The organism is Vibrio sp. Of7-15 (assembly GCF_022347565.1).
GTDB lineage: Bacteria > Pseudomonadota > Gammaproteobacteria > Enterobacterales > Vibrionaceae > NORP241.
Genome location: NZ_JAKRGH010000011.1, coordinates 57,672 through 115,342 on the forward strand (window position 1 = coordinate 57,672; position 57,671 = coordinate 115,342).

Genomic DNA, 57,671 nt, shown 5'->3' on the forward strand with positions numbered 1-57,671 from the left:
AATTTACCATTGGCGTTAATCGGCAAAGCCGCAAGTACAGACCAAGAGCTTGGGATCATAAAGCCAGGCAGCGATTGTTGCAGTACCTGCTTTAAGTGAACAATAAGAGCGTTCTCATCTACGGCTTCAGCCACTAAATAAGCCACTAACTGTTTGTCGCCGTATTGATCTTCACGCACAATAACTGCCGCGTCTTCCACCTCGTCACTCTCGCGCAGAGCCGTTTCAATTTCCCCTAACTCAATTCGGAAACCACGCAATTTCACTTGGGTATCAAAACGGCCAAAAAACTCCAGCTCTCCGTTTGCCATCCAACGAACTCGGTCACCAGTGCGATAAACGCGGGCTTGCGAATCATTCATAAACGGATCGGCAATGAATTTCTCTGCAGTCAGTTCTTCTCGGTTTAGATAACCACGAGCAACACCCACACCGCCGAGTAATAGTTCACCTGGGACGCCTTCCGGCACCAATTGCATCTGTTCATCCACAACATACACACGCGTATCCAAGGTGGCTCGGCCAATCGGCACACTCGAACTGACAACCTCTTCCCCAAGCCAATGCAGTGTCGATGAAATCGTGGTTTCCGTCGGCCCGTAGTTATTAATAAGCTGACACGCCTCTTGCGCAGGGCCAGTTTGCCACGCGCGTGCAAAGTCAGCGTTAAGCACATCACCACTGACGATCAACCTCGACAACGACGTCGTTCGCCAGAAATCGACATCCGCCAAGACGGGCTCAAGCAAAGCTTTAGCATACAGCGGAGGAAATTCCGTAATCGTGATTGGGTTGTCTTTTAGCCACTCAACAAATTCTGTCGATGTCCATAATGTTTCTGGACGAATGTATAGGCTGGCACCAGTGATCAAAGCTTCAAACACTTGCTCGACAGAAGCATCAAACCCTATGTTGGAGAATTGCAGCACCTTGTCTTGCGCACTAATGCCATACGCCACACAAATGCTCTTGATGTGGCTGCTTAGTGCGCGGTGCTCAATCATTACCCCTTTTGGTTTACCTGTTGAACCTGAAGTATAAATCACGTACGCAAGGTGTGACGGCGTCACCTTTTGGTTTAATGATGAAATATTTTCTTCGGAGTATGGATGCAACATGGCTTTTGTATTAGCCGTATCGAGTAAAACAACAGGCACGTCTGCACCAACCAACTTACCTTGATGTTCGGTTTCGCTGATCACCAATTTACAATCACTGTCTTCCATCATGTAACTAAGGCGATCCACTGGATAACTCACATCCAGTGGAACATACGCACCACCCGCTTTATGAATCGCCAAAATGGTAATGATCATTTCAGCCGAACGAGACAAACACATCCCAACTAAGCAATCTGGCCCAACCCCTTGCTCAACAAGATAATGCGCTAACTGGTTAGCTTTAGCATTCATTTGGGCGTAACTCATCTGCTGCCCGTCAAACACTAACGCCGTTGCTTCTGGCGTTTCTAAGACCTGTCGCTCAATCTCTTCATAAAGACAATCTGTTACTGGCCAAGTCTGAGCTGCGCTTCCTTTCACTAACAACTGCGCTTGTTCGGTTTCATTTAACAAAGAGAGCTGTTCCACTTTCGTCTCAGGCTGTGAAACAATGTCAGACAGCAATTGGATCAAGTGGCCAGATAAACGATGAATGGTCTCACCTTCAAACAGATCCGTGCTGTATTCCCAACACAACGTCACTTCAGATTGTCCTTGCTCATTAACCCCATCGACAACATTCAACGTTAAATCAAATTTCGAGGTAGACGTATCAGACTCAAGTGCTTCCAGTTCCAATGTTCCTAGAGAGCGTGTTGTTTCTAACTGAGTATCCACAACCAACATAATTTGGAACAAAGGATGATGGCTAAGATCTCGGTTCGGTTGAATAGCTTCCACTAATCTCTCAAACGGCAGCTGCTGATGAGCATACGCGTCTAGCGCATTATCACGGCATTGTGCCAGCAATTCATTGAATGAGAGACGTTTGTCCACATCTGTTCGCAATACTAAGGTATTCACAAAAAAGCCAATCAACGATTCAAGCTCTTTTTGCTCACGGTTTGCCACAGGGGTTCCCAATATGATGTCCGACTCACCACTGTAACGACTCAGCAATAAACTGAACGCGGCTTGCATTCCCATAAACAAACTGCTGTTTTGCGATTGTAAATACGCGTTTAAGTCCCTCGCTAATGCCGCAGGGAGAGCCTGTTGAACCAAAGCACCAGCGTAAGACTGAGTGTTCGGTCTTGGCTTATCAAGTGGTAAACCATGAACATCAGGCATACCTGACAAGCGCGACTGCCAATAACGCAGTTCACTTTCAAGTCGACTCCCTTGTAAATAATCCAGCTGCCATAAGGCATAATCTACGTACTGGATCGGCATTGCCGCTAATGCTGGTGTTTGCCCTTTCTCATAAGCAAGGTAAAACTGGTTCAACTCTCGCAGTAGAATGTCCAACGACACCCCATCGCCAGCAATGTGGTGCAAGGTGAGTAACAAAATATGCTGAGGCTGCTGGCCCTGTTCATCGTCGCTCAGCATCAGTAGCGTCGCTCGGATCATCAGATCGCGATGCAGTGCAAAGGGCGCTGATGCTTCTTGTTGACGAAGCTCCATCACGCGCTGTGCTTGCTCTGCCCCCTGTAGATCACTGAGATCAATCATACTGAGTGGCAAAGACGTTTCCGCACTTAAGATATGCTGTTCAACCTGCCCTTCTTGACTGATAAAACAGGTTCGTAAGCTTTCATGACGAGCCAAAATACCATCAAGAGCGTATTGCAGTGCCTTAACGTTCAAATCACCGCTCAAAGACAATGCCAATGGCATATTGTAAGTGTCACTTTGCTCTTCCAGTTGCTCTAAGAACCACAAACGCTGCTGTGCATAAGAGAGAGGAAGAATATCCGGGCGTGTCGAGACACCAATTTCAACCGATTCGGTGTTCAGATGGCTACCATCAATAAGAGACGCCAACTCAGATAAGACGGGATGCGTGAAAATATTCCTGACACTTAGCGTGACATTAAACTGCTCACGAATATCCGCAATCAGACGAATCGCAAGGAGTGAATGCCCCCCCATTGAGAAGAAGTTCGCTTGTCTGCCCACGTCATCATCTGTGTTTAACACCAACTGCCACAATGCCGAGAGCGCTCTTTCAGTCTCTGTTTCTGGCTCAACATAATCTACCTGACGTTGCAATTCAGGAACCGGAAGCGCTCGCCTATCCACTTTGCCATTAGGTGTTAATGGTAATGCTTCTAGTACCATCCAAGCACTCGGAACCATGTGCTCCGGTAAGCTTTGAGCTAAACCTTGACCAAGCATATTGAGCCATTTATTAGCGTCATCAACCTCTTTCGCTGGCACTAAATACGCAACAAGATGTTTGTCTCCTAGGGATGTTTCATGAGCAACCACCACACTCTGGCTCACCTCATCAAACTGACCTAAAGCCGTTTCAATTTCACCCAATTCGATCCTAAACCCACGAATTTTAACTTGATGGTCGATTCGGCCTAAATATTCAATGTCCCCGGTTGGCAACCAACGAGCGAGATCGCCAGTACGGTACAGCCTAGATTCTGTCTGATTTTCTGCGTGCGGGTTGCGAATAAAGCGCTCTTCCGTTAGATCGGCTCGATTATAATAACCACGGGCCACACCAACACCGGCAATAAACAGTTCGCCAACAACCCCAACAGGTACAGGGTTCAGTTGATTATCCAAGATATGCAGTTTGATATTATCTATCGGCTTGCCAATAGGTACAGAACGACCAGTAAAGTCTGGCTGACATTGCCATACACTAACATCAATGGCGGCTTCTGTTGGGCCATAAAGGTTATGAAGCTCTGCCTTATGATTGGCTAAAAAGCGATTTTGCACGTCAACAGACAGAGCTTCACCACTACACACCACTAAACGCAAGCTGTCCGTTTGGTCTTTATAACGACCATCAGCCATAAAACTCGCCAGCATTGGGGGAACAAAATGCATCACGCTGATGTGTGAGTGGTTAATTACCTCAATGAGATAATCAACATCTTTGTGGCCTTCAGGTCGGGCCATTACCACGGTAGCACCCGTCACCAATGGCCAGTAGTACTCCCACACAGACACATCAAAACCAAACGGTGTTTTCTGTAAAACATTGTCAACTGGCGTTAGGTTGTACGCCTTCTGCATCCAGTGAATACGGTTCACTAAGCCAGAATGTTGATTCATAACCCCTTTAGGCTTACCCGTAGAGCCAGAAGTGTAAATGACGTACGCCAAGTTGTGTGGACTCAGGTCAGCGACGTGCGGGTTGCCCAGCTTGCCATAACCATCGTCTACCTGCTGCCAAAATTCATTGCTATCCACTAGCACACGCTTATCTACGGTCAGCGCGAGTGTCGACTCTAGCTGGCTATCGGTGATCAACACCTGTGATTCGCTATTCTCTAACATGTAAGACAAACGCTCAGCAGGGTAACTCGGATCAAGTGGCACATAAGCACCACCCGCCTTGCTCACAGCTAAAATTGACACCACCATATTAAATGAACGATTAAGGCAAATACCCACTAATGTCTCTGGGCCAACACCTTGCTCAATGAGATGATGAGCCATAAGGTTCGCACGATGGTTCAGCTCATGATACGTCAGGCTTTCTTTCTCAAACGTTATGGCCACTCTGTCAGGCGATTGTTTAACTTGCGCTTCAAACAACTGGTGAATGCAGGCATCTGACGGGTAGTCTGCCGACGTGTCATTCCAAGTTATCATCAATTGTTCTTTTGCCGCCTCTTCCAGTAATGACAAGCTACCAATATCTTGCTGTGGCGCGGCAATAATACTGTCGATCAACTGGTTGAACTGACTTGCCATTCTCGTAATAGTGTCGCCATCAAACAGTTCGATGTTGTACTCCCACGACAAAGTAAGATCGTGCGCTTGTTCGTCGACGGTCAGCATTAAATCAAACTGAGATCGGCTTTCACTTAAGGGTAAAGTCTGCGTTTCAACTCCATCTAAAACCAGTTCAGGCTGCTCCGTATTTAGTGCCAACATCACTTGGAACAGCGGGTGATAACTTAAATCACGTTGCGGCTGAAGTGCCTCAACGATTTGCTCGAACGGCACATCTTGATGCGCATACGATTTAACATTAGTGGCTTTACTTTGATTTAAAAGTTCGCTGAAGCTTGGGTTACCCTCAAGATCCAAACGCAGCACCAAAGTATTCACAAAAAAGCCAATTAACGACTCAAGTGATGGCTGATTGCGGTTAGCAATAGGAGTACCAATCACGATGTCAGTGTCATTACTGTAGCGACCCAGTAACACTGAGAAAGCAGCATGCAGCCCCATGAATAAGGTTGCCCCTTGATCTTGACACAGTTGCTTAAACGCGGCAGTTCGCTTCTCGCCCAACAGTTCCACATGCCATCGACCTTGATAACTCTGCTGCGCTGGTCGAGCAAAATCGAGAGGCAAGTTGTGTACCGCCGGTAACCCAGCCAAATGATCTTTCCAATAACCCAACTGATCTTGAACAAGAACCACCATATCATTCTGGCGCTGCCAAACCGCGTAATCACTGTATTGAAGAGGCAAAGAGTTCAACGCAGGTGTCTGCTGATTTCGCTCTGCATGGTAGTACTGACTTAGCTCATCAAACAAAATACCAATTGACCACCCATCCGACGCAATATGATGCATGGTGATCATCAATACCGCTTCGTCATCACTCAAACGAACCAAAGAGGTACGCAACATGTAGTCACAGCTTAAATCAAATGAAGTTTCTGCTTCTTGCTGCTGAAGGCCATGTAGTCGTTTCTTCTGCTCCGCGTTTTTCAGCGCAGACAAATCCGTAACCGTTAACGACCAACTCTGAGGCTCAGCTTGTAAACGCTGTCGTACCTCACCATTGTCTGACACAAAACACGTTCTCAAGCTCTGGTGCCTTGTGACAATGTGTTTAAATGCCACACTTAATGCATCAAGATCAACTTCACCCGTTAGTTTAATGGCCATTGGCATATTGTAATGGCTGCTCGTGCCTTCCATTTGGTCAATAAACCAAAGTCGCTGCTGGGCAGAAGAGAGAACCGTCTTTTGCTCTTCACTCGCTGTCGGTATAGATGGTAATACCGCCTTCCCTGTGCCCAATAGCTCTTCAATCACTTTCGCCTGCTCGGAAAGCACGCTGTGTGTGAATACCTGGTTGATCGGACATTCAACCTCGAACTGATCACGAATTTTAGCAACTAATTGCATTGCTAACAGTGAATGACCACCAGCACTAAAGAAATTCAGCTGACGATTGTCGACCACTCTTTCAAGCAACGAAGACCAAATGTTAGCCAACGTAATTTCCGTTAGCGTCACTAACGGTGTGCTTTCGATATCATCTTGATACGCATCTGGTTCAGGTAAAGCACGAAAATCCACTTTACCATTCGCATTCAGTGGCAAACTCGGTAGTACCTGAAAAGCCGATGGCATCATATAATTAGCTAGTCGATCCGATAGACGGTTTTGGATCACATTCAGTGCCTGCTCGCTGTCAGACCAGAGCCCTTGCGCTTTCTCCGAATCCAATACTACGTACGCCACCAATTTTTTATCGCCGTTCGACTCACGTAGCATAACAAAATTATCGATAACACCCGGGATCGCATGCAATGCAGCCGAAATCTCACCCAGCTCGATTCGAAAACCTCGCAATTTAATTTGCTTATCGACTCGTCCTAAACACACGATCTGGCCTTTCGCATCCCAATAGGCCAAATCACCCGTTTTATACAGACGATCACCGTCTCGGTTCGTCATACAGTCTTGAACAAAGCTGTCAGCCGTTAATGTTTCGCGTTGCCAATATTCTCTCGCTACCCCAGGTCCACCAACGTATAGCTCACCGATGACTCCCGTCGACAATGGTTTCATTGCCGGATCAAGAACATAAGCGCTCGCCGTTTTTAATGGTCGGCCAATAGGATACACACTTTGTTGCTCGGTAATCTCATACCATGCACTGAACGTGGTGTTTTCTGTCGGGCCATAGGCATTCCAAAAATGCTCTGGTTTACCGTTTGCAGCCAGTAACAGATTTACATGCGGCACCGAAATAGCGTCCCCGCCCACCAATAAATGGCAAAGTGAAGAAAAGGCTGTCGGAATCTGATCAACCGTGGCATTAAATAGGGCCGCCGTGACAAAAATGGTATCGATGTTGTCATCAACCAATTGTTGCTGCAATTTTTCTGGTGACAGTAAGTGTGCCTTTGGCACGTACACCATGCTTGCCCCGTTGAGCAAAGCCCCCCAAATTTCATACGTAGCCGCATCAAAGGAGTGATTCGATGCCTGTGCAAACACATTCGCTGTACTGAATGGCGTATATTGATTGTCCGTAACAAGATGAACAATGCTGCCCTGCTCAACCGCCACGCCTTTTGGCTTCCCTGTGGAACCCGACGTATAGATAATGTAAGCCAAATCTTTGGCCGTCGCAGGTTGTGCGCGATTCAGAGGCTCTAATGATGCGGAATCAATCTCCATGAGCGTTTGAGGGTCACTTAGATTGACCAACTCGTCATTATTCTGTTGCATGGATTCTGCAAGCTGACGGTGGGTTAATATCAGCTTCGCTTGGCAATCTTGCATAATAACGCTTAGTCGATCTGCACCTTGTTCTGGATCCAAAGGCACATACGCAGATCCTGTTTTCAAAATCGCCAGCATTGAAACAATGAGTTCTGCTGAACGCTCCAAATAAAGGCCAATACGATCACCGTGCTCAACCCCTTTTGCTAATAAGTAGCTTGCTAGACGATCCGATTGTTCATCCAGTTGACGGTAGGTTAGTTCAATGTCGCCATAGGTTAAGGCCACTTTATCTGGGTATTGCTGAACGCTTTTCAAAAATGGCGCGACCACGCCTACATCTGAATCCGTCAATTGCAACGGCTGCCAGTCATGTGAGTAGTGCTCTTTATTTGTCAGCGAAATATCATGGATACTCTGCTCGACACTGTTCGCCACCGATTCAAGAATTGTGTTCAGATGCAGAGACACTTTATGCACAGCATCAACACTAAGCTTTTCACCATTGAATAAAACCTTAATCTCAATCGTATCTCCCGGTATCACGACCACAGACAACGGGAAATTGGTCTGCTCAAGGGCACTAAGGTCTTTAATACACAACCCTTGTTCTGGTTGAGAACTCACCTCACTGACCTCAAACGGGTAATTCTCAAACACCATAATGGAGTCAAACAACGGGTTTTCACTGTCCACATCACTCCACGAGTGAATATCCACTAATGCACTGTGCGCGTATTGATCATGGGACAATTGAGACTGATGGATTTGCTGAACCCAACGAGAAATCGACAGATCATTCTCAGGTAAAATAACTCTTGTCGGTAATGTATTAATAAACAAACCGACCATATCTTCTACACCAGATAAGGCCTCTGGTCGACCAGAACGAGTAGTACCAAACACCACATCTTGACTACGACAGTAACGGCTTAATAAGAGTGCCCAAGCCCCTTGGAAAAGAGCACTTAATGTCACGTTCATCTGTTTAGCACGTGAACGAAGCTGCGAAGAGAGCGACTCATTCAGCTGAACATGATGCTCCCCTTGTCCATTCAATGCCTCTTCCTGCTCAATAAGCGTTGGTATTGCTTGGGAAACTGACGTTGGCGTGGTGAACCCTAACAAGTACTCCTGCCAATAGGTTCTTGCTTTCGACTCATCTTGCTCAGACAACCATTTAATGTATTGCTTATAAGCAGGTGTACTCGGTAAATCCAGTGTGTTTGAACAAGCGATACTTTGATAAATCGTACTTAAGTCTTTCAGCAATAAAGGAAGACACCAGCCATCAATCAGCGCGTGATGGTGAGTCCACACCAATCGATAACTCTCTGCAGACTGCTGTACCAACACAAGCTTCATTAACGGAGCCTGTTTCAAGTCGAATGGCACTTGCTTTTCAGCCGCCAGTAACTCACTCCAGCGATCTTCAAACGCCTGATGTTCTAACTCCAACCACTGCTCTTCACGCCATGGGACCTCGGCTTTAACTTCTACAAGCTGCAAAGGTTTATCGAGCCCAGTGTGAACAAACGCGGTGCGTAACGCATCGTGTCTATCCACCAACACTTGCCACGCCTGCTTTAGAACCTGAGGCGAGACTTGGCCTAACTCCAACACCATTTGGGTAATGTAGAGGCCCGTTTCTGGTGCCAACTGAGAATGAAATAACATACCAGCTTGCATAGAGGTAGCGGGATATAGCTCGGCAATATCATGCTCTGCTTGCAGTTGATCCAGCTTACCCTGGCTGATCAAGGCTAATGGATAGTCACTTGGCGTACTTTGGCGAGGCGCAGCGACACAGTGTTCAATAATGCTGTTCAGATGATCATGATAGCGATTCAGCAGCGCTTCCATCGTGCTACTTTGGTACTGCTGCTGATTGAACTCCATACTCAAGTGAAGCTGATCGTGCTGAACAATGCTTTCAACACTCAGACGATGGGTACGTTTTCGCTCGGAACTAATGCAAGCCTCGGCCTCTTCAAAACGGCCATTGAGTACAATTTCATCACCATGTTGCTTCTCTTCACTGTGCTCAAATTGGCCCAAATAGTTAAAAAGAATATCCAAGGTTGGCGCAGCGTTTAAACCTTCATCTTGACACAGGTGTTTTAGCACACCGAATCCAAGGCCTTTGTTAGGAACCGAACGAAGCTGCTCTTTTACCGCTTTGATCTGGGCGCCAAGATCATCGAATTCATTGGTTAAAATAACTGGGTAGGTCGTCGTAAACCAACCAACCGTGTCGTTCAAGTTCAACGTATCGTCCAGCACCTCTCGCCCGTGGCCTTCCAGCTCTAAGCGAATGGCTTGGCTATGTTGCCACTCTGTGATCGTCAGCAATAGAGCAGTAAGGAGCAAATCATTTATCTGAGTGTTATAGCACTGGTTAGCCTGGTGCAATAAAGCCAGACTGGACTCTACTGTTAACGCTAACGAGACCGTTTCACTTTGACGCCAACTTTCATCGGCATCTTGCTCACTCGTCACCAACTCAGGCGTTATTGCTTCCACCTCGGCCTGTACGATGTCATGCCAATAAGCACGTTCTTTCTCTACATCTTCAGACGCTGCATAGGCCTCAAGCCACTGACCCCACGCTTGGTAACTGCTACTTTTTGCTCCGAGATCAACCGAGCCACTGTCTCGTAATTGGTTCAGAGCAAGTTGCAGATCATCCAACAAAATACGCCACGACACCCCATCGACGATTAAGTGATGGATCACCCAAGTCGCAGACAATGTCTGCTCACCTTCCAGCAGCACCAGTTTAGACAACGGAGCTTGAGTTAAATCAAACCCACTTTGCGCAGCGCAAACTTCAGTATCGTAATCCGCTTGTGTGGACACACGGACAAGATTTTTTTCAATTTGCTCTTGTGAGATCGCACCATAACAAGCTTGTAATTCTTCACCCTTAGAGACAAAAGTCAGCCTAAAGACATCATGACGCTCATAAATGGCTACCAGCGCTTGAACAAGATGTTTTGTGCTAAGCTCTTTTGGCAATGAAAACTGCATCGCCTGATTAAAATGATGCTGATCAGTGACATCACTTTCAAAAAACCAGCGCTGAATAGGCAGTAAAGGTTGCTTTCCTTTAACGGTAAAATCCCCTTCCGACACGGTTTCAATAGCAGCAATATGCTTTGCCAGCTCATGAATCGTCTGATGTTCAAATAACTGTCGTGTCGTCAATGAATAGCCTGCACGTAAGGTGCGGGATGCGACCTGTATGGCTAAAATCGAATCCCCGCCAATGGCAAAAAAGTTCTCATGAATACCAACTTTAACGATCCCCAAAACATCCTGCCAAATGGCGCACAATATACGTTCATGATCCGTTTGCGGCGCGACATACTCACTTTGTGATTGGTAATCAGGCACTGGTAACGATTTGCGATCTATTTTTCCATTCGTAGTGAGAGGCAACGTCACCATAGCGACTATTGCACTTGGCACCATGTAATGTGGCAGCTGCTGAGTCAGCGCTAAACGTAGCTCACTTTCATTCAACTCATGGCTCGGAGACATAACGACATACGCCACCAAACGTTTATCTCCAGGGTGATCTTCACGAACCGTGACGTGTACTTCACTCACCGCTGACTGGCCAAGCAGCGCACTTTCAATTTCACCTAATTCAATTCGGAAGCCACGAATTTTCACTTGATGATCAATACGAGCCACAAATTCTAAATTGCCGTCAGGTAACCAGCGAACCCAGTCACCACTGCGGTACAACTTCTTGTTGTTATCTAAAAAGTGTGGAACAAATTTTTCATTAGTCAGATCAGCTCGATGTAAATAGCCTTGCGCCAACCCTTCGCCACCAATATAAAGCTCCCCAAGAACCCCAACGGGTACAGGTGACTGATTTTCATCTAAAACATATGTCTCAACACCCGGAATTGGTTGACCAATATGAATTTGTTCCTCATTTGGCTCCATTCGGCCTAATGTTGCACACACAGTACTTTCAGTCGGTCCATAGGCGTTGATGAAGTCGCGATCTTGTCCCCACCGAGCAACCAGATCCGATGGACACGAATCACCTGCTACAACCAATGTTTTCACACTGGCCCACTCTTTCAAATCCAGTGCAGGCAATAATGCTGGTGGTAATGTCGCGTGAGTAATTTGGGCTTTATTCACCGCCGCCGACAATGCCGTGCCCGATTTAATGCAGTCTTCATCATAAATGAACAGTTGCGCGCCTGAACACAAGGTCATTACCCATTCCCATGTTGCGGCATCAAAACTGATCGAAGCAAATTGCAGCACTCGGCTTTCTGGTGACACATTTAATAGCGTTTTCTGACCATAAGCGAGGTTCACCAAACCTTGATGTTGCAGTAACACGCCTTTGGGTTTTCCCGTCGACCCCGATGTATAAATGGTATAAGCCAAGCTTTGTGGTGTTAAGGAAGACCCTTTTTGTACTTTCTCATTATTGAGTGAAAGCAGTTGCGTTTTCACCTCTGGAGTATCTAAAGCAATACACTGCGCATCTGTTTCTGGCAAACGATCACGTAAGGCATGATGCAATAAGATAACCCGTGATTGGCTATCGGTGATCATATGCTTAAGGCGATCCTGTGGGTAACTTGGATCCAGTGGCAAATAAGCACAGCCTGCTTTTAAGATCCCTAATACTGATACAAACAAAGACGCAGAGCGCTCTATACATACACCAACTAACTCGCCTTCTTGTACACCATGTTCAAGAAGTAAAGAAGCAAGTTGATTGGCTTTTGTGTTTAATTCAGCGTACGTGAGTGTCTCTTGGGAGTGCTCTCCTAGATATGACAATGCAATGGCATCGGGTTGACGTTGTGCCTGTTGTTCAAACAAGTGGTGAACACAATCTGCGTCTATGCTGCTTTCTGGGCCATGTGCCCACTCAGATACAAGCTGATTTTTTTCATGGCCAGTCAGCATTTCACACGTCAGAACCTTTCGCTCAGGCGCTGCCACAACCGATTGCACCAAAACGAGTAAGCGTTCCGCTAAGCGTGAAATGGTATCTGGTAAGAATAAATCCTCGCTGTATTCCCAGTCGAGTACTAACTCATCATCTTGCTCTATGGCATTCAAGGTGAGATCAAACTTCGCATGTACAGTGTCGGTCTGAACTGGTGTTGCCACTACATCATGTAAGTCATATTCCGTTTGTTCATTGTTTTGTAATACCAGCATAATTTGGAACAATGGGTGATAGCTCAACGAACGATCGGGCTGCATTTCATCCACCAAACGTTCAAACGGCAATTGCTGGTTATCAAACGCTTCTAATGCACTTTCTTTGCATTGATCCAATAAATCATTAAAAGAGGGATCACCAGAAAGGTCGGTTCGGCAGACTAATGTATTGACAAAAAAGCCAATCAAATCGGCCAAATCTGCGTGATCACGGTTGGCCGTTACGGTGCCTATCACGACGTCTTTTTCTTGGCTATGACGACTCACCAACGTAGATAATACCGCTTGTAAGCCCATAAATAGTGTCGCACCACGACGTTGGCACAAGCGCTTAAATTCACCAAGTTGGCTGCTCTTTAAGACATTGCGATAGCGTCCACCACGAAAGCTTGATGTCGTTGGCCTCACCTTATCAAGTGGCATACTATGCAGCTCTGGGATCCCTTGCAATTTGCCTTTCCAGTACTGAAGCTGCTGCTCAAGAAGCGGTGCATCTGACTCGGTTCTCTGCCACTGAGCATAATCCGCATACTGAATGGGTAATTGAGGTAAGTCGTTTTGTTGCACTCCGAGTCTGGAGAGGTAAAGCTGGCTTAATTCTTTCTCAAAGACACTCAACGACCAACCATCTGCGGCGATGTGGTGAAACACAATAATAAGTTGATGTTCACTGGCGCTGACTTCTATCAGGTGGGCACGCAGCATTAAATCGCGTGTTAAATCAAACTCACCACTAATGACTTCCTCTTGAGTTTGGGCAATTGCCTGCGCTCGTTGAGCCGAAGTGAGTGTTAACACTGGAGATTCAGTTAAAGGAAATTGCTCAATTTCTGGCAACACAATCTGCTGAACGTGAGCGCTTTCTTGTTCACCATAAACAGTACGAAGCACTTGGTGACGATTAACAATGGAAGTGAGCGCCTCAGAGAGTGCTGCTTTATTTAGCACTCCCTCTAATTTAATCACCAGCGGAATATTATAGTGGCTGGATCCTTGAAGCTGATCTAACACCCACATTTGTTGCTGAGAAAATGACAGTTGAGCTGGTTTTTCATCTCCATGTGACACAATTGGCGATACAGCCGAGCTTTGATTGCCTAGATCAATAACAGCCGCCAACTCATGTAAAACATGAGCTTTAAATACCTCGTGGATACTCAATTGAACATCAAAATGCGCTTTAAGCTGAGTTAATAATCGCATGGCCAATAAAGAGTGACCACCTAGTGAGAAAAAGTTGGCTTGACGACCAATGGCTTCTTCAGATTTCAATACCGTTTGCCAAATGTCTGCCAACGCCATTTCTGTGGCAGTTTGAGGAGCCTCATAGCTTTCTTGACGAGGCAATGCAGGCTCTGGCAACGCTTTTCTGTCCACTTTTCCGTTGGGTGTTAACGGCAAACAATCGAGCATTACCCAAGCCGTTGGGATCATGTGCTCTGGTAAATTCGTTGCTAGATCCGTACTTAAACGGTTAAACCAAGCTTTAGAGTCCAAGACCTCATCTGAAGGTACAAGGTAAGCCACCAGCTGCTTGTCACCTAAAGGGGTTTCATGTGCAATAACAACAGCTTGACTCACTGTATCTAGCTGACCCAATGCCGTTTCGATTTCCCCAAGTTCAATTCGAAATCCGCGTATTTTTACCTGATGATCAATACGGCCAAGATACTCAATCTCCCCTTCAGGCAGCCAGCGCGCTAAGTCTCCCGTACGATAGATGCGAGAGTCTGATGCATCCAGTTGGTGAGGGTTATCAAGAAAGCTTTTTTGGGTCAGGTCCTCTCGATTGTAATACCCACGAGCGACCCCAACACCCGTAATAAACAACTCTCCGACAACACCAATGGGAACGGGATTGAGCTCGCTGTCTAGAATATGCAATTTAATATTATCTATTGGTTTACCAATCGGCACAGAGCGCCCAGTAAAATTAGGCGTACAGTGATGATAGCTCACCTCAATGGACGCTTCTGTCGGACCGTATAAATTCAATAATTTTGCACCATGCCCGGCAAGAAAACGATTCTGCACATCGACAGAAAGAGCTTCACCACTACACACCACCAAACGTAAACTGTCTGTTTGATGCTGAAATCGCCCATCCGCGATGAAACTTGCTAACATTGGTGGAACAAAATGGATCACACTGATTTTCGCTTGGTTAATCACATCCAATAGATAATCAACGTCTTTGTGCCCATCTGGTCTTGCCATTACCAATGTGGCTCCGCTGGTTAACGGCCCATAGTATTCCCAAACGGAAACATCAAACCCAAAAGGCGTCTTTTGCAGCACATTGTCTTCTGTTTGAAAGCCAAAAGCTTTTTTACCCCAATGGATACGATTGACTAAGCCCGAATGCTGATTCATCACTCCTTTTGGCTTACCCGTAGACCCTGAGGTATAAATGATATACACCAAATTTTGAGAGTTAAGCCCTTCAACTTTTGGATTGTAAACGTAGTCCGACTTTTGGCTTAACGATTGCCAAAGTTCACTGTCATCAACAAGCACATGATGTTCTGCCTTGAGCCCAATTTGAGATTCCAGCTCACAATCTGTGATCAAGATATCTGCCCCACTGTCAGTGAGCATGTAAGACAAGCGTTCACTTGGGTAGCTCGGATCTAATGGAACATAGGCTCCCCCCGCTTTATTAACGGCGATGATCGATACCATCATTTCGATAGAACGCTTAAGACAAATCCCAACACGTTTTTCTGGTCCAATACCAAGGGCCACCAAATGATGAGCTAATTGATTGGCTCGTTCATTTAACTGTGTGTAAGTCAGACTTTTCTGTTCAAACTGAATCGCAACCTCATCAGGAGTAATGACAACCTGCTCTTCAAACAAATGATGGATACATTTATCCTGCGGATAATCCGCCGCTGTTTGATTCCATTTTGTTAAAATTTGCGTCTGATCGTCACGGCTCATAAGCGATAAGCTCGCTATGCTTTGCTCAGGTGACGAGATAATGCTTTTTAATAAGTAGGTAAATTGCGACGCCATACGAGACATTGTATCGGCCGTAAATAACGCCGCATTGTAGTGCCAATACAAACCAAGGCCACTTTCCTGCTCATCAAAAATAAGCTCAATATCGCACTGAGCCTGAGCCGCATTCCTCACCATGACTTCGGTATCAAGGCCGAACAAGGAACACGTTTTGGTTGTAGGTCTAGTGGATAATTTTATTTGAAAAAGAGGCTGAAGTGGTATCGTGTCTGTTATTTGAAGCGAATCCACAACTTGCTCAAAAGCAACGTGTTTATGTTGTTCTGCTTGACGGTAAACAGACTGACTTTGTTCAAGCAAAGTACTAAAACTCGGAAATCCTTCTAAATCTAAACGAAGTGCCAATACGTTAGAAAGGTGATTAATAAAAGTGTGATGTGATGGCTGACTTCGAGTATCAACAGACGTTCCGATAACAATATCGGTATCATTACTGTATCGACTAATAAACACGGACAGAGCAGCATGTAACCCACAGAACAAACTCACTTTTTGTTCCTGGCATAGCTGTTTAAAGGCAAAAGCGCTTTCACTCTCTAGCCCAATATACTGCATTTTTTCTTGGTATCCGTGATTCACTGGACGCGGCAGGTCTAGAGGTAGGTTGTGAACCTTTGGTAGCCCTGAAAGCTGCTGTTTCCAGTAGTTTAGCGAGTCCTCTGTTTTCTTATCCAACTTACTTTGCTGTAAGTACTCTGCGTATCCAGCGTAGTGCTCACTAAGTGGTTCTAACTTTGGGATCTGCCCTTGTACTATTGCCGAATAAAAATAGCTCAACTCTTGAAGTAACACCACCATGGACGATTCATCGCATGCCAATGGGTGCACCGTGATGAGTAAGGCTGCCTGATCGCTACTCAAACGAATAAGTGAAGTACGCAGCAGAAAATCAGATTCTACTTTAAATGGTGTATTGGCTTCTGTGCTCTGAGCCTCTTCGATGTACGTCGCCTGTTTATCTTGGCCCAGATCAGAAATATCCGTTTGTACCATTGACCACTGTGCTGGTAATTTCTGTACCACCCTATTTTTTTCTTCACTTGGATCAACGCAGGTCATACGAAGACTTGGATGTCTAACAACAATTTGTTGGAATGCCTTTTCTAAAGCGTTAACGTCAACGTTGCCGCTGAGCTTGATCGCGACTGTTCTATTATCATAGCCGCAACTCCCCTCACTCAGCTCATTCAACAACAAATCCTGTTGTCTAAATAACAATGAATGTTCTTCACCTTGACGCATACTTTCCTTTTTCAAAATCTCTCTCCTAAAACTTTTATTAACATTCCGTGTCACAGCAGGTCATTAACCGGTTATTGTTGTTGTCGGAATAAATCTATCAATAATTCTTATGAATCAAAGCGCGCAATATAATATTCAATGCATATTAATATGTAAATATAAAATAACTGTGAATTTATAGTTAAATTAAACACTTACTAATGAAAAGGATTTGATTGAAACTCATTCTCAATAACAGGTAGCACATAAATGTGAAGGCTTCTATTAACATAAGAGTTAATAAAACTAATCTGAATAACAAAAGTATGGAGAACACTTACAGCAATAAAACTGCCTTTAGTCCCATCAAGAGGCACAAAAACAACATCATTTCAGCCAGTTTACCGCCGCTAGATGCTCCGTTAAATCGGTGATATTTTGATCGCTAGAATGCTTCGTCTGGTAAAATGCAGGAGTAGTCAGGCACTGCCAAGCTGGCAGATGAAATGGATGATTAGCGCGTAGAGGCTTTTCTTAGGGTGCCGTTTGGACCAGTCACTCTCAGCATCATGGTACGCAATATAGCGGCTATTTTATGAAACGTTATAAATGGTAGGAGTAAAAATTCTTTTTCGTCGTGAGCTCACAGGCTTGCTATGTGTCTCAATGAAGATGAAATACTTGGAAAGTAGAGTTAAAAAATTTTCATCAGCCACAGAGTGCCCAAAGCAAAGCTTGTGTAGCCCCTAAATATATTTAGGAGCTATACATTACTGATTGATTACAATGGGCTAAAGCACAGTAGCCAATAGGCTACCCAGCATACGCTTTCTTCTTTTCTGGCTCTTTAACTGCCTTCGCAGGCCAAGAAAGCCAAATACAGGCGACAACAATCAGTGTGCCCCCTAATGCCGTTAACCAATCTGGAACTTCATCCCAAAAGATGACGCCCCATAAAATGTTAAACGCTAAACCTATATAACGAGTAACGGCCACAACCGCTGCATTTTCGTGAGTAAACGCTTTGGTTAAAAAGATCTGACCAAGTAGAGAAACCACACCGATCGCGATCAAATACAACCAAGTAATACCCTGTGGCATAACAAATTCATCTTTCATTAACACCGCCGAAATAACCGTTGCTGTGGCTAAAAAATAAAAGATGATTTCATAAGTATGATGACTTTTACTTAAATGACGGATCGTGATTGATGCCCCAGCAGCAAAAATAGCGCTCGCAACACCCGCTAGGGCGTAGATATTAAATGCACTGAATCCAAATGGATCGATCACCATACCAACGCCAATCAAGACCAAAGGCAATAAAAATTTCGCGCGTGCAGGTAAACGCTCTCCCAGTACAAGACTGGATAACACAATCACAAAAAAGGGAGAAAGATACGCTAAGATAGCCGCATCAGCCAGTGGAATATGCGCAATTGTATACACAAACGCCAACAAATACAGTGCGCCAAATACCCCCCTTAATACCAATAGAGGAACGCCTTGGGTTGAAAAAGCCACCCGAGCTTGACACATTAATAGAAGCACTAATACCGTGCCAATAATACTGCGAAAGAACACTATCTCTGCGCTTGGAATGGTCAAACTTGCGGCTTTAATCAACGCGTTCATGGCACTAAAAACGAGGGCTGACGCAATGGCCAGCAAAACACCTTTGTTCATTATGCTTCCTTACTTTTTTCTGAGTCACTATCCAAGTCGAGTGAATGTAGGATGATCTCGGCAACTTGCTGTGAAGACTGCTTTAATTGTTCAATAAGCTGATGGTTTTGTGTTATTGATTCATGCTGAAGATGCGTTTCAAACCATTGTTCAAATCGCTCCACAAATCGAGAGACGGCAACCACAGGTAGTTGAAAGGCTTTCGCCAAATCGTAAAACACATACATGGCCTTCATGTCTTCTAATGGCACCCTAGGTACAATAAGTACATTATTTTCGTCCACAGCTTTTGGGAAAGGCACGGCGGAAAAATCAAAGTAGCGTCCTTCTTTATTCGGCTCTGAAAACGGATCAACCAAAATAGAGGCATAACGCACATACAATAAATATTCCTGTTTATCCGCAGTATATTTATCAAAGTTGTCGATATCAAAACGCCGAATACTTTTTTCTAAAACTGGATAATTATCATCATTTAAGAACTTTAATAAGTTAATAGGCTCAGCATGTACGCGCCTGACAATACTAGATATGTCTTTCCACAGCTGCACCATTTCTTTCATCACAACCGGGGTGATCGGCCCTTCAGGAAACAGCTTATACATGTATTTTGGCGGCCCACTTTGATCCAATAGTTGATTAAGAGAAAACTCATTAACAAACAAAGGAGGATGGACATAAGCGGTAATGCTTCTGGCTTCTACACTAAAACAATCTGATAAGATCACGACATCAATACCAACAGAGCCCCACATATGAACTAAAGCGGCTTGTGTGTTTGATATGGTTGACGGTTCAGGGCTCGGGTAAGAGGCAAGATAGATCCGCTTTTTACGAGCTTTAGTGATCACATTTACTCGGCTATTTGAACACTTACCCTCATTATTTTCTGTGCGATCCCCTTTTGTTGCCGCAAAATATGTCGACAAACTAACTACTTCGACGTGTTGCCCTACACATTGGAATTGATGATTCACCACCAAATGAGCCCCAAACGAAGACGACAGCAGTATGACGCGCTGAATTCTATCCAGCTTCTGAAGTGGGATTTGCTTTAGCACTTTCTGATAACCATCGGCTGGCACACACAGCACCATGGTATCCCACTGATTTTCTATCTTGTCCAGTTGTCCATAGCAACACTCAAAACAAGCCACACCCGCCAATGAGGTTAACGTCAACTTTGCAGGCACCACACTGACTTGACCCGCAGCCTTGTACTGCGCTTGAAAATCAGACCAATGGTCAGAACTTCGGCTGGCAATACCCAGTTGTTTCACCCATCCACCAGCGAGCAATACTGCCATTTGAATGGCCGCAGGACCTGCACCAATGAGCAGTGTATTACCTAAGCTTTCTCTGGCTTGCTGTTGACGGCGTTCAATAGTGGGGTTTTGCTCACTGCGCCCGGCACCTAGAGGTGAATTATTTATATCGCTTGCGTACACATTGTTTGCATAAAGACTGCTCATATCAACATTTCTCCATCATAACCACGTCATAAATGGCGTGCTGATTGTCAATCAACGTACTAGACCAACCAAGGGACAGATTTGGATTAAAAGGGTAATTAAAAGCGGACTTTATCCCATTGCCAAACCGCACCAAAATACGAGTACTGTCCGATATTAATGGACGAAGCTCTGCTAATACCTCCCACTTGTGTTCAACCAAAGAAGCAATGATCACATGAGTTGGCGTGTAACGATGTAATACTTCTTTTAGTGGTTCATGCGTAAACATGATTTGTTGGGATTCCTGTTTTAGCTCGGATGCCAATTGCACAGCTCTTTCATCAATATCAACCCCCAATACATTCGCATTCGTTAACTGAGCAATGGTAAACGCGGATAATGGGTATGATCCTGAACCAATAAACAACACTTTAGAATCATGATCGATCTTTGATTTAGCTAACTCCTCTGAGGCACTGACACTTAATCGTTCTAAATACTGAGTGATGTCTAACGAATGGGATTTCGCACACTCCGATTGGTGCCTTTCTAACAAACACAGTGACTGACTTGCTGTTTCTCTTAACTTTTTTAATTGTCTGTCCACTTCACTGCACAATACGTATTTTTGCCAAACTGCATGATGCGTTGGCTCACGAATAAAATCGCATAACTTGTCCAATCGCTCTTGAACAAGGGTATAACATTCACAACTCTCTAAACTGTATCGAGATAACGATGAAAGCTGCGCTTCAAAGGCGGTGATCTCCGCCAACAATTGATATTTATCAGTAGACATGATCTCTGCGTCTTATCCATTTATGATCTTAAAAACATTTACCAAACGACATCATGGCGTGTTGGCCGTGTAGGGGTAACGTGCCAATGACCTTGGCTACATAGCCCCACATCCACCTCAACCTGATAAACTTGTTCTAATAACTCAGAGGTCAACACGGATTTGGGCTCACCCGATGCCACTACATTGCCGTGGTTCAATAACAATAATTGATCGGCGTAACGCGCAGCCAAAGACAAGTCATGTAACACCGCAATTGTGATTGCTCCACTCTCGCGGGTGTACTGCTTTGCGAGATCCAACACTTGAACCTGATGGCGCAGATCTAAGGCACTGGTTGGTTCATCAAGTAACAGAACTTTAGGAGTTGAAATCAGTGCCTGTGCCATCGCAACCATTTGTTGCTGCCCGCCACTCAAGGCGTTAAATCGCCGTGTCGCGATAGACCATAAACCAAGTGACTTGAGCATTTCTTCGGCACGCGATTGCTGTTGCTCAGTCACCCGCCACGTTAGCTGATTCACAAGCCCTAACAACACCATTTCAATCACCGTTAACTGACTGGGCGATTTATTAAGCTGGCACAAATAAGACACTTGATTTATTGGGCCAGAATCCATTCCGGTATGAAGGTTCACCTCTCCTTGATAAGAAGTAACGCCCATAATGGACTTCAGTAAAGTGGTTTTCCCCGTGCCATTAGGTCCTAAGATTGCCGAAAACTGCCCACCGACAAACTCAGCAGACAGATCCGATAAAATCCGCTTTCCCCCAAGTGAAACAGACAAGTTTTCTACACCAAGACGATTCATGACGCGAACCTCTTACTCACCAACAAATAAAGAAGAAACGGCACCCCAACCAATGAGGTCACAATCCCAATTGGAATAATGGTGCCCGGCACCACTAATTTAGAAACTAAAGAAGCCAGCCCGAGAACCAAAGCCCCCATCATGGTCGCCATGGGTAAGTAGAACCGCTGATCTTCTCCCACTAACATGCGGGACAGATGCGGAGCCACTAACCCCACAAAGCCAATCGTTCCAACAAAAGACACCGCGCCCGCGGTTAGCAAAGAGCACAACAGAAACATACGAAGCCGAAGTTTATCGGTTCGAATCCCTAAACTTTGCGCCCTATCATCACCAGCAGACAACGCCGTCAGCGACCACACTTGTGGTACTACACACATAATAGAGAACACTAGAATTGCACCAGCCACTCCTACCGAGATCCAACTGGCCTTAAGTAAGCTCCCGAATAACCAGAACACAATTTGTTGCAGAACTTCAGGAGAAGCCATGTACTGAACAAGAGATTGTAATGCTTGAAAGAAGAACAGCACCACAATACCAGCCAAGATCAGTACCTTGGCGTCCATATTTCGCCCTTTACCTATAAAGAAAATGGCAAAGCTGGATAACGCGGAGGCCAAAAAAGCGGACACAGGCACACCCAGCCAAGCATGCCCAAAAAAAGTAAGACCCGATAAAATAGCAACAGCAGCACCAAACCCGGCAGCAGCCGAAACGCCCAAGGTGTAAGGGCTTGCCAACGGGTTAGCCAATAGCGTTTGCATGAGCCCACCGGCTAGCCCCAAAGAAGCCCCTACCACCAAACAAGTTAACGTTAATGGCAACCGTAACTGCCAAATAATTGTGGAATGAAGCGAATCTCCACTCGGACCATTCCATAACGCATAAAGCACGTCACTGATGCTCATCCAAGAAGAGCCTATGCCTAGATCGGCAATCACAATCAAACTTAAAACAATGGAAGCCAACAGTATTAAACGAAAACGTGCTCGGTTTAATTCTGTATAAATACGGCTTGACTGAACTTTTTCTGAAGCCAACGTATTCATGACGCTTTTCATCACCCTTCAACTTGGATCATAAACGTACCATCAAGCTTTAAAGGCATAAATTGCTCAAAAAAGGCTTGATGATTCTTCTTTGGATCCACATCTTTAAACGCTTCTGGGTAAATGGATTTAGCCAAGTATTGTAAAAATACGTGATCATAAATGGTTCGTGTACCTGAGTGGTACATGCCATAAAAGTCATTGTTTTTTATGGCGCTGAGCTTGTCCCAACCTTGACGTTTCAAATAAGGGGCATATCGCGCTTGAGCCTGAGCTTCCGTCGTACCAAAACCTAATAGTGCACTGTCGTTATATTTTGACCAATGAGCACCAGACACAAAAATTACTTCCGGATCTTGGCTTAATACATATTCAGGAGTTAGGTGCGCTGAGCCTTTGAATTTACCTGTTGCAATATTATTGGCTCCTGCCAACGCTAACAGTTTACCCCACATGGAGGTGCTATAGCTTTTCCCATATTCATCGGCCCCGCCTGTGCCAATTTCAACATACACACGCTTTGCTGGATGTTCATCCAAATAGTTAGCCACCCGCTGCTGAACATCAGCCACTGTGGTTTCATATTCGGTTGCAATTTTTTCGGCTCGCTGTTCTACCCCCATCACCTTACCGATCACACGAGTACTGGCGACATGCTTTTCCACTGTTTGTGCATTAAAATCAACCACCACCACTTTAATGCCAACTCGCTCAAGCAACGCCACTTTGTCACCCAGAGATTTATATTGCCAAGCAGCAAGCAACGCCACATCGGGCTTCACGGTTAGCAACTTCTCAAAATCGAACGTTCCCGTGTAAATTGAGCCCGAATCTGCAATACTTTCTAATTCTGGAATAACTTTGGTATAAGTTGCCCACTGAGACTGGCGATAGTCTTTCCAAGACGCACGCGGGAAAATAGCGACTTTACTGTATGCTTCAGGCCCTGCAATCGCGAGAAAATCTTCAAAATAGAAACCAAGAAAAATGCGTTCTGCTGGTTTTTCTAATGTCACTTCCCTATCGATCACATCTTGAAATGTGATCTCAGCGTGAGCTGATGCAACAAAAAATCCGCACGTCATTACGGCAGATAAGAATAACTGCTTAATTCCCTTCATCATTTATCTCTTTTTATTTAATCAAAAACCAACTGTAACGTTATAACATTACCAAAGTAGACCAAATGAGAATGAATATCATGAAAATTAATGACGACGATAAGAAAGTGGGATTAACATCAGAAAATAAAATGTAACTGATAGAATTAAATGTTACCTAAGATGTAGGAAGCGAGGGTATAAGGTGTGTTGACTGAGAAAGGCGATTTAATCCGGTTTAATATAACGATAAGTAAGGTTGATCCTTTCTGACTTCGGCATCTTTGTTTTAGGTACGCAATGTTGCCAATCGCGCTGCATGTCCCCTGCCATAATGAGTAAACTACCAGATACCAGATCAAACGTGATTTTCTGTTTGGTTTCTTTATGTTTAATATGAAACTTACGCGTTTCCCCAAAACTCAATGATGCAATGATGGGCTGCTCCCCAAGCTCTGGTTCATTGTCGCTGTGCCAGCCATTAGAGTCATTACCATCTCGATATAAATTAGCAAGCACTGAATTGAAATTTGTCATTGCTACTTGCTCACATCGTACTTTCAGATCCGAAAGAAGAGCAAGCCAAGGTCTCGGTTCCATGGTCAAATTTGAATAACGGTAACGCTTATCCCCATACCATGACTGTAATCGAGGAATGGGCATCGTTTTACCAAACAGCGTGATATTATCCCTTTGCCATTGTATTTGTTCACGGAGGCTTTCAAAAAGTCCATATGACTCTTCAAGTGCAATAAACTGAGGGTCCCAGTAGAGCTTCCCTCCCTGCAAGCTATGCCATTTCTTGACTTCAAGATCCATATAATTTGCCCTTAACGCACTACAACCAAAACCACAACTGACACGAGCGTAAGCTGTATCAACCCAGATTAGAACAGTACCTATCGTTTATATTTTTTGTATAAAGAATCAACAGAGTGATCAAAAAACTCTTTTAAGTGCCGCTTTGCTTCCGGAATTGAAACCACATCGAAACTTTTAGAAACCGCTTTACGATTAAAAATATTGAGAAATCCAGGCTTAACCACGATATCCAGATCAAGCAATCCTTCATCATACCCCATAGGTGTAAATTGATAAGTGGCGTACTTACTGTCTTCATCGCCCAGAATAAAGAAAAAGCCACCTCCCTCACCTAACTCTTCAAATAACTCTGACTCTCTAACCCAAGGGTAATTGTCTATAATGTCACATAATTCTCTGTGCAATTTTACTTCTTTTTCATGATTAACCAGCTCAGGTCCATCAACTCGGTGCTGATAATATGCTTTTACTGAAACCATACTGTTTCCTTATGCCACTAACGGAGAATAGCTACCTTTTCCTAAGTCACAGCGTGCCATATTGAGTGAAGGCGCACAAAGAGCAAGAGATGAAAATGCTACCTACCTTCAGAGTAAACCGCCAAAATGTCCCTAAATACTCAATCCCAGCAAAATAAATACATTGGTCTGATGACTTACTGGACCGTATTGTATTAACTGAGAGAATAATCAATAATGCATTTCATAAAATCGCACTCCTTTGAGATGCACGTCACATAAAATGCTCACTTTCGCATACCTTAGGTGTAACTGTTTTGAAATCATTATCTTGGACGATTGTTTCCCCTGCAATCATAATTGCCCTGCTCTGCACATTGTTTTTCTCTCTTGCATCACCGTTTGTGTTAGAGCGTTTTGCCAAAGAAATTGCTATTGATAATGCCCAAAATTTGGTCTCTACGTTTCGTAATGTCCGAAATTATTTTTCAACCCATGTCATTAATAAAGTCGTGGAAAATGGTAATTTTCATATTACCCCTATGCATAAGGACGATGAGTTTGGTGTGCCTGTACCTGCCACTTTTTTAATGGAGATGGTGGAAAATGACACCCACATTACCACGTCATTAAGCAGCCCTTACCCTTTTAAGAATCGCATGGATCGTATCCAAGATGATTTCCAAAAACGCGCTTGGTCAGCCCTTAGTGACAAAGCCGATGATTTTTACGTCGAGTTGATCAGAAAAAACAACAGCACCATTGTCCGTGTGGCTCAGGCAGACAGGCTCAGCGCCCAAGCTTGTGTCGACTGCCATAACAATCATCCCTATTCTCTGCGTAATGATTGGGAGCTCAACGACGTACGAGGGCTATTGGAGGTCAATACCGTTGTTGATGGATGGCTTGAGCGAGGAGCAATGGTCAGCAAAAGCTTAACGATCATAACCTTGCTTGGTTTGATCATCATTATGTTCATCAACTACCGAGTCGCTCGTAAGGTATCAACACCTTTAGGAAAAATTACTGACTCCTTGAGCCTACTCGCACAAGGTAAAGATACTGACATTAAAGAAGTTTCAGGGGATTACCAAGAAATCGCAGAGCTTCAACACGCTTTTAATGGGCTGCATAAAAAAGAGCAACAACGACGCTGTCTAATCAAAGAAGTCGAACATTTAGCGTACTTCGATCCCCTCACCAATTTAGCCAATAGAACTGGGTTTATCACCTCGTTAGATCAATTACTCGTGGCAGAAAAAGCCCAGAATGGGGATGTGAGCGTTTTGCTTATTGATATTGACCGTTTCCGAGATGTAAACAACACCTTAGGCTATGATGCTGGTGACGCCATTTTGATCTCAGTAGCCAAACGTTTATCGGCTCTCGTACCTGCCGATGGTTTACTAGCCCGTCTTGGCGAAGATAAATACGCAGTTGCCTTACCACGGCGCGCGCACAGTGGCTGCCAGGGCATTGATCCTTTTATAAACACTGTGATGGATGCCATTTCAACCGAAATTGTATGGCAAGAGCGCACAGTAAAATTAATGCTCAATATTGGTGTTAGCTGCAGCTCTCATGATGCCCAACACGGTGACGATATGTTGATCCAAGCAAACATCGCTTTACACGCTGCCAAAGCAAAAGGCAAAAACCAAGCGGTCCGACATATTCCTGAATTATCGCAAATGGCACGGCAACGGGTCGACTTAGTTAAACAAATCACCCAAGCCATCGACAATAATGAATTTGTGCCTTTCTATCAGCCACAATTCTGCGCTGAAACAGGCCGTATTATTGGTGCTGAAGCCCTGATGCGTTGGAAGAAACAGGATGGTAGCTTAATCTCACCAGGGGAATTTATCCCTTTAGCCGAGCAATCTCACCTTATTCTCCCAATGGGAACTAAGATTTTTGAAAACGCCTGCCTAGACTGTCAAGGTTGGCAACAATACAGCGCACTAAAAGGCGTAAGAGTTGCGGTTAATGTTTCCAGCGTGCAGTTTGCTAATCAAGATATTTTGCAATTAACCAACAACATGCTGACCAAAACAAACATTTCACCAAATTTGGTCGAATTGGAGGTGACTGAAAGTGCGATGCTTGGTGATCTTTCAAAAGTCATTTCTATTCTGGAACAATTAAAACAACTTGGAGTGGAAATTGCGTTGGATGACTTTGGCACTGGGTATTCATCCCTCAGCTACTTAAAGTCGTTACCCATCGACCGCTTAAAAATCGATCGTGAGTTTGTCAAAGACTTACTCAATAACCCAACCGATCAAGCCATACTGAGTATGATCTGCAATCTAGGCAGAGATTTGTCGCTGAAAGTATTAGCGGAAGGTGTCGAAAACAAACACCAATTAGACATGTTAAAAAAGTCAGGTTGCGAAGAAGTTCAAGGGTTCTACTTTGCCAAACCAATGCCACTTGAGGAATTTATCGCCTTTGCTGTTTCTTATCAGAATAAACTGGCAAGCGGCACAACCTCTCTTTGAGCTCGTCCTCATACAAAATCAGCCCAACATGAACATTCATGATGGGCTGATTCTCATCTTATTGATGTGATTACTTATCGAAGGTCACGTCTAACTTCAAGCTCGCCCCGTGACTTTCTGGATCACTTTCCACCGTAATGTATTGCCAACCAAGCTGAGGGTTATTGATGGTAATGGATTCCCGATTACCCTCATTCACTGACTTTAACGTGTAAGTATTACTGTCTGCCCAATTTGATGGGTGATAGAACATATTAACATTACCTTCACCGTGATCACTGTTGATGTCGATGCGTGTTATGCCATCTTGAACATAAAAGAAATAATGTGCTTTTCCACTGCTGATGCACGCTGTTTCACCATAATTAATTTGGCCATACTCGTAAGGTCCATGCACTTTACAGCTGTCTGGAACCACGGTGTTAGTTGGCTTCTGAGTCGTAAGCGGCGTATCGTCACTTTGCACCGTTTGCAACCAGTCGTACCATCTTTGATCTAAAGACGTTCCAATCGAAGTATCTAAGTAATTCAACCAACCAGTAACGTCCCCCACGCGTGCGTATTGCATCAACTGGTCAACCGATTCAGGAGAAACTTCAAATAGGAAACGTACCGCAAGGTATCCCCAACGATACACACGCTCATCACCACTGCTGTAAGTATTGGTCAAGATTTCACTAAAGGAGTAATTTGCTTTACGACCAATTTCAACCGCCTCATCATAACGATTTTGATGCGATAGGTATTCTGCTAGTCCTTCTGACCACCACACTGATTTATCACCGTCAGTACGGAAATAATTAAATCCACCATACATATTAAAGTGACCATCTAAGTAGTGAATATATTCGTGTTTTAGGTTCCAGACTAAAACATCATCAAGCCAGGTCGCCTCATAAGCAATGAAACGAGCTTGGTTATCCATTTGAGACGGATCACCTTCAAGGTACATACCGCCATTATCGGTACTGATGTTAAACAAGGTTCCCGCGTAATTTTGATACTCTTGTGCCGAATCAAAAATATTAATTTCTAAATGCGTATTAAAATCATCGCTCACTGGCTGATGGTTTGTTTTTAGCACAGCGTGAAATAACGTTTCTTCTTTGGCTAATAAATCACACGATTGTTGTAGCTCGGGTGTGGTCATACTTTGAGCGCGAATTTTAACCGTATCGCTACAAGAATAATGAACGCTTAAAACTTGCTCTTCAAGCTGACTTTTCCAACCACAAATATTGTATTTTTCGCATTGATTTGGATCGTAAACATCCAATTGTTTTGCTGCGGCTATCCATGCGCTGGAGTAAGGTTCAAAACCAGACATAAAATCAACAATACCGCCCGTCACTTCTTGTGCAAGGGCGTCGGACAAGTTCCAATACTGGTGGTATTCCAAAAAGCGTGCGTATTCTTTTAATGCATCTGTCGCTTGATAACCATATTCAGACTGATGAATATAATCCGAATTGGCCACCTTTAATAGCGCTTTACGTAATTCTGTGTGCTCTTCGGCGGCTTTTGTGTAAGTGGCATCCCAGCTGGCACGATACAATAACGTTAACGCACTAGTAAGGGCATTTCGATGTGAATAACTTTGTAAATGCTCTGGGCCAAACTCATTTAAATAACGAGTGACCACATCAATACTCTGTACAAAGTTTTTACTGCTGTCCCAAGCGGTAAAATATTCCCTTAACGTATCACCTTGAGCATCGGCGACTTTTGAGAAATTCGGGTTTAATCGATAAGTTTCCAATAAAGACAGCATCGCTTGGTGAGGGGCTTGGTCTTGATATGTCAGCTTATCATTGGTGGATTCCACATAAAACGCACCACGTAAATAATGGAACAAACGATACAACTCATCGCCTGATGACGAATCGTACGATTGCGCTATCTTCTGAGCACGTTGGGCAACATCAATGACATTCTCCGCTTGATAAGTGTTTACCGCGATATCATCATTACTACGCATTAACTCATTCACGCACTCAGCCGATGTGCCTTGAATATAATTAAATAATGCCTCAGAAGATAGGCCAGAAAAGTTCGAATATGAACCACAGCCTTCCACATGACTTTCCATCATTCTGAATGCCGTAACAGGTTCATCCATATGATCAGCCAATATTGGCGAGGAAATGCTAATTGGAGCAAATTCAGAAGCCGCCTTTTGTCCTCGTTCAGATAGTTCTGTGACATGGCTGTCAGCAAAAGCCGAATTTGTAGAGAGCAAAAGAGAAACCAACAAAGTGAGTTTTTTCTTTGAAATAGACATTCTATTCCTTTATTTGTTATTAAATTTTTATATCAGTGAGTTGTATATGAGCGGGCATGTTCAATAAGAAGCCATACACGCCATCGTGAATAGTAATGAATATCGGTAAGATAAATAACTTATAAAACAACAATTAAATAATAAATAAAGCGTTTCTTGATATCTGTTCCATAATATTCATAGGTCAAATACCTAAACATAAAAGGTTCTAAACAATTTATATGCATAAGAGATACAAACTCATGAAATAAAAAGACACATCACTCTTTGTAAGTGTGCCCCTTACAAAAGCGTACACAGCCTGACTCTAAAAAGTAATACTTTACGTTATGATGATTCTATTGCTTTTACTACATTGAGGTCTTAATAATGAACAGCGGAAAAACACTATTACTAACATCACTAATCAGTGGTGTATTAGCAGGCTGTCACAGCAATAAGACTTTATCAACCACAGAGTCACACACGGAACCACGCTCATTGTCCGTGGCTTTTCCTCAGTATACCGACGTCTTTGGCATCAGTATTCGTGCCACCCCAACCACTCCACCAGAATCGATAAAGCACGCCGCCAATATCATGGCTCAGTATCTCGACAATAATGAAGATGGCACCCCAGATAACCCCCACGTTGTGAACAAAATGGTTGAACAAGGAGCCACCCTCTTAATCGGCACCACAGATGCCGACTTCGATGCAGCGGCAGACAAGCTGGATTCCCAGTCGGGAACTTACCAAGATCTCAAAGTGTATGAAATGCATCCCAATGGTGCAAAATCGGGGCAATTTGATGCCACTTTAGAAGAGGTCTTACACTTAATTACCCATGTCGGTTATGCCAATACCTACCCAGATGTATTTGGTGAGCAAGCCCATTCCGAAATCGCCAACGCCATGGATATTGCTCGCGGTGGTTATTTTGCAACAATACCGTCTAGTTACCCGCAAAACGCTTGGTATCGCTATGACGATGAAACTTGCGAGTACGACTGTATGGTCACGGAATACACCTACTGGGCATTAACTTCGATTTTAGGCGCACAAGACTTTAGTGGACGTTTAGAAGAGATTCAGCACGAATGGCAGCTCAACAACAAACAAAAAGTGGCGAACCAAGACCCGGCAGTGTATCGCATTTTAACCAATCCAACCTATTTACTGCCTACAGTACTGCCTGATGGTAATTACCAAGCAATAGATTTCAAAATCAGTAAAACCACCAGCGATCCGAAGTAACTCAAACACCATTGAGGCAAAGAAACATGCAGTTCAGGTTTATAGTACCAAATACTTCACAGCTAAAGTTCTAGTGAGTAGACACCCAACTTTTGATCTTTATTTTCCACATCAATAGTATTTGGAACGTAACGAATCAGAGCGGCACCGATCTTATTCACGATTTTTATACTGGCTTCATTGCTTTCAAGACAATGGAACTCGACGGTTTTCGCATTGGTACAAGAAGCCATGTAAGGTAAAATCACCTTCAGAACTTGATAGACGATCCCATTTCCGCGCCCGTAATTAGACAACCAATAACCAAGCTCAGATACTCGCGAATCAGGTTCAATGTATTTAATACCAAAAACCCCCGTGAACTGTCCTTTAAAATAAATGGCAAACCACTTTGAGCCATTATCTGTAATCTTAATTCTTGACCGAATATAATTTTCAGCGCTCTTCACATCGGTGAGGAGGTTGGCCCAAGGCATATAAATGGACAGATTCTGCCTGCTGCTCTCTACAGCATGAAATAGCTCATTAGCATGAGAGACTGCTAATGAATACAAATGGATGTCATCAGAGACTTTTAATTCCATATAATATTGTTCCTTTAAATTGCTGGCGACTTCCTAATCATTTATTAGTGTCTACCTTCTTTAATAAACCATAAATGGCATGATCAACAATACGGCCATTAAGGTTTTCACTGTTCGTAATAAGCCCTTCTAACTGCATGCCTAAGCGCTCACACACATTACGACTGGGCTGATTATCAACAGCCGCAGAAATTTGGACTTTTTCCAAACCCATCTCAGAAAATGCAAAATCAATCAATTTACTGACTGCCCTACTCACAATCCCGTTTCCCTGATGGTTCTCACTCAACCAATAGCCAATTTCAGCCATTTTAATGTCATGATTAATAGTATTGAAACTAATATTGCCGACTAATTCACCACGAAAGATCATCGCGCACACCATGGATTTTCCATCAGCATAATCATGCAATGACTTTTTAATAAAGCTAAGAAAAAACGCTTCTGACTCCGCGTGTACAGGCCATGCTAACCATTTTGATAAATGCTCCCTTTGGGCTGTCACAATCTCTAAGTATTTGGGAGCAAAAGAAGGCTCAACAAGAGCTAATTTTAAATCGTCATCAACATTCAATGTAAACATGTGCTTTCCTTCTTAAGAAATAAACGATAAATAAAGATCTGAACTTTCTAGGAACTACAGCTGAAAAGACCAACGAAAAACGGAAACGTCTAAGATTATTAGCCTTAGACGTTTCTTCTAACAAATTCGGTGATCAACTACCGATCACTCATAACTGCATGTGTAAGATTGGAAACGGTTTTCCCATATCGTCAACAGGTGAACGCGAAATAACACGAAATCCCATATGCTCATAAAACCCGACAGCAAGTGGGTTCTGCTCATTCACATCCACCAAGTTTACCTTCAAATTATCTATCGCGTATTGCAACAATAACTTTCCGATCCCTTGGCCTCTGGCTTGGTCTAATACGAACAGCATTTCAACTTTCGCATCATGGACACCCACAAACCCCAAAATAGAACCACTTTGGCTTTTCACACATTTTAAAGTCACTGCCGGGAAAGCCTGCTCGACAATCATCGGTTTAAAAAACGCAATGTCCTCTTCAGTGATGAAGTCATGAGTCGCTCGGACTGAATTTTCCCAAACATCAAGCATTTCTGCGTAATATTCAGGAAGCACATTTTCTACAATCATATCAATCTCATTCAATGAATAGTGGTGTTATGTGCAGCCGCGAAACTCGATATTATCAATGGCAAAGTTCAATGTACACACATGATGCAGCAAAGATTAACTATCCTTAACGATTTAAAAACGCTTTCTCAATCCAACCTAGTCTATACTCACATCACACTTTGCAATACAGCTCAAATCACCGAATTTGCGGTTTACCCCCTAAACCGCATCTGGCTCGCATTAGTCACGCGAGCCTTTCTTTTTTCGCTCCCCTAATGCACTGAGTTCGATAATATGTAAGCTCAAGAATTCAGGGGGATACAGTGAAAATACTTATTATTGAAGATGACGCAACAACCAGAGAGTTTGTCGCTAAAGGGCTACAAGAACATGGTTATGCTGTTGATCAGGCTGAAGATGGCAATAAAGGGCTAATGATGGCGATAAGCTGCGATTATCAACTCGTCATACTCGACAGAATGCTGCCCTACCTTGATGGCATGAAGGTACTGTCAGCCATCAAAGCGACACAAGAAAACCTTCCCGTCTTAATTTTAAGTGCCATGGACAGCGTAGAAGATCGCGTTAACGGCCTACAAGCGGGCAGCGATGATTACCTAATTAAACCGTTTGCTCTGGCCGAACTCATCGCCCGTGTCGACATCATCATTAACCGAACTCAACGGCAAGTACCCATCCAAAGCACGCTAAGTTATGATTGTTTACACATTGATTTACGTGCTCATCGTGTCACTTGCAATAACCAAGAGCTCAGCTTACAACCGAAAGAATTTCAGCTTATCCAACATTTCATTGAGCACAGCGAACAAGTGGTTTCTCGCATGCGCTTATTTGAAGCCATTTGGAGCTACCATTTTGATCCAAAAACCAATGTGATCGACGTGCATGTAGCGAACCTAAGGCGAAAACTGGAAGATGCAGGTTGCAAAGATTTATTGCACACGGTCAGAGGTGCGGGATATGTCCTTCGTCGATGATTACGCGCTTACCCGCTCATCTGTATTCAAAACGTTAATCGGGCTGTTTATTCTCATCGCTGTGGTGAATATCATGGTGATCCGGCAGGTCTATATTAATTCTGATGCCTTTCATCGGCAGCAGCTCACCAAACAGTTAAATGACGAAATTTTGGAATTTAGCTATGTGGCCAAACAGAGCAAGGAAGAGGTCGAAAAATTACTTCAAGCCAAGCGAGCTTCTGAAACCCCTTTTTATTACCGAGTAATTGAACATATTGATCCCCCTCTTAATCAGCAATACTACCCTGTTAGCACTTTACCTCTAAATAGCACCCATGTTGCTATTGGCAAGACTCATCAGTTGCAGATCGGCGTTGATGCCAAGACGGTCGAAGCCTTTCGCCAATCACTCATTCCCATCGTTTTTTCTGGGATCATTTTGCCTGTCGCAATGATGCTCATAGCCGCTCTCCTATTCACTCTATTGATTTTAAAAAGGCTAGAAAGAGTCAATCAAGCCATGAACCGCGTTTTATGCGGTGAGCGTGATGTAAAAATTGCGGTATCAAAACAAGACGATGAATTTGATATTTTGGCGATTCACCTCAATTTCATGATTGAGCAAATGGCCAAAAATGAATCCACCTTAAAATCATTAACTGTTGGCATGGCTCACGACATGAGAACCCCCATGGCAAGATTAAAGCTTCGCCTAGAAGATGTTTTAGCACATAACGATTTAACGCCCTCACAACAGGATCAGTTTTCTGCTTGCCACGATGAGCTTGAGCTTATTTTATCTCTATTTAATAGCATGTTAGAAATTGCCAAACTCAATAGTGGTCAGCTTACCATTGAAACCGAGGCGGTCGACTTAGGGAGAGTCGCACAAGATGCGTTGGATTTTATCTCACCGCTTGCCGAACAAAAACATCAATCGCTATTATTTAGACAAGATCAAGCATGTACTGTTGTCGGTGATCCCTCATTGCTATTTAGAGCGGTGTTTAATCTGATTGAAAATGCCGTGAAATACACTCCAGAGCATGGACAAGTTGAAGTGATCATCGACCATTTTGGTGTTGTGGTTGCGGATTCTGGAATTGGTATTTCTGATAGCGATAAACTGCATGTATGCCGCCCCATGTATCGTGCTGACAAAAGCCGAAGCGAGCATGGTAATGGCTTAGGGTTGTCTCTGGTAGATGCGGTAGTTCATCGTCATAACGCCCACTTAATACTCAGAGATAACACCCCAGGGCTTAGAGCCAGGATTTACTTTGATTCGTAATATAGGAAGAATAAACACTGACATATGGAGGCCAAGTAATACTTTAGCCTCCATGTTTCATTGTTTCACTTTTAAATTAATGACTTGGTAATGGAATGTGAGATAAGTCATCGGATGGTGGGATCTGTTTCATCGTATGAGCGATCTCTTCGGCCTCCGTTCCTATAATTACTTGCAAATTATTCGCACCAATTTTCACAACACCCATTGCACCAATGGCCTTTAATGCCGCTTCATCAGCGATTGTGATGTCTTTCAGCGTTAAACGTAATCTGGTGATGCAAGAATCAATGCTGGTTAGATTATCGTGTCCACCTAACGCTTTTAGAAATTGCGCCGCTTTTTCATTAGTCCCAACCTGAGCAAGTTCAGCAACATCCTCTTCTTCACGCCCTGGTGTTTTTAAATCAAACTTTAAAATCGCAAAGCGGAATACAAAATAGTAAATAGCGGCAAAACACAAACCTTGAACAATCAACATATAAGGTTTTACGGCAAGTGGAAGGTTAAACGACAACACAAAGTCAATAAGACCACCACTGAAGGTAAACCCGGCTATCCATTGCATGTTTGCCGCGATAAACAACGAAAGGGCTGCTAACAACGCATGAATCACATAAAGCACAGGAGCAACAAACATGAATGCGAACTCAATTGGCTCTGTAACGCCAGTTAAAATCGCTGTTAATGCAGATGCACCTAAAATACCGCCAACTTTCTTTTTGTTCTCCGGTTTTGCACAGTGATACATGGCTAAACAGGCCGCAGGTAGACCGTATCCCATCACAGGGAAAAAACCACCTTGATAAATCCCTGTAACGCCTAACTCACCCGTACCAGACCAAAACTTTGAAATATCATTAATGCCCACAAGATCAAAGATGAAAACTTGATTCAGCGCGTGGTGCAGACCAACGGGGATCAAAAGGCGGTTAAAAAAGCCATACAAACCCGCACCAGTGGCACCCATTTCTGAGATTGCGACGCCAAAATCAACCAAAGAGCCATACACCACAGGCCATACATACACCATGACTAAACTTATGGTTATTGCCGCCAATGACGTCACAATGGGAACGAAACGTTTACCGCCAAAAAAGCCCAGTGCTGCGGGTAATTTAATGGTGTGGAAACGGTTATACAGTGTTGCGGCTACCAAGCCCATCATGATGCCTGTGAACGCACTCACTGAAGCTTTTGAAGCAATCACTTCTGAGCTGCTCATTTGATCGACAGGGATCCCAGTAATTTGCGAGATCACCGCCGTATTCCCGACGATCATTTCAATAATCATCAGCCCAAGTAAGCCAGAAAGAGCCGCGGCACCGTTATTGTCTTTTGCCAAACCATAAGCGACCCCTACTGCAAATAGCCAAGCTTGATTATCCATAATACCTTTACCGCCATAAACCAATATGGTTGCTAAGGCGCTGTTTGCTCCCCACCCAGTCGGATCAATGGCGTAACCCAAACCAAGCATTAAACCACCAGCAGGCAGTACGGCAATAGGCACCATCAAGGCTTTACCGATTTTTTGTAAATATCCTAATATGTTCACCTTAAGTCCTCTTTACGTTGTAGTGATAAGCTCAGGCTACACAAAGCAGAATTAAGGTAAGATTGTGCTTAGATTAATTATTATTAATGAAAAAAGCCTGAGAATATTCACGCATATTCTCAGGCTAAGACATAAAAAACATTGAAAATTTACATTGTAAATCAGGTAAGTAAATTACGGCAGTTTCGCTTCTAGTTCCGCAATTCGAGCTTCAAGAGAAGCAATGTATGCCATCACGTTACGTCCGCCAACAATTGCCATTGGTGTGATAAGCATTTTCTCAGCTTCAACCAAAGGCGTAACCACCCCTTTTGCTTCTACTTTGGTCACGTCCGTTTTTGTTGGCATCTCCTGCACCAACTCAATCTTGTCTGCCCTAACCTGAGCTTTAGAATGACTCATAGAAAGCTGCTCTGTCAGCACTACATTAGCAGGCTTAACATGCGTTTTGAACTTACCGCCTTCTAATTGAACCACCACATTAAGGCTGTTTTGAGTCAACTGTGTGTACGTTGTGATACCATCGCCAGCGATCACCTCCGGTGTTTTCACCCCTTCCAAAAAGCGTTGAGGGTGCTCATGACGTAACGTAGTTAACCCTTTTGTACACTCTGGAATATTTTCCCAATACCATGAGCTAGTGACTTCAGCGCCTTTGTGAGGGTTATTTTGAGCCTGATAAAACGATCCAGACACTTGAATTTGATCGCCATTCACATATTGGGTATTTGGATTGAACATTGGGCAATCAGCGGCAAATAAAGGAAAACTAAGTAAGCCAATGATACCCGACGCGATTAATTTAAGTTTCATTTAATGTCCTTATTTATGATGTTAGTTAATTGAATTTAATAACAAATCATAAATACCCTATGTAAAAGTAAGCAGTGCTTCAAACTCGAAACTACTGATATGCTGCTCAACCACACACTCATTTTATAAAATGCGATCGGTAAAACATAAAATGCCGAATAATGAAAAATAAGCTCAAAATTAATACACTCCCTTTCTCATCGTGGAGCAAGACCCTAAAAATTTTACGTAAATGATTCAGATAGTTAAATTAATATTGTGCTAATGAGCATAGCTACGTATGATGCGGCGCGAAATTCCACCTATAGTGAATAAGATGAATACTATAAATATTGTTAACATTTCAAAAGACGACATTGCACCAGTCGCTGAACTGGAGTCCATTTGTTTTGGTGAGCATGGCTATCCACCTTTCTTTATAAGACAGGCTTATGATTGCTGGGCAGCCTCATTTTATGTCGCCAAAATAGATAACCGCGTTGTGGGTTACCTTTTACAATCCCCAAAAACCAATACTAAAGATGCATGGATACTCTCTTTAGCTGTTAGTCCAACTTCTCGTGGGCTCGGCATAGGCAAAGCGTTGTTAAAACATTGTATCGCCCACTCAACCATGTACCACACTTTATTTTTAACCGTTTGCCCCAAAAATACAGCCGCCGTTAATTTGTACGCTCAACTGAACTTCACATTGCATGATGAAGAAAGCAATTACTTTGACATCAACGATTCAAGACAAGTATTACAATTGGCTCTGCCCACTCCAGCTCCGCAAAGCAAATAGACTATACTCAGTGTTTTAAAAGAGACCATCATGGATGTGAATAAATGAACAGGGAGTAATGCAGCATGGAGATAACATTAAGGAAAGCGACTCAGGAAGATATTAGTTTTTTACTTGATTTACGTGACATTACGATGAGAAAGTACCTTGAAGCCGCGAGTATGCCAACGGATCCTCAAAGCTACCTTACACGGATTTTACTCCACTTTGAAGACGCTCAAATCATACTCGTGAATGGTCACTCCGCTGGTTTATTTAAATCGCGCTATTTATCTGAACTCAATCAATGGTACTTATTCCAAATTCAAGTTCATTCCGACTTTCAGAACCAAAATATTGGCAGTACTTTAATCAAATCCCTCATTGATAAAGCGAAGCACGATCAAGCCAACGTTGGTTTAAGCGTGATTAAAAGTAACCCCGCGCGCCACTTATACACTCGATTAGGATTTGAGCAAACCGGAGAAAGTGAATTTGAGTATAAAATGGCGTACCCATTTAAAAATGATTGTTAGCTCAAATAAGAACTTTTGCCGAACAAACACAGGTTCATCCGGCGTTATTGATTAAAACCCTACTGTTTTTGCCAAGTGAGTCCCGGCTCGATACAGGTATACGTTTGACCGATCGCTTCTTCGTTGTCAATCATCCCCATGAGTAAAGCGGCCACATCTTTGCGATTTACCAACCCTTGCGCCGCTGAGCTCTGTGTTAAAATCGCTTTGCCGGTCGCGTCACCATTCAATAACCCACCAGGGCGAACAATGGTGTAATCCAACCCACTGGTTTGAAGCCAGCTTTCTGACAAGGTTTTCTCTCTTAATGCCACACCAATACTAGAGCGAATATTTTCCGGCAACTGCGTCCAACTGACACCACACCCCACAGAGGTGATCATGATAAAACGGCCCAAACCAGCCTGCTCCACGGCATCAATCACGTTACGCTGCCCTTGATAGTTAACCGAAGGACCTTGGTTTAATTTATCACCACTTCCACCTAACGTCGAAAATACGTGACTGTCTTTCGGTACTGACTGGCATGCTTTGGCAACGTCTTCTGGGTTCAACGCATCCCCTTTCGTTACAATCACACCCGCTTTAGTCAGCTCTTCAGCCGCTTCATCTCGGCGCACCAAAGCGTGTACTGCATACCCCTTTTCCAAGCACAAATTCGTTAGCAATTTACCAAGGCCATTACTCGCCCCAAAAATCAAAATTGTTTTCATACAAGCCTTATAAAGAAAATAAAAATCATTATCAATTATGATAAGACGAACAGTAAAACGGATCACTAACATTGTAAATACTCCGCCTTATTAAATTGATCGAAAAGACATACTTGCTTTACGTTATCGTGCTGGTTAATTCATTGAAAATTAAATAAACTGAATCATAGAGGAAGATGTATTTTATGGGGAATGTAAAATGGCAACGATACTGGTAAGCTCATGTTTATTAGGGTGTAAAGTCCGTTATAACGGCAGTGATCTCAAAGCACAAAATACCGCTTTTCACACGCTAATTTCAGAGCATACTCTCGTTCCTTTCTGCCCTGAAGTTTCAGCTGGCCTTCCTATACCAAGAGCCCCCGCCGAAGTTCAATTTGGGGATGGAGTAAATGTTCTCACTGGTGACAGTAAAATACTGACTCATGATCATCACGACGTCACTGCTGAATTTATCCGAGGGGCAGAATTGACTTTAGAAAAATGCCTTTCAGAGCGCATCCAATTTGCAGTTCTTACTGAATCTAGCCCTTCATGCGGCAGCCAAACGATCTACGATGGCACCTTTACGGGCATAAAACAGCAAGGCGTTGGCGTAACCACAGCCCTATTAGAGCAAAATGGTATTAGAGTTTTCAGCCAACACAATGTCGATGAGTTAAATCGCTTGTTATCAGACTAAAATGGCTTTCCTAATCCCCCCTTTAACCGCTCCACATAGTGGATGAGATTTCATGAAAAACCAACAAACCATTGCCCGTAATATCATCTCCGCGCTCGATAACAGTGGCTTATTTCACTCCGTTAAGTTAATCAGCAGCGTTGCTAATGGAAGCTTTGTTGCACTTTCTGACATTGACATATTGGTATCAAACACAGCTCGAACGCCAAAAGAAAATGTAGAGCTGGCTTCCCGGATTATTGAATCCCACGTAGGTGTTCTTATAAAAGGCTGGTCACTTTCTTTACTGCCAAATAAATACCTCCTTCATCATTTCCTACCTAACACCTCTCTTTTCTGGTGGATAGACATCAGCTGCTTACCCGCTTCAACAGATCAACCACTGCACCGTAATGACATTGATGAGTGCCCAAATACTCATATCGCTACATTATGGGTCATGAACGCCAAACACATGCTCAGGGGAAATACACAAAGATTAAAAATAAAGGCGTTGCACCAAAAGGTATTTGATCAAAACACAATGCAATTAACGGATATCTCGGCTTTCATTAGCGTTTATCAATCCATTGATTTTTCTAAACTACCCCAACATTTCCATGAACAATGCCAAGCGATTCTGGAGCAGCTATTAAATAGCTCAAATACATCGTTGCTTTCCACTATGAATACTTAAACCGCTATATATATTCTTAACCAGTTCCGTAGCCGTTCATAAACAAAGCCATGTATACTCAGAAGCCCTACGTAGAAAATAGTCTGCACCCATTGAAATTGAATAACTATGAGAAGTCGTGAGCGATGCGTAAAACAGATAAAAAATTAGATAACCAGATCAGAATAGCCCTTACCGAGGTCTGCGACGTGGCTCTTAGAGAAATTGATGGATTTCAGTGGCTAACCCATCTTGTGAATTATTCCAACTTCCCTCAAAGCCTACGCATTGTTTGTGTCTTTGATACGAACGACAGCCTTTCTCACGCCTCCACGAGTAACAGTAAAATCGAGTTGCTCTCCCTTATTCAAAAACACTTAAACCAAGCAAATATTCACCTTAAAAAGATTGACTTTCATGTATCATTCGACAGCGAAGAAGATTGCGATAAAGAACATAATGGTAAATGGGCAGATAGGCTCAAATAGCGCCAAGTGCTGGTTATTCATTGATTGATGATAGAGAAAGAGCCTGCGAAAAGGCAGGCTCACATAGACTAAGTGATTACTTTATACCATCTATATAACAAGTAATTTTAATTTGAAGTGCTCGATGCGTGCTTCTGACGTGTCTTTGAAGAAAGGGTAAGGCTAATATGCCCAACAATTTTTTCATCGTACGCAGCAACTAAGGCATAAAAGTCGGTATTATCAAAAATACCTTTAACAGTCACCGACACTAACATAAGGTAACATAGCTTAAGCGGCTACCCATTGAGACCAAATTTCGTTGTCTACAATTAACCACCCAGACACAAGAAATAAACAACTAGCATAAAATAAATTTAACGCTTTTTCATAGCGCGGGCTGCTGGACACTTTAGAAAGTAACTCCCCCGCTTTTACCCACACCAAATGTATCGAAATATTTAACAACGCCAGCCATATCACCAATACCAAAATACCTTGCTCACCAAAAGCCTGTTGAGCTTGCTCGGTAAAAAGGGTAAACATGAGCAACACCATTAACCAGCCTTTACTGTTTAAGACTTGTATAAGCAACCCATCGAAAAAACCCAGCTGTTCTTTGTTGTTTTCAGATGAACCACCGCTGCTTCTCATGAATTTTATCGAGAGATACACAAGATACGTAGCCCCTATAAGCTGCAAAATATTCATGGCTCCCGGGTAGGCATTGATCACCTGCCCCAGCCCATAACCGATGATAACTGACTTAATAATGAAAACGAGATCGACACCAGCCACCAACGGAATAGATCGCTTAACGCCTACCTGAGCACCCGACATGGCAAACACGATATTAGCAGGGCCAGGGCTAAACACTAACGGAAACATTACCCCTAACCACATAATAAACAAACTCATACTGATTAACCTCCTGAATTGAATTCACTTCAGATTAATCAAATCTAATTAGGGGATCTTGTACAAAATTGCAGGTGCATTTATTGGCAAACATAATTTGACGGCGTGACACCAAAAGCACGTTTGAAGTTACGAGTAAAATGGCTTTGATCATAAAAGCCGCAGGCAAGAGAGGCATCCACACAAGTCATCCCATTACTCAAAAGCTGTTTGGCTTTTTTCGCTTTCACCAACAATAAAAACTGATGTGGTGTTATACCAAATAGCGCCTTAAAACTACGAATTAACTGAAATCGAGTACAGCCTGAAACCGACTCTAGCTCCAAAAGAGAAGGATTTTGATCCCAATGTTCATAAATAAAATCTCTCGCGACATAGGCACTCTTAACATCATGTTTTTGCGTATTATCAATGGCATTAAGTGAGCCGTATTGTGTAAAGAGTTTCTCTAAAGTGATCGTAAGCAAGGTATCTTTGGTTAAATCAAAACTCGACATTTCCAATGAAAGGTGTAATTGCAATAATTCATTGAATAAATAGACATTATCAATAACGGATTTATCGATAATAGGGTCAATGGGAAGTGCCGCGTTTTCAAACAATGTAGCCAGTTCAGGAAGATCAAAGTAAAACATCCGGTATTGCCATCCCGTAGAGCCACCAGCATAACCAGTATGAACTTCTGAAGGGTTTATCGCTACAATATGGTGCTTAGGTACAATCAGGTTATTTCCTCTGTATAGCAAACCCTCAGCGCCTTCTTCAATAATGCCGATGGCCAGTTCATCATGCCAATGCTTTGAAAACTCGAACTTAGTATAATTGGCTGATAGCAGTTCAACGCCAGGTAATGTCTGATTTTTCCATATTTTCGAGCTTTCCTTTCCCAAATTTTATCCCTTTATAAAAGCAGTCGTCTCCCTTAATCAAGTATATCTTTATGCCTCAATTCCCAACCTTATTTCAGAAAATACAACAGATTTTGCGAGCTGAAACAAAAATGATGAACACCGAAAAAACACTAACGAACCGTTTGAAGTCAAGACGTTCATGGAAGCTGGCCCAATAACTGTAAACGAAGATCAGGGTACGAGGTATTTTTTGACAGCCAGATGGATAAAAATGCCCCACCGAACCTTTTATCATCAATGCTTCCAATTAGACTGTCGTTAAAATAAAAATGGCTGTCGTGTTTTTTAACCACAACGGTCAATGTATTACCGACCCCAACATCTGGCCAGATTTTTCTCAGCTTGTCGACCCAACTCTTTATCTCTGTATTGGGATACCCTAACGATTGCCATTGGTCTATGGTGGCATCGATCAATACCTGACTTTTAATGGCTTTAAAATACTCAATCTTGAGCGCTTTTACACGATCACTTTCAAGTACATAAGGGGAAGTTTTTTGAGACCTAGCATCAATATCTTCAAGGTAGTACTCTGCCCGATAAACAGTCCAGAAAAGATAGTCCATTTCCCCTACCCCGACCTTAGTTAAGTTTTTTAACGGCGAAGCGAAAACATTAAAACTCATAAATAGAAAAAATAGCCATTTATACATAAGTTCCTCGCTAAGTTAGGTTTCGGTCTTCTATTACGTAAGTCTGTAGTCTTACCAAAATAGGTAACAATCCTCCCCATACCACCATTAAAGAAGTAACAACGTAAAAAGTAGATAATTCAGATTCTAATACGCCGAGCTTAATTCCTCCCCAGTAGCTGCTACTTCCTCCTAATGCCCCGATGAGAATCAAAAAAATCAACGAGCGGTCACCAAGCCACTTCAGGCTATGATTCAAACTCAGAATAAACATTATCCATAAGTAACCTAACCATAATGGGAAAAAGCCATCCCCCGCATTGAAGATGCCAAGCACCAACAAACCTTTGTCAATAATCAAACCCAGCGGCAACAGCATCAGTACCTTCAAGTCTTTTCGCCGTATGGGAGACAGTCCAAAATGCACCATAAGCAACATGGGCATGACTATATGGGCAATGTCAGTAAAAACCGCCGCACATAGCCAACTTGCTTGAAAAAGAACCAGATTAATAACCCAAAACGATTTCATCTTGTTGCCCTCTAAAGCGAGGCTTTCTGGCTATGACATGGTGTGTGCTGATGGTTCTTTGTAAAAAGGCCCCTTCGCAGTAACAGAGGTAAAACAGCCATAAACGTCTGAATTCTTCTGTGTAGCCAAGCTCTTTTAACTGATCCCATCGCTCTTCAAAGCCAACCCGCCAATCAAACAAAGTACGGGCATAATGCAATCCAATATCGTGCATTTCATGAACCACTAAATCAGTATGTTGCGCCATTTTATTAGTAATAATGGCAACCGAAGGTAAGCAGCCTCCTGGAAAGATATACTTTTGTATAAAATCCGTACTTTTTCGATAGTTTTCATAACGACCGTCCGCAATGGTGATGGATTGGATCAACATCTTTCCGTCATCTTCAAGCAATTCAGAGCATTTATTTAAAAAGGTGGCTAAATACTCATGGCCTACTGCCTCAATCATTTCTATGGACACTAGCTTGTTGTACTTACCACTCAGCTGTCGATAATCTTTGTTCAGTAACGTAATGCGATCATTGAGCCCTAACTGTTGAATTTTTTCTGCCGTATATTGATACTGAGCGTCTGAAATTGTGGTGGTGGTGACATGGCAGCCATAATGCTCAGCCATATAAATGGCCAACCCTCCCCAACCTGTGCCGATTTCGATAATGTGATCATCAGCATTAATTTCCAACCTCTCACATATCGTGTGCATTTTATGCTGTTGGGCCTGTGATAGCGTGTCTGACTTTCCATTGTATATAGCACATGAATATTGCATTGACGGATCAAGAAAACGCGTATAAAGCTCATTGCCCAAGTCATAGTGAGCAAGAATATTGCGTTTGGAACCTTGCTCTGTATTCATATTTTTACGGCGTAGCAGCCACTTTTGCAGCCGATTAAACCATTTTATTTGACTGTCTACTTGATCCAGCTGAGCCTGATTTCTTGCCATCACTTGAATCACAGCCGTCAAATCAGGACTGTCCCACTTTCCATCAAGATAAGCCTCCGCCGCACCTAAACTGCCGTTCAACACGACATCTTGATAAAAGCTAGGATCACGCACGATTATTTTGCCATGAAGCACAGACCCTTTTTCTCCCCAAAAAAAGAGTTCATTGTCCTCCATAACTTCCATACTGGCTCCCCTAAGGTTTGCTAGGACGCCAAAAATAAAATCTCGATATTTTCCAACGACTTTATTAGAAAGCGTCCCTTTTTTATGGGCGATAGTGTTAACTTGTTTTGTGATCTGTTCCATGTAAACCTCTCTGGAGATTTTCCTAAAACGTAACTTATTGGTAGCTAGGCGTTAGGCTTTGTGTCTGGATGAGAAATAAAAGGCACACGCTTTAAAAACAGCTTTAATGCTTGCCAATAAATACCTGATACGATTTTGATGGTCATCAAAGGGATCGCGGCCACAGTTCTGAGCATTTCTTTATGGCTGAATTCACGCTTCACCAATGCTAAAGTCGCATCAAACATTTTGCGTTGTTGATGATTTTCAATATGCACAAGAAGCTGCTTATCTGGAGGCGATATATTCCAGTGATACACCATGTCCATTTCCATAAATGGGGAAACGTGAAAGGCTTTTGGAACTTTCATTTCCGTCTCCATATCCACTAAATAATAATGCGTTTGTTTCCATGGGGTATTGCTGACTTCCGCTAACATGTATTGGCATTCACCCGACTGGGAATAGCAAAAATAAAAATTAACAGGGCTAAAATACACCCCAAAGCAGCGGCCTTGGATCAACATCACCACTCGGTTATCCATTGACCAAATTCCCCCTAACTGCTGAACCTTTTGGCTTATCCTTTCTTTTAATTCACCCGATTCGTTTTTCACGTAATCTTGTTCATTAAAGCGGATAGGATGATACCAGCGCTGACCAAATACAGAGCTAGACATCATTAAGCTCGGCAACTCGTCTAAATCAATGCCTAGCATGTAAAGACGGTAATTAAACTTATGTGGAATAGAGCCAAATCGCCGATGACGTACGTTCCCCCAATAAATACCACTTAAATAGCTCATAGTGATACACCAAAACGTTGGGTAACATCGAGGGCACTGCGCACACCATCTTCATGAAAACCGTTATACCAATAAGCCCCTACAAAGTGACAATTATTCTGTCCACATATCAAACTACGTTGCTGCTGTGCTTTGACACTGGATTCATCCAACACTGGGTGATGGTAAACAAAACTACGTATCACTTTATCAGGATCGATGGCCTCAGTTTGGTTTAAGGTGACACAAAACGTGTGCTCATCGTTTATGTGCTGCAGAATATTCATATTGTATGTCACGCACGCTGGCCGTGAAGCATCGCCATCGAGCCTATAATTCCAACTGGCCCACGCACGCTGCCTGTCCGGCAATAAACTGGTGTCGGTATGCAGCACAACCTCATTTCCACTATAAGGAATCGCTGATAGCACCTGGGTTTCAAGCTCAGTTGGATTAGCCAACAAACCCAGTGCTTGATCTGAATGACAGGCGAAAATAACCTCATCAAATCGACGTACCTCGCCATTTGTCATGACAACGTCCACACCACCATTTGCACGGTTTACCTGTTCAATGGATGCGCTCGTTACAATAGCGTTACTCAATGTCGTTTGAATCGCCTCAACATAAGAGCGAGAGCCACCTGGCACCACATACCATTGAGGTCTATCCACAATATTTAATAAGCCGTGGTGATAAAAGAACTGGATAAAAAATTTCAATTCGAACTGTGCCATTTTAAGCAGGCTGGTAGACCAAATTGCCGCTCCCATCGGTAAAATATAATGTTGGCGAAAAAAATCCGAAAAACGATGACGCTCTAAAAAGTCACCTAATTTAGCTCCCTCAGGAATGGCCTCTTTTATAAATAAGTCTTTGCATAATTCATTAAACTTTACTATCTCGACAATAAGCTTCCAAAATCTAGGCTTTATTAAATTACGTCGCTGAGCAAATAAAGAATTAATACTGTGTCCATTATATTCAAATTGAGTATGTCGGTTGTGAACACTAAAACTCATTTCGGTGTCTCGCCTTTCAATACCTAACCGCGATAAAAGCCGGTTAAAATTAGGGTACGTTCGGTCATTAAAAACAATAAACCCCGTATCAATAGCGTGCTCTTTTCCACCATAATTAATGTCAACCGTCGCGGTGTGTCCACCAACATAATCGTTTTTTTCAAAGACAGTCACGTCGTGCTTTTCATCCAGTAAATACGCACAAGTTAACCCTGAAATGCCCGAACCAATAATGGCGATCTTTTTCATTCTGAAACCATCCTTATCGCTATTCGATTCCAAATTAGCGAAGGTAAACAGCGCAACATTTTTATCACTAATATAAATACACTCGGAAAACTAATATCTCGATCACCATTGTCGATGCCAGTGATGATCCTTTCTGCCGCTTCTTTACTTGAGATAAGCATCGGCATAGGAAATGTGTTTTTGTCCGTCAGTGGGGTCTCAACAAAACCTGGATGTACCACAGTCACGTTTATATTTCTTGGGCATAAACTGATGGTGAGGGTTTTACCCAAATACGTAAGTGCGGCCTTAGAAGCCCCATAAGCTTCGGCTCTTGGCAAGGGCAATTGGCCTGCACTTGAGCTTATCAACACCACACGCCCACCCGGCTTTATGTGTTTCAGCCAAGCTTGTAGACAGTAGCCAATTGAGATCACATTAATATTCATAACACGCTCGAACATCTTTGCATCAAAATCAACGACGTTGTCCATGTATTCACAATCCCCTGCATTTAAGATCACAACGTCCAAAGGGGCCGCATTGTCTTCTAGAGCTGGGTAAGCATCATAGTTAACTAAATCAAAGCATAAGGTAGAAATGGATGGATATTGCTGAGTCAGTAGCTTTAATTTACTTTCACGTCGTCCACAAGCAATAACCTCATGGCCCGACTTCGCGTAGCTGCACGCTAACTCTTTCCCTATCCCCGATGTTGAGCCTGTAATAAGTACACGCATTACTTACCCGCCTTTGTTTTAATACTTTTAATCACAACACCCAACAAGGGAACATGCTCATAAATCATCGCTCCCACATCGAGGTAGTCTCTATGAAAGATAACCAAGTCATGGCGTGCTTTTAAATGAGAGTGACCAACCACAGTAATTGGTTTTTTGCCATTCAGCTTCTCATGACTAAAAGTCATACTCCAATACACCGACGCTTCATCTCCTGATTCAAATACGTGATCAATAACAAAAGTACATTGAAGAATATTCGTGTAGCTGTTTTTAAAACTTGCCAATAATGAAGCAAAGCCTTCCACCCGGTGCAAAGGATCGATAAAAACAACGTCTGGGTGATAAATAGATTCCAACGTTTGAAGATTATCGGTTCTTAATTCGCTGTATATCTCTATAAACTTTTTTAGCCATAACGAGCTAACCATATAAGTAGCCTCTATAATTGCTGCTAAGGAATATCACATTCTATTCGTTCAATAAAAACGAGTTTAGGTAACAAGCAGTCAAACTCTTGCCGTTATTCACTTAATATAAATTGCGATTTTAAAAATAAACGTTAATAAATGAGTTTTCCTAGCGGGTTAAATAGCTGACTTATTCCTTGAGTAAAATGCAATGCATCACTCGACACGGTTAAACAAATACAGCCTTCATAAGTCGTCGGGTTATGGGTATGAGCACTGTTTAACCACATAAAATCGCCAGCTTGATACGTACCCATTTCATCTTCAAAACTGCCATGGAGAAGCAGCGTAATTTCATCCCCTTTATGAGTATGAGAAGGCACTTTGCCATTTTTATCAATACAAAGCAGGCTCATACGTCGCTTATCGTCCTCCACACCTAATCTTGATCTGGATATTTTACCCACACCTTGCCATTCCGTTAATGGAATCGTATTCAAAGCCCTCGGCAGTGCCACTTTGGTATTTTGAGCGGCAATCTCCACCTCAATAACACGTGTGGATACCAGTGACCGCGCTTCGGCTGGTTGAACAATAATTGAGTCAAGAACATCCTCTAGCTCTTCATCCAATTGTTCATTGTGTTCCTCATTTGTCACTCTATTGTCAGGACACTCAAAAAACTCGCGATTCAGTGATTCAGTCTCAATACCAAAGGCCTCTAAAGCTGCATATTCAGTGTATAACTGAACTAACTTTTGGCACTCTGAACACATCTCAACATGACTGGCAACAATAATCGAAACTGACAAAGGTAAATTCCCCTTTGCGAACTCTTTTAATACAGCTCTACTGGGATGATGATTAATCATGGTCTTTTTCTCCCATCTGCTGAGCAATTTTTTTTAGAGCCAATCGAAGCCTTGATTTTATGGTGCCGATGGGAACGCCCAATTGCTGTGATAGTTGCTCTTGCGATAACTCTTGGTAATACATTCCTTTAACTACCACTCGCTGAGTTGCTGGTAAATTATTCACTAAAATTGATAGCTGCTTTGTCAATAAATGATCATGTTCGATCGGTGATGTTGCCTCACTTTCACTCTGCACTTGCTCTAATGGCCATATATCGTCACCGATGTTTTGCGCTGCGGTACTTTTAAGTTTTCTGAGTTGATCGAAAGACGTATTTCTCATCACTGTATAAACCCAAGTGGTTGCCGCGCCCTTACTCACATCGTATAAATGCGCTTTTTTCCAAACATTGGCCATCGTGTCTTGAACCAATTCATTTGCCTGGCTCTCATCGTTATACTGCTTAATACCAAAATTTTTGATTTTAGGAGCAAAGAAACCAAACAATTTTGTAAAAGCATCTTTATCCTGACTTAAAGCAACCAACGAAAGCCACTGCGATAGCTTTTGAGACACAGGCTGATTTGTAAGCTGAGTAATCAAATGCTCTCCCCTCACCAATGCGGCTTTTCCCTCTTTCTGTTGCATCTGTACCTGCCCGTGCTTAAATACATATTCAGTAATACGTAAGTCCAAATGGAAAAGATCACTTTATGTGTATTTTTTCGCACAAAGAACCCAATACTTGTTCAAGTTGCATAAATTCAAGCTGATAAACAAACTTCTCTTTTTCATTCAATGAAAGAGGAACAATTTCCAATAAACGAGCGTATACCCATTCAGCATAGTTAAGATAGTGCGTTTGGTATAAGCGGCTCAGTTCACGATTATTCAAAAAAACATTTTCCAAAATTACGGCAAGTGAAGAGTGGACTTCGGTCAGGGAATGAACGTGATGACAATAAAAACTCAATGGATCATGATTACATGACCAATGAGGAAGCGTTGTTGCTGTTGCGACTAATATGCCTTTCTTCTGGGTTTGGAAGTCTGACAGCATCACCATTCTTAGTCCCAAAACATCAATGGTGAGAATACCATCGCTGCCCAGCCCAAAATCCACAATTTGAACATGCGTCCCCCATTTGGGTTCAACAATCTCTTCTTCATTTTGACGAAGGGTAATAATAAAGCCATTGCTTTTTGTGGCCTCGGTGATCATGGATAGAGCGCTCGGCTCGAAGATACGTAATCTCTGTACGCCACCAGCCAACATAAAAATGGGGAGTGGAAACACAGGAAACTGATCACATTGAGCTTGGTCATCATTAGACTTATCACTAGTCACAGGCGTATTCTCGTTACGTTCGATAATGGTTATACGTAACAACAATTCAATTCGATCATTTTTAAGCACTATTTTCTTATTCGGCTATTTTCCACTTAGCCCTGCCACAAAATGTAAATAAATCGTTACAAAATATAAAAAATCAATAATTCGCCAAGTACTGATATCGTGACTATAAATAAAGGCGCATATAAATCTAAGATGCTAATTATAAACACAATAAACTTAATTTTATAAAAAACCGTTATCACAAGGAGTGAATAATGAGATCATTACTGGTTGGTTCAATGCTTGTATTTGCAAGTGCTACATACGCAGAGCAAGAGCCTTCTTATTGGATTACCTTAGGATCAGATGCCACTGATGCTGCCATTGAAGCGGGCTTTGTCCAGCCGTTGTTAAATTTTGGCTTGACCAATACATCCCCCGTGACCGTTAACAAGGTCAATGCCAGCGAGCTAGCCAACCTTTCACAGATGATGCACACAAAATACAACCGTTGTGGCGGTTATATGGTCCATGAAACACTGGCCAGTGCGATGGCTGCCAGTGAGCAACCTCTTGCTCTTCAATCTTTTCACATTCCCCCTATTGAGCAGCAAAATAAAGTTTACCCTTTATTACAACAGCTCAACGCTAACGAAATTACGTCCACCATCACCACGCTGTCGAATTTCACAAACCGATTTTACACCACCCCAACTGGCGTTGAAGCGTCGAACTGGCTTGCGCAACATTGGCGAAGCTTAGTACAGCACTTACCTTACGCCCGTGTAGAACAATACAGCCACTCAGGTTACCCGCAAAAGTCGGTGATTTTAACGATAGACGGCTCAGAGGCCAGCGATGAAATCGTGATTGTCGGCGGTCACCTTGATTCCACCATCGGTTCTTCAACAAGCACCCATAGTGTGGCTCCCGGCGCAGATGATGATGCCTCCGGTATCGCATCAGCCACCGAAGTCATCCGGGTTTTAGCACAAAGTGGCACACAGCCTAAACGAACCATCAAGTTCATGGGCTATGCCGCAGAAGAAGTGGGACTACGCGGTTCACAAGACATTGCGAACAACTATAAAAGCCAAGGAAAAAACGTCATCGCCGCCTTACAGCTTGATATGACCAACTACCCAGGCTCTGCGGATGATATTACCTTCATGCAGGATTATACCGATAGTAACCTCACTCAGTATTTGACCAAGCTTATTGATCATTACACACCTGAGATTTCATACGGCTTTGATAATTGTGGTTACGGATGTTCGGATCATGCGTCATGGCATCGTGCGGGATTTCCTGCGGCCATGCCATTTGAGTCACGATTTAGTGAATACAATCCGCACATCCATACGCCGCACGACACCTTAAGCAACTCCGATCAAAGTGGTCAGCACGCGTTAAAGTTCAGTAAATTAGCATTAAGTTATGCCATTGAATTGGCCAATGCCTCAGGGGGAAGCAGCACGCCGGAGCTAAGTGATGGCGTACCCGTCACAGGGCTAGCTGGAAGCCGAGGTTCACAAATGCAATACACATTTACAACGACAGATTATCGCAACGTGAATGTAAAAACCGTCGCTGAAACCGCCAGTTTAGGGGATGTGGATTTATACGTGAAGTTTGGGCAACCAGCCACGCTGAATAATTATGATTGTCGTCCGTACCGCAATGGCAACAATGAAACATGCAGTTTTACCAATAAAGGGCCTGGCACCTACTACATCATGTTAAATGGCTACCGTGATTATGACAAAGTCACCCTCATAGCCAACTCTCAGTAATAATTTACTGTCTCTATAACCACAGTAACGTGTAAATAAGTAGCAGCTATATCTATGGCTGCTACTTCCTTACACACAGTATTAAACCCTATTTGTCTTTTGCATGAATCACGATCGGCGTTGGGCTTTCTTCCCGCTCTTCTAAATAGTGTACCGCTCTATTGCGACCATAATCTTTGGCTTTATATAAAGCGACATCCGCATATTTAATTAACTCGGTTTGTTCGACTCGGCTATCTGGGTACGTAGCAACTCCGATCGACACCGTCACTTTGCCTAACGATAATCCTTTTAAGCTTAAATGTAGCTCTTCGACATTGGCGCAGATGGTAGCCGACAATTCCATGGCTTGCTGTGCATTAAGCCCAGGCGCAATAATCGCCAGCTCCTCCCCGCCTAACCGGCACACCACGTCGTCTTCACCAATGGTATTGATCAATACGCCGCTGATTTCTTTCAACACATAATCGCCAGCATCGTGACCAAAATTATCGTTAAAACGTTTAAAGTGATCCAAGTCCAACATTAAAAGTGACATTGGTACACTGTCACGTTTTGCCACCATTAACAACGAGTCAATCGATTCTTCAAAGTAACGACGATTGAATAACCCCGTTAACGGATCGCTCAGCGCTTGTGATCGGAGCTTTTCTTGCAAGCTCAAATTGGCTAACGCTAACCCCAAATGTTCAGCGACAGTAAAAGCAAGCTGTCTGGTGTCTGAATCTACGATGGTATTTTTATCACCAAAATACAGGTGCAACATGCCAATGGTATTACCATGAGCCGTCAGTGGAATACATAACGTCTGATCCTCTCCCGTTGCCGCCATGTGAGCACATGGCAAGCTGTGGTACTGATCATTGGATAAATGGTGCTTACCACGCCTTAACGCCCAACACTCATCCGGAGAGTAACTCATGGCAGCTGGCCAGCTCTTTCCCCAGTCAAGTTTAATAGACAACTGATTTCTAGAAGCACGCATTAACGCAACACTGCCGTTTACGTGTCCTAAAATGCGCGGAATGATGTCTTCCACCACCTTTTGCGCTTCATGCAAAGAATTACATGCCGCCAGCATATTGGCCAAACGGTGCAACAATTCAATTTCAAAAGTGCGTTGTTGAATGCGCTCTTCCTGAAGCGCCTGCTCAGCCAGCACATGGTTTTCAATACGACGATGGCTCAATACGGTTGTAATGAGTAGGATGATTACACTCAGCACCATTAAAATGACCAAAATCGACATCAACTCAGACGACATCGACACCAATAACGTCATCGGCATCGAAAGGCGGATAACATAGGTGGTATTCTCAATTACTGTGGTTCGAGCCACATACAGCATATTCACTTGCAAGGTATTGCTATACCGAATGTCAAAACCATAGCCACTGTCAACGGCGGCCATGATTTCGGTTCGATTTGCATGATTATCCAACGTGGATAATTCACGGTGCGATAACGAGGTATCCCCCAACACAATTCCGTCTAGGCTAATGATTGAGATGCGCCTTTCCGTTGAAGCCTGAGATAAATGGCTCAGATAATCGGCAACGCCTTCAATATTTAACGCTTGAAAATCAGGTTTATCTTCCTTAACTTGATAAATTACGTCCTCTAACAAACCATTTAGATAATTCTGCATGGTGTCGTTCACCCATCTTTCGATAGTCGTATTAAATACGTAAAGTCCCCCAACCATTGAAATTACTAACATGATCACCGGCAAATAATGCCACTTCTTGTCTACTTTTACGGTCATCCTGTCCTCGCAGCTATCCTAAAAAATACGGGCTTTGAAAATAATGAGAAGGATTCATTCATCTCATTCCAACACCTATTCTTATTTCCGCTTAAACACCCGGCTTTGGCTGTTGCAATTCTACGATTGTTAAACATCAAGCAAGCGATACGTCAATAAGCTAACAAATAAGTTAATAAAACTCCTTTCATATGTCGATGGATTTTGCTCAAAACTCCCACTTCGCTATCAAATATAAGATACAGCGCCCCATAAATAAGTGCATTACCAACGATCACCATCATGTTCTTCACCTGCCTCACAGCGCAAATCACCTTCAGGCGAAGCAAAGACCTACCTAAAATGTGGTTGAATACCGAAGGCAATAAGACTATCGTGCCGCCATCGGAAGAATGAGATAACGATTAGCATTGCGTTTTTAGCTACATCAGTCATCAGGACTCCACTGTTACTGCCCTTTAGGGTTTATTACTTGCTCTGGATTTACGTTCCAGCCCGCAAAAGGAAAGAAAATGTCTCAATATGTCGTATGTGCGTTGTACAAGTTTGTCAGCTTAGAAAACTTCAAAGAACTCCAAAAGCCGCTTCACTCCTTTATGGAAGAGCACAACATTCGCGGCACCCTATTACTGGCTCATGAAGGGATTAATGGCACCGTCGCTTCTACCCGTGAAGGGATTGATGCCCTACTGGCATGGTTCAAACAAGATGAACGTTTAGCTGATGTGGTTTATAAAGAATCTTATGACCAAGAGCAACCTTTCAACCGAACTAAGGTAAAGCTGAAAAAAGAAATCGTCACCATGGGTGTCGAAGGCATTGACCCTCTGCAAGTGGTTGGCTCATACGTAAAACCAAAAGACTGGAACGACCTAATCTCCGATCCTGAGGTCGTGGTTGTTGATACCCGTAACGATTATGAAATTGAAATTGGTACGTTTAAGCATGCGATTAACCCTAAAACAGACACGTTCCGTGAATTCCCAGAGTACGTCGAGCAAAACCTAGATCCAGAAAAGCATAAAAAAGTCGCGATGTTTTGTACTGGCGGTATTCGCTGTGAAAAATCAACAGCCTACCTAAAAGAGCAAGGGTTTGATGAGGTGTATCACCTTGAAGGCGGTATTCTTAAGTATTTAGAAGAAGTCCCACAAGAAGAAAGCTTATGGGAAGGTGAATGTTTTGTTTTTGACGGCCGTGTTGCCGTTGACCACCAGCTGAATAAAGGGCAATACTCCATGTGCAGTGCGTGTCGCCTTCCAATTACTGAAGCCGATATTCAGCATGAAAAATACGAGCAAGGCGTAAGCTGTGGCCGTTGTTACGATAAACACACCGAAGAGCAAAAAGCACGCTTCCGCGAACGCGAAAAACAAGTCCGATTGGCCAATGAACGCGGTGAGCAACACGTAGGTGGTGATGCCGATAAAGTCATCGCCGCTCGCCGAGAAGAAAAGCTAAAACGTAAAGAGCAACAGCGTCAAGCCAAGCAAAAATAACCGCTGAATAAACCGCTATTCATATTCATCACAAAGCCTGCCAGATACATTGGCAGGCTTTTTAGTTTTGTTTATCTCGTTTACTTTAAAAGCGTATCTAGAGCTTCAAATAAACGATCAATCTCCGCTTTCGTATTGTAATGCATCATGCCAATACGCAAAATCCCGCCTTTGTCGGTGATCTTGAGCGCATCCGTTAGCCTGTCGGCATATAAATGACCACTCCAAGTATAGATTTCTTGTTCGCCTAAATGCGCTGAAACCTCTGCTGGTGAAAAATCATCAAATCGCAGAGCAAAAGTCGCGGTACGATTTTCAACCTCTTGCATGCCATAAAGCGTCACACCTGATAGCGCTTGCAGCTTACTCAAAAAGTACTCGGTCAATGAACATTCATATTGGTGAATATTGTCATAAGCCGATTCAAGTTGTGCCCTTAGTGTTTTCCCTTCGCCAAGAGACGCTAAGTAATCAATGGCTTGTGAAAATGCCGACAGCGCTTCAAAGTTAAGTGTGCCCGTTTCCCAACAGTTCGGCGCATACGTCGGTGCTGGCTCCACCTTATAAGGCACCAACGATTCTAGGTGCTCTTTACGGCCATACATCACCCCAAGGTGCGGGCCAAAAAACTTGTAAGCCGAGCCAGCAACAAAATCAGCACCTAGCTCTTTGACATTAACAATCTGGTGGGGCAGCAAGTGAACCGCATCAATAAAGGCCATAGAACCATTCGCTTTGGCACGCTGAACCACAGCCTCAATATCAACCATGGTCCCTGACAGATTACTGGCGGCCGTCACCGCCACTAAGCGTGTTTTTTCATTTAACAGCTCATCCAATTTACTTAAATCAAGCTCACACGTGTCACCAATAATAGGTAAATAATGCACTTTCACACCGCGATCTTTAGCGGCCATGGCCCATGAAGATCGGTTAGAACCATGATCAATATCACTCAAAATAATTTCATCACCCGCCTGCCACGTTTGGCTAATGGCGCGGCTAAAGTGAAACACCATGGAAGTCATGTTCGCGCCGAACACAATTTCATCTTTCGATTCCGCCCCAAACAGCGTCGCCCCTTTTTCACGGCAGATATTCACAAGATCAACGGTGTCACGGCTCACGGAAAATTGACCACCAAGGTTAGAATTCCCTTGCTGAAGGTATTGAGCATACGCACCAATCACTTGTTCTGGTAACTGAGTGCCACCAGGCCCATCAAAATACACTGGACTTTGCTCATTTCTTAGCGCCATCAACGCTGGAAATTGCTGTCTCAGTTCAACAACATTGGAATCATTAAGCGGTAAAAACGAAGACATCACGAATTCCTTTTTCGTCAGATAAGTTAGATAATGTTTCTGAAATATGATGGAAATAACGAGCATCATCGAGGATCACAAACTGATTCTCTTCCAATACCGTATTTAAGTGAGGGTGTTGCTCTACAGGGGAGGCAAAAATTTGTGTAAACCCGCCTGAAATATTCTTTCTCTGTACACAAAAAATCCCGACAAAACGGTAACCATCTTGATGAATACCTTCAGG

42 protein-coding genes (2 of these 42 cut by a window edge) are annotated in these 57,671 nt (G+C 43.2%); 11 read left to right on the top strand and 31 right to left on the bottom strand.

Going from position 1 to position 57,671, the window contains the following annotated elements; genetic code table 11:
- The 9 genes from MHO82_RS13290 to MHO82_RS13330 form a co-directional block, all read right to left on the bottom strand.
- Positions 1 to 17,102, bottom strand: the 5' portion of a protein-coding gene (locus MHO82_RS13290; RefSeq protein WP_239184436.1) for a non-ribosomal peptide synthase/polyketide synthase. 11,440 nt of this gene lie to the left of the window's left edge; only the first 17,102 of its 28,542 coding nucleotides appear in the window; the start codon lies at positions 17,100 to 17,102; the stop codon falls past the left edge of the window.
- 777 nt (positions 17,103 to 17,879) lie between these two features.
- Positions 17,880 to 18,752 carry a DMT family transporter gene (locus MHO82_RS13295; RefSeq protein ID WP_239184437.1) on the bottom strand — a complete coding sequence of 291 codons (873 nt, stop codon included), beginning with the start codon at positions 18,750 to 18,752 and terminating at the stop codon, positions 17,880 to 17,882.
- A complete protein-coding gene (locus MHO82_RS13300) occupies positions 18,752 to 20,224 on the bottom strand; it encodes an opine metallophore biosynthesis dehydrogenase (protein WP_239184438.1) in 1,473 nt (490 codons plus the stop codon). The genes MHO82_RS13295 and MHO82_RS13300 overlap by 1 nt, the downstream gene beginning before the upstream one ends.
- Position 20,225: 1 nt before the next feature.
- Entirely contained in the window at positions 20,226 to 21,005 is a 780-nt protein-coding gene (locus MHO82_RS13305) for a nicotianamine synthase family protein (RefSeq protein WP_239184439.1), read from the bottom strand.
- Positions 21,006 to 21,043: 38 nt separating this feature from the next.
- The gene (locus tag MHO82_RS13310) at positions 21,044 to 21,817 is read right to left on the bottom strand and encodes an ABC transporter ATP-binding protein (RefSeq protein ID WP_239184440.1); all 774 of its coding nucleotides are present in this window, start codon (positions 21,815 to 21,817) and stop codon (positions 21,044 to 21,046) included.
- A complete protein-coding gene (locus MHO82_RS13315; protein ID WP_343299968.1) occupies positions 21,814 to 22,881 on the bottom strand; it encodes an iron ABC transporter permease in 1,068 nt (355 codons plus the stop codon). The genes MHO82_RS13310 and MHO82_RS13315 overlap by 4 nt, the downstream gene beginning before the upstream one ends.
- Positions 22,881 to 23,990: an ABC transporter substrate-binding protein gene (locus MHO82_RS13320; protein WP_343299969.1), complete on the bottom strand. Its 1,110-nt coding sequence runs from the start codon at positions 23,988 to 23,990 to the stop codon at positions 22,881 to 22,883. The genes MHO82_RS13315 and MHO82_RS13320 overlap by 1 nt, the downstream gene beginning before the upstream one ends.
- A gap of 207 nt (positions 23,991 to 24,197) precedes the next feature.
- Positions 24,198 to 24,788: an alpha-ketoglutarate-dependent dioxygenase AlkB gene (locus tag MHO82_RS13325; protein WP_239184443.1), complete on the bottom strand. Its 591-nt coding sequence runs from the start codon at positions 24,786 to 24,788 to the stop codon at positions 24,198 to 24,200.
- Between the two features lie 80 nt (positions 24,789 to 24,868).
- A complete protein-coding gene (locus tag MHO82_RS13330; protein ID WP_239184444.1) occupies positions 24,869 to 25,270 on the bottom strand; it encodes a hypothetical protein in 402 nt (133 codons plus the stop codon).
- Between the two features lie 296 nt (positions 25,271 to 25,566).
- On the opposite strand from MHO82_RS13330, the gene MHO82_RS13335 reads away from it, so the two are divergent.
- Positions 25,567 to 27,753: an EAL domain-containing protein gene (locus tag MHO82_RS13335; RefSeq protein WP_239184445.1), complete on the top strand. Its 2,187-nt coding sequence runs from the start codon at positions 25,567 to 25,569 to the stop codon at positions 27,751 to 27,753.
- A gap of 70 nt (positions 27,754 to 27,823) precedes the next feature.
- Here MHO82_RS13335 and MHO82_RS13340 read toward each other — a convergent pair whose 3' ends face one another.
- Positions 27,824 to 30,034: a M9 family metallopeptidase gene (locus MHO82_RS13340; protein ID WP_239184446.1), complete on the bottom strand. Its 2,211-nt coding sequence runs from the start codon at positions 30,032 to 30,034 to the stop codon at positions 27,824 to 27,826.
- A 369-nt stretch (positions 30,035 to 30,403) separates the two neighbouring features.
- On the opposite strand from MHO82_RS13340, the gene MHO82_RS13345 reads away from it, so the two are divergent.
- On the top strand, positions 30,404 to 31,270 hold the full coding sequence (locus tag MHO82_RS13345; protein WP_239184447.1) for a hypothetical protein: 867 nt from the start codon (positions 30,404 to 30,406) through the stop codon (positions 31,268 to 31,270).
- Between the two features lie 62 nt (positions 31,271 to 31,332).
- Here the strand turns inward: MHO82_RS13345 and MHO82_RS13350 are convergent, their stop codons facing one another.
- The 3 genes from MHO82_RS13350 to MHO82_RS13360 all read right to left on the bottom strand — a co-directional run bounded on the left by MHO82_RS13350 (position 31,333) and on the right by MHO82_RS13360 (position 33,017).
- Complete coding sequence (locus MHO82_RS13350; RefSeq protein WP_239184448.1) at positions 31,333 to 31,854, bottom strand: GNAT family N-acetyltransferase; 522 nt, start codon at positions 31,852 to 31,854, stop codon at positions 31,333 to 31,335.
- Between the two features lie 37 nt (positions 31,855 to 31,891).
- Positions 31,892 to 32,437, bottom strand: a complete 546-nt coding sequence (locus MHO82_RS13355; RefSeq protein WP_239184449.1) for a GNAT family protein — start codon at positions 32,435 to 32,437, stop codon at positions 31,892 to 31,894.
- 148 nt (positions 32,438 to 32,585) lie between these two features.
- Positions 32,586 to 33,017 carry a GNAT family N-acetyltransferase gene (locus MHO82_RS13360; protein ID WP_239184450.1) on the bottom strand — a complete coding sequence of 144 codons (432 nt, stop codon included), beginning with the start codon at positions 33,015 to 33,017 and terminating at the stop codon, positions 32,586 to 32,588.
- Between the two features lie 305 nt (positions 33,018 to 33,322).
- On the opposite strand from MHO82_RS13360, the gene MHO82_RS13365 reads away from it, so the two are divergent.
- Together MHO82_RS13365 and MHO82_RS13370 are read left to right on the top strand one after the other, a co-directional pair.
- On the top strand, positions 33,323 to 33,997 hold the full coding sequence (locus MHO82_RS13365; protein ID WP_239184451.1) for a response regulator transcription factor: 675 nt from the start codon (positions 33,323 to 33,325) through the stop codon (positions 33,995 to 33,997).
- Positions 33,981 to 35,270, top strand: coding sequence for a HAMP domain-containing sensor histidine kinase (locus MHO82_RS13370; RefSeq protein ID WP_239184452.1), 1,290 nt, complete (start codon positions 33,981 to 33,983; stop codon positions 35,268 to 35,270). Before MHO82_RS13365 ends, MHO82_RS13370 begins: the two co-directional genes overlap by 17 nt.
- 76 nt (positions 35,271 to 35,346) lie before the next feature.
- On the opposite strand, the gene nagE is transcribed toward MHO82_RS13370, so the two are convergent.
- Both nagE and MHO82_RS13380 read right to left on the bottom strand, forming a co-directional pair.
- Positions 35,347 to 36,828 (bottom strand): N-acetylglucosamine-specific PTS transporter subunit IIBC, encoded by a 1,482-nt coding sequence (gene nagE / locus MHO82_RS13375; RefSeq protein ID WP_239184453.1) that lies wholly within the window; start codon positions 36,826 to 36,828, stop codon positions 35,347 to 35,349.
- 174 nt (positions 36,829 to 37,002) lie between these two features.
- Positions 37,003 to 37,641, bottom strand: coding sequence for a hypothetical protein (locus MHO82_RS13380; protein WP_239184454.1), 639 nt, complete (start codon positions 37,639 to 37,641; stop codon positions 37,003 to 37,005).
- A 316-nt stretch (positions 37,642 to 37,957) separates the two neighbouring features.
- On the opposite strand from MHO82_RS13380, the gene MHO82_RS13385 reads away from it, so the two are divergent.
- A complete protein-coding gene (locus tag MHO82_RS13385; protein ID WP_239184455.1) occupies positions 37,958 to 38,425 on the top strand; it encodes a GNAT family N-acetyltransferase in 468 nt (155 codons plus the stop codon).
- A 65-nt stretch (positions 38,426 to 38,490) separates the two neighbouring features.
- On the top strand, positions 38,491 to 38,940 hold the full coding sequence (locus MHO82_RS13390; protein WP_239184456.1) for a GNAT family N-acetyltransferase: 450 nt from the start codon (positions 38,491 to 38,493) through the stop codon (positions 38,938 to 38,940).
- Positions 38,941 to 38,999: 59 nt separating this feature from the next.
- On the opposite strand, the gene MHO82_RS13395 is transcribed toward MHO82_RS13390, so the two are convergent.
- On the bottom strand, positions 39,000 to 39,653 hold the full coding sequence (locus MHO82_RS13395) for an SDR family oxidoreductase (protein ID WP_239184457.1): 654 nt from the start codon (positions 39,651 to 39,653) through the stop codon (positions 39,000 to 39,002).
- Positions 39,654 to 39,852: 199 nt separating this feature from the next.
- Here MHO82_RS13395 and MHO82_RS13400 point away from each other — a divergent pair, with 199 nt between their 5' ends.
- The 3 genes from MHO82_RS13400 (at position 39,853) to MHO82_RS13410 (ending at position 41,478) form a co-directional block, all read left to right on the top strand.
- Positions 39,853 to 40,335 (top strand): DUF523 domain-containing protein, encoded by a 483-nt coding sequence (locus tag MHO82_RS13400; RefSeq protein ID WP_239184458.1) that lies wholly within the window; start codon positions 39,853 to 39,855, stop codon positions 40,333 to 40,335.
- Positions 40,336 to 40,387: 52 nt separating this feature from the next.
- Positions 40,388 to 41,011, top strand: coding sequence for a hypothetical protein (locus tag MHO82_RS13405; RefSeq protein WP_239184459.1), 624 nt, complete (start codon positions 40,388 to 40,390; stop codon positions 41,009 to 41,011).
- 125 nt (positions 41,012 to 41,136) lie between these two features.
- Positions 41,137 to 41,478 carry a Fis family transcriptional regulator gene (locus tag MHO82_RS13410; protein ID WP_239184460.1) on the top strand — a complete coding sequence of 114 codons (342 nt, stop codon included), beginning with the start codon at positions 41,137 to 41,139 and terminating at the stop codon, positions 41,476 to 41,478.
- A 270-nt stretch (positions 41,479 to 41,748) separates the two neighbouring features.
- Here the strand turns inward: MHO82_RS13410 and MHO82_RS13415 are convergent, their stop codons facing one another.
- From MHO82_RS13415 to MHO82_RS13470, 12 genes are all read right to left on the bottom strand, one after another.
- Positions 41,749 to 42,375, bottom strand: a complete 627-nt coding sequence (locus tag MHO82_RS13415) for a LysE family translocator (RefSeq protein WP_239184461.1) — start codon at positions 42,373 to 42,375, stop codon at positions 41,749 to 41,751.
- A gap of 80 nt (positions 42,376 to 42,455) precedes the next feature.
- The gene (locus tag MHO82_RS13420) at positions 42,456 to 43,265 is read right to left on the bottom strand and encodes an AraC family transcriptional regulator (protein WP_239184462.1); all 810 of its coding nucleotides are present in this window, start codon (positions 43,263 to 43,265) and stop codon (positions 42,456 to 42,458) included.
- Between the two features lie 158 nt (positions 43,266 to 43,423).
- Positions 43,424 to 43,939, bottom strand: coding sequence for a chalcone isomerase family protein (locus MHO82_RS13425; RefSeq protein WP_275440614.1), 516 nt, complete (start codon positions 43,937 to 43,939; stop codon positions 43,424 to 43,426).
- A gap of 10 nt (positions 43,940 to 43,949) precedes the next feature.
- Positions 43,950 to 44,450, bottom strand: coding sequence for a DUF2878 domain-containing protein (locus tag MHO82_RS13430; protein ID WP_239184464.1), 501 nt, complete (start codon positions 44,448 to 44,450; stop codon positions 43,950 to 43,952).
- Positions 44,428 to 45,708 (bottom strand): cyclopropane-fatty-acyl-phospholipid synthase family protein, encoded by a 1,281-nt coding sequence (locus tag MHO82_RS13435; RefSeq protein ID WP_239184465.1) that lies wholly within the window; start codon positions 45,706 to 45,708, stop codon positions 44,428 to 44,430. The genes MHO82_RS13430 and MHO82_RS13435 overlap by 23 nt, the downstream gene beginning before the upstream one ends.
- Positions 45,709 to 45,752: 44 nt before the next feature.
- Positions 45,753 to 46,493, bottom strand: a complete 741-nt coding sequence (locus MHO82_RS13440) for a DUF1365 domain-containing protein (RefSeq protein WP_239184466.1) — start codon at positions 46,491 to 46,493, stop codon at positions 45,753 to 45,755.
- Positions 46,490 to 47,743: an FAD-dependent oxidoreductase gene (locus tag MHO82_RS13445; RefSeq protein WP_239184467.1), complete on the bottom strand. Its 1,254-nt coding sequence runs from the start codon at positions 47,741 to 47,743 to the stop codon at positions 46,490 to 46,492. The genes MHO82_RS13440 and MHO82_RS13445 overlap by 4 nt, the downstream gene beginning before the upstream one ends.
- A complete protein-coding gene (locus MHO82_RS13450; protein WP_239184468.1) occupies positions 47,740 to 48,462 on the bottom strand; it encodes an SDR family NAD(P)-dependent oxidoreductase in 723 nt (240 codons plus the stop codon). The genes MHO82_RS13445 and MHO82_RS13450 overlap by 4 nt, the downstream gene beginning before the upstream one ends.
- Positions 48,462 to 48,893: a nuclear transport factor 2 family protein gene (locus MHO82_RS13455; protein WP_239184469.1), complete on the bottom strand. Its 432-nt coding sequence runs from the start codon at positions 48,891 to 48,893 to the stop codon at positions 48,462 to 48,464. Before MHO82_RS13455 ends, MHO82_RS13450 begins: the two co-directional genes overlap by 1 nt.
- A 131-nt stretch (positions 48,894 to 49,024) precedes the next feature.
- The gene (locus MHO82_RS13460) at positions 49,025 to 49,744 is read right to left on the bottom strand and encodes a ChrR family anti-sigma-E factor (protein ID WP_239184470.1); all 720 of its coding nucleotides are present in this window, start codon (positions 49,742 to 49,744) and stop codon (positions 49,025 to 49,027) included.
- Positions 49,737 to 50,375 (bottom strand): sigma-70 family RNA polymerase sigma factor, encoded by a 639-nt coding sequence (locus tag MHO82_RS13465; RefSeq protein ID WP_239184471.1) that lies wholly within the window; start codon positions 50,373 to 50,375, stop codon positions 49,737 to 49,739. Before MHO82_RS13465 ends, MHO82_RS13460 begins: the two co-directional genes overlap by 8 nt.
- A 58-nt stretch (positions 50,376 to 50,433) precedes the next feature.
- Positions 50,434 to 51,144, bottom strand: a complete 711-nt coding sequence (locus MHO82_RS13470) for a hypothetical protein (RefSeq protein WP_239184472.1) — start codon at positions 51,142 to 51,144, stop codon at positions 50,434 to 50,436.
- A gap of 218 nt (positions 51,145 to 51,362) precedes the next feature.
- Here MHO82_RS13470 and MHO82_RS13475 point away from each other — a divergent pair, with 218 nt between their 5' ends.
- On the top strand, positions 51,363 to 52,856 hold the full coding sequence (locus tag MHO82_RS13475; RefSeq protein WP_239184504.1) for a M28 family metallopeptidase: 1,494 nt from the start codon (positions 51,363 to 51,365) through the stop codon (positions 52,854 to 52,856).
- 88 nt (positions 52,857 to 52,944) lie between these two features.
- Here MHO82_RS13475 and MHO82_RS13480 read toward each other — a convergent pair whose 3' ends face one another.
- On the bottom strand, positions 52,945 to 54,621 hold the full coding sequence (locus MHO82_RS13480; protein WP_239184473.1) for a sensor domain-containing diguanylate cyclase: 1,677 nt from the start codon (positions 54,619 to 54,621) through the stop codon (positions 52,945 to 52,947).
- A gap of 512 nt (positions 54,622 to 55,133) precedes the next feature.
- Between MHO82_RS13480 and MHO82_RS13485 the strand changes: the two genes are divergently transcribed.
- Positions 55,134 to 56,120: a rhodanese-related sulfurtransferase gene (locus MHO82_RS13485; RefSeq protein WP_239184474.1), complete on the top strand. Its 987-nt coding sequence runs from the start codon at positions 55,134 to 55,136 to the stop codon at positions 56,118 to 56,120.
- A gap of 80 nt (positions 56,121 to 56,200) precedes the next feature.
- Here the strand turns inward: MHO82_RS13485 and MHO82_RS13490 are convergent, their stop codons facing one another.
- Positions 56,201 to 57,445, bottom strand: coding sequence for a cysteine desulfurase-like protein (locus MHO82_RS13490; RefSeq protein ID WP_239184475.1), 1,245 nt, complete (start codon positions 57,443 to 57,445; stop codon positions 56,201 to 56,203).
- Positions 57,423 to 57,671, bottom strand: partial view of a 2OG-Fe dioxygenase family protein gene (locus MHO82_RS13495; protein WP_239184476.1) — the final stretch only. Its footprint extends 384 nt past the window's final position; the window shows 249 of its 633 coding nt (coding positions 385-633); the start codon falls outside the window, past its right edge; the stop codon is at positions 57,423 to 57,425. Before MHO82_RS13495 ends, MHO82_RS13490 begins: the two co-directional genes overlap by 23 nt.

Excerpts from the sequence above, each read along its gene's own strand:
- MHO82_RS13490 (WP_239184475.1), bottom strand. The coding sequence starts at position 57,445 with ATGTCTTCGTTTTTACCGCTTAATGATTCCAATGTTGTTGAACTGAGA.
- MHO82_RS13480 (WP_239184473.1), bottom strand. The coding sequence starts at position 54,621 with ATGACCGTAAAAGTAGACAAGAAGTGGCATTATTTGCCGGTGATCATG.
- MHO82_RS13475 (WP_239184504.1), top strand. The coding sequence starts at position 51,363 with ATGCTTGTATTTGCAAGTGCTACATACGCAGAGCAAGAGCCTTCTTAT.
- MHO82_RS13390 (WP_239184456.1), top strand. The coding sequence starts at position 38,491 with ATGGAGATAACATTAAGGAAAGCGACTCAGGAAGATATTAGTTTTTTA.
- MHO82_RS13385 (WP_239184455.1), top strand. The coding sequence starts at position 37,958 with ATGAATACTATAAATATTGTTAACATTTCAAAAGACGACATTGCACCA.
- MHO82_RS13305 (WP_239184439.1), bottom strand. The coding sequence starts at position 21,005 with ATGTCTACTGATAAATATCAATTGTTGGCGGAGATCACCGCCTTTGAA.
- MHO82_RS13395 (WP_239184457.1), bottom strand. The coding sequence starts at position 39,653 with ATGAAAACAATTTTGATTTTTGGGGCGAGTAATGGCCTTGGTAAATTG.
- MHO82_RS13350 (WP_239184448.1), bottom strand. The coding sequence starts at position 31,854 with ATGGAATTAAAAGTCTCTGATGACATCCATTTGTATTCATTAGCAGTC.
- MHO82_RS13410 (WP_239184460.1), top strand. The coding sequence starts at position 41,137 with ATGCGTAAAACAGATAAAAAATTAGATAACCAGATCAGAATAGCCCTT.
- MHO82_RS13380 (WP_239184454.1), bottom strand. The coding sequence starts at position 37,641 with ATGAAACTTAAATTAATCGCGTCGGGTATCATTGGCTTACTTAGTTTT.
- MHO82_RS13300 (WP_239184438.1), bottom strand. The coding sequence starts at position 20,224 with ATGAGCAGTCTTTATGCAAACAATGTGTACGCAAGCGATATAAATAAT.
- MHO82_RS13455 (WP_239184469.1), bottom strand. The coding sequence starts at position 48,893 with ATGGTTAGCTCGTTATGGCTAAAAAAGTTTATAGAGATATACAGCGAA.
- MHO82_RS13355 (WP_239184449.1), bottom strand. The coding sequence starts at position 32,437 with ATGTTTACATTGAATGTTGATGACGATTTAAAATTAGCTCTTGTTGAG.
- MHO82_RS13435 (WP_239184465.1), bottom strand. The coding sequence starts at position 45,708 with ATGGAACAGATCACAAAACAAGTTAACACTATCGCCCATAAAAAAGGG.
- MHO82_RS13460 (WP_239184470.1), bottom strand. The coding sequence starts at position 49,744 with ATGATTAATCATCATCCCAGTAGAGCTGTATTAAAAGAGTTCGCAAAG.
- MHO82_RS13445 (WP_239184467.1), bottom strand. The coding sequence starts at position 47,743 with ATGAAAAAGATCGCCATTATTGGTTCGGGCATTTCAGGGTTAACTTGT.
- MHO82_RS13430 (WP_239184464.1), bottom strand. The coding sequence starts at position 44,450 with ATGAAATCGTTTTGGGTTATTAATCTGGTTCTTTTTCAAGCAAGTTGG.
- MHO82_RS13315 (WP_343299968.1), bottom strand. The coding sequence starts at position 22,881 with ATGAAAAGCGTCATGAATACGTTGGCTTCAGAAAAAGTTCAGTCAAGC.
- MHO82_RS13360 (WP_239184450.1), bottom strand. The coding sequence starts at position 33,017 with ATGATTGTAGAAAATGTGCTTCCTGAATATTACGCAGAAATGCTTGAT.
- MHO82_RS13440 (WP_239184466.1), bottom strand. The coding sequence starts at position 46,493 with ATGAGCTATTTAAGTGGTATTTATTGGGGGAACGTACGTCATCGGCGA.
- MHO82_RS13450 (WP_239184468.1), bottom strand. The coding sequence starts at position 48,462 with ATGCGTGTACTTATTACAGGCTCAACATCGGGGATAGGGAAAGAGTTA.
- MHO82_RS13330 (WP_239184444.1), bottom strand. The coding sequence starts at position 25,270 with ATGGTTTCAGTAAAAGCATATTATCAGCACCGAGTTGATGGACCTGAG.
- MHO82_RS13465 (WP_239184471.1), bottom strand. The coding sequence starts at position 50,375 with ATGCAACAGAAAGAGGGAAAAGCCGCATTGGTGAGGGGAGAGCATTTG.
- MHO82_RS13340 (WP_239184446.1), bottom strand. The coding sequence starts at position 30,034 with ATGTCTATTTCAAAGAAAAAACTCACTTTGTTGGTTTCTCTTTTGCTC.
- MHO82_RS13295 (WP_239184437.1), bottom strand. The coding sequence starts at position 18,752 with ATGAACAAAGGTGTTTTGCTGGCCATTGCGTCAGCCCTCGTTTTTAGT.
- MHO82_RS13405 (WP_239184459.1), top strand. The coding sequence starts at position 40,388 with ATGAAAAACCAACAAACCATTGCCCGTAATATCATCTCCGCGCTCGAT.
- MHO82_RS13320 (WP_343299969.1), bottom strand. The coding sequence starts at position 23,990 with ATGAAGGGAATTAAGCAGTTATTCTTATCTGCCGTAATGACGTGCGGA.
- MHO82_RS13310 (WP_239184440.1), bottom strand. The coding sequence starts at position 21,817 with ATGAATCGTCTTGGTGTAGAAAACTTGTCTGTTTCACTTGGGGGAAAG.
- MHO82_RS13425 (WP_275440614.1), bottom strand. The coding sequence starts at position 43,939 with ATGTATAAATGGCTATTTTTTCTATTTATGAGTTTTAATGTTTTCGCT.
- MHO82_RS13325 (WP_239184443.1), bottom strand. The coding sequence starts at position 24,788 with ATGGATCTTGAAGTCAAGAAATGGCATAGCTTGCAGGGAGGGAAGCTC.
- MHO82_RS13345 (WP_239184447.1), top strand. The coding sequence starts at position 30,404 with ATGAACAGCGGAAAAACACTATTACTAACATCACTAATCAGTGGTGTA.
- MHO82_RS13400 (WP_239184458.1), top strand. The coding sequence starts at position 39,853 with ATGGCAACGATACTGGTAAGCTCATGTTTATTAGGGTGTAAAGTCCGT.
- MHO82_RS13415 (WP_239184461.1), bottom strand. The coding sequence starts at position 42,375 with ATGAGTTTGTTTATTATGTGGTTAGGGGTAATGTTTCCGTTAGTGTTT.
- MHO82_RS13485 (WP_239184474.1), top strand. The coding sequence starts at position 55,134 with ATGTCTCAATATGTCGTATGTGCGTTGTACAAGTTTGTCAGCTTAGAA.
- MHO82_RS13370 (WP_239184452.1), top strand. The coding sequence starts at position 33,981 with ATGTCCTTCGTCGATGATTACGCGCTTACCCGCTCATCTGTATTCAAA.